Origin of the sequence: Tissierella sp. (assembly GCF_032104385.1) — a bacterium.
Lineage (GTDB): Bacteria > Bacillota > Clostridia > Tissierellales > Tissierellaceae > Tissierella.
Genome location: NZ_DAMCHJ010000002.1, coordinates 1 through 57,671 on the forward strand (window position 1 = coordinate 1; position 57,671 = coordinate 57,671).

The 57,671-nt window shown below is 30.9% G+C and carries 60 protein-coding genes and 4 pseudogenes (1 of these 64 running past the window's edge); 2 read left to right on the forward strand and 62 right to left on the reverse strand.

The annotated features are described in order from the left end of the window. Positions 1-717: 717 nt before the first annotated feature. The 9 genes and pseudogenes from RT714_RS01975 to RT714_RS02015 all read right to left on the reverse strand — a co-directional run bounded on the left by RT714_RS01975 (position 718) and on the right by RT714_RS02015 (position 5,392). Positions 718-1,047, reverse strand: coding sequence for a hypothetical protein (locus RT714_RS01975; RefSeq protein ID WP_313755938.1), 330 nt, complete (start codon positions 1,045-1,047; stop codon positions 718-720). Between the two features lie 443 nt (positions 1,048-1,490). Then, positions 1,491-1,940, reverse strand: coding sequence for a hypothetical protein (locus tag RT714_RS01980; protein ID WP_313755939.1), 450 nt, complete (start codon positions 1,938-1,940; stop codon positions 1,491-1,493). Positions 1,941-1,989: 49 nt separating this feature from the next. Continuing rightward, a pseudogene (locus tag RT714_RS01985) lies at positions 1,990-2,697 on the reverse strand (DUF4367 domain-containing protein). After that, a complete protein-coding gene (locus RT714_RS01990) occupies positions 2,694-3,056 on the reverse strand; it encodes an RNA polymerase sigma factor (protein WP_313755940.1) in 363 nt (120 codons plus the stop codon). The pseudogene RT714_RS01985 and the gene RT714_RS01990 overlap by 4 nt, the downstream one beginning before the upstream one ends. Before the next feature lie 613 nt (positions 3,057-3,669). Further along, positions 3,670-4,116 carry an immunoglobulin-like domain-containing protein gene (locus RT714_RS01995; protein ID WP_313755941.1) on the reverse strand — a complete coding sequence of 149 codons (447 nt, stop codon included), beginning with the start codon at positions 4,114-4,116 and terminating at the stop codon, positions 3,670-3,672. Positions 4,117-4,150: 34 nt separating this feature from the next. Continuing rightward, complete coding sequence (locus tag RT714_RS02000; RefSeq protein WP_313755942.1) at positions 4,151-4,456, reverse strand: hypothetical protein; 306 nt, start codon at positions 4,454-4,456, stop codon at positions 4,151-4,153. Continuing rightward, positions 4,457-4,726 (reverse strand): hypothetical protein, encoded by a 270-nt coding sequence (locus RT714_RS02005; RefSeq protein ID WP_313755943.1) that lies wholly within the window; start codon positions 4,724-4,726, stop codon positions 4,457-4,459. A gap of 90 nt (positions 4,727-4,816) precedes the next feature. After that, positions 4,817-5,023 carry a hypothetical protein gene (locus RT714_RS02010; RefSeq protein ID WP_313755944.1) on the reverse strand — a complete coding sequence of 69 codons (207 nt, stop codon included), beginning with the start codon at positions 5,021-5,023 and terminating at the stop codon, positions 4,817-4,819. A gap of 237 nt (positions 5,024-5,260) precedes the next feature. Then, on the reverse strand, positions 5,261-5,392 hold the full coding sequence (locus RT714_RS02015) for a hypothetical protein (protein WP_313755945.1): 132 nt from the start codon (positions 5,390-5,392) through the stop codon (positions 5,261-5,263). A 167-nt stretch (positions 5,393-5,559) separates the two neighbouring features. Between RT714_RS02015 and RT714_RS02020 the strand changes: the two genes are divergently transcribed. Then, positions 5,560-6,054 carry a transposase gene (locus RT714_RS02020; RefSeq protein WP_313755946.1) on the forward strand — a complete coding sequence of 165 codons (495 nt, stop codon included), beginning with the start codon at positions 5,560-5,562 and terminating at the stop codon, positions 6,052-6,054. A gap of 305 nt (positions 6,055-6,359) precedes the next feature. Here RT714_RS02020 and RT714_RS02025 read toward each other — a convergent pair whose 3' ends face one another. The 24 genes from RT714_RS02025 to RT714_RS02140 all read right to left on the reverse strand — a co-directional run bounded on the left by RT714_RS02025 (position 6,360) and on the right by RT714_RS02140 (position 30,754). Continuing rightward, positions 6,360-6,968 (reverse strand): hypothetical protein, encoded by a 609-nt coding sequence (locus RT714_RS02025; protein ID WP_072977982.1) that lies wholly within the window; start codon positions 6,966-6,968, stop codon positions 6,360-6,362. 751 nt (positions 6,969-7,719) lie between these two features. Then, positions 7,720-8,301: a hypothetical protein gene (locus tag RT714_RS02030; RefSeq protein WP_313755947.1), complete on the reverse strand. Its 582-nt coding sequence runs from the start codon at positions 8,299-8,301 to the stop codon at positions 7,720-7,722. Positions 8,302-9,645: 1,344 nt separating this feature from the next. Then, on the reverse strand, positions 9,646-10,122 hold the full coding sequence (locus RT714_RS02035) for a Mov34/MPN/PAD-1 family protein (protein WP_313755948.1): 477 nt from the start codon (positions 10,120-10,122) through the stop codon (positions 9,646-9,648). Beyond that, a complete protein-coding gene (locus RT714_RS02040; RefSeq protein ID WP_313755949.1) occupies positions 10,112-11,902 on the reverse strand; it encodes a ThiF family adenylyltransferase in 1,791 nt (596 codons plus the stop codon). The genes RT714_RS02035 and RT714_RS02040 overlap by 11 nt, the downstream gene beginning before the upstream one ends. Beyond that, a complete protein-coding gene (locus RT714_RS02045; protein ID WP_313755950.1) occupies positions 11,902-12,993 on the reverse strand; it encodes an SMODS domain-containing nucleotidyltransferase in 1,092 nt (363 codons plus the stop codon). Before RT714_RS02045 ends, RT714_RS02040 begins: the two co-directional genes overlap by 1 nt. An 81-nt stretch (positions 12,994-13,074) precedes the next feature. Continuing rightward, positions 13,075-14,487, reverse strand: coding sequence for an SAVED domain-containing protein (locus RT714_RS02050; protein WP_313755951.1), 1,413 nt, complete (start codon positions 14,485-14,487; stop codon positions 13,075-13,077). Between the two features lie 24 nt (positions 14,488-14,511). Further along, positions 14,512-14,862, reverse strand: coding sequence for a hypothetical protein (locus RT714_RS02055; RefSeq protein ID WP_313756274.1), 351 nt, complete (start codon positions 14,860-14,862; stop codon positions 14,512-14,514). Between the two features lie 153 nt (positions 14,863-15,015). Next, positions 15,016-15,339: a DUF1016 N-terminal domain-containing protein gene (locus tag RT714_RS02060; protein ID WP_313755952.1), complete on the reverse strand. Its 324-nt coding sequence runs from the start codon at positions 15,337-15,339 to the stop codon at positions 15,016-15,018. Between the two features lie 158 nt (positions 15,340-15,497). Next, on the reverse strand, positions 15,498-16,127 hold the full coding sequence (locus RT714_RS02065; RefSeq protein ID WP_313755953.1) for a helix-turn-helix transcriptional regulator: 630 nt from the start codon (positions 16,125-16,127) through the stop codon (positions 15,498-15,500). Between the two features lie 357 nt (positions 16,128-16,484). Continuing rightward, entirely contained in the window at positions 16,485-16,799 is a 315-nt protein-coding gene (gene rhuM, locus RT714_RS02070) for a RhuM family protein (RefSeq protein WP_313755954.1), read from the reverse strand. Further along, positions 16,760-16,918: a hypothetical protein gene (locus RT714_RS02075; RefSeq protein WP_313755955.1), complete on the reverse strand. Its 159-nt coding sequence runs from the start codon at positions 16,916-16,918 to the stop codon at positions 16,760-16,762. The genes rhuM and RT714_RS02075 overlap by 40 nt, the downstream gene beginning before the upstream one ends. 1,073 nt (positions 16,919-17,991) lie before the next feature. Further along, positions 17,992-18,219, reverse strand: coding sequence for a VanZ family protein (locus RT714_RS02080; RefSeq protein ID WP_313755956.1), 228 nt, complete (start codon positions 18,217-18,219; stop codon positions 17,992-17,994). Positions 18,220-18,357: 138 nt separating this feature from the next. Continuing rightward, the gene (gene hxsB / locus RT714_RS02085) at positions 18,358-19,737 is read right to left on the reverse strand and encodes a His-Xaa-Ser system radical SAM maturase HxsB (RefSeq protein ID WP_313755957.1); all 1,380 of its coding nucleotides are present in this window, start codon (positions 19,735-19,737) and stop codon (positions 18,358-18,360) included. 9 nt (positions 19,738-19,746) lie between these two features. Next, positions 19,747-20,616 (reverse strand): His-Xaa-Ser system radical SAM maturase HxsC, encoded by an 870-nt coding sequence (hxsC, locus tag RT714_RS02090; protein ID WP_313755958.1) that lies wholly within the window; start codon positions 20,614-20,616, stop codon positions 19,747-19,749. 3 nt (positions 20,617-20,619) lie between these two features. After that, positions 20,620-21,624, reverse strand: a complete 1,005-nt coding sequence (locus RT714_RS02095; RefSeq protein ID WP_313755959.1) for a hypothetical protein — start codon at positions 21,622-21,624, stop codon at positions 20,620-20,622. Positions 21,625-21,649: 25 nt separating this feature from the next. Then, positions 21,650-21,871, reverse strand: a complete 222-nt coding sequence (locus RT714_RS02100) for an HxsD-like protein (RefSeq protein ID WP_313755960.1) — start codon at positions 21,869-21,871, stop codon at positions 21,650-21,652. Continuing rightward, on the reverse strand, positions 21,864-22,265 hold the full coding sequence (gene hxsD / locus RT714_RS02105; protein ID WP_313755961.1) for a His-Xaa-Ser system protein HxsD: 402 nt from the start codon (positions 22,263-22,265) through the stop codon (positions 21,864-21,866). Before hxsD ends, RT714_RS02100 begins: the two co-directional genes overlap by 8 nt. Before the next feature lie 9 nt (positions 22,266-22,274). Further along, complete coding sequence (gene hxsA3 / locus RT714_RS02110; RefSeq protein ID WP_313755962.1) at positions 22,275-22,682, reverse strand: His-Xaa-Ser repeat protein HxsA3; 408 nt, start codon at positions 22,680-22,682, stop codon at positions 22,275-22,277. Beyond that, positions 22,679-23,587 (reverse strand): stalk domain-containing protein, encoded by a 909-nt coding sequence (locus RT714_RS02115; protein WP_313755963.1) that lies wholly within the window; start codon positions 23,585-23,587, stop codon positions 22,679-22,681. Before RT714_RS02115 ends, hxsA3 begins: the two co-directional genes overlap by 4 nt. 965 nt (positions 23,588-24,552) lie before the next feature. Further along, positions 24,553-27,129: an AAA domain-containing protein gene (locus RT714_RS02120; RefSeq protein ID WP_313755964.1), complete on the reverse strand. Its 2,577-nt coding sequence runs from the start codon at positions 27,127-27,129 to the stop codon at positions 24,553-24,555. Between the two features lie 523 nt (positions 27,130-27,652). Then, the gene (locus RT714_RS02125; RefSeq protein ID WP_313755965.1) at positions 27,653-28,741 is read right to left on the reverse strand and encodes an FRG domain-containing protein; all 1,089 of its coding nucleotides are present in this window, start codon (positions 28,739-28,741) and stop codon (positions 27,653-27,655) included. Beyond that, positions 28,738-29,031 (reverse strand): hypothetical protein, encoded by a 294-nt coding sequence (locus RT714_RS02130; RefSeq protein WP_313755966.1) that lies wholly within the window; start codon positions 29,029-29,031, stop codon positions 28,738-28,740. The genes RT714_RS02125 and RT714_RS02130 overlap by 4 nt, the downstream gene beginning before the upstream one ends. Positions 29,032-29,124: 93 nt before the next feature. Next, positions 29,125-29,745 (reverse strand): hypothetical protein, encoded by a 621-nt coding sequence (locus RT714_RS02135; RefSeq protein ID WP_313755967.1) that lies wholly within the window; start codon positions 29,743-29,745, stop codon positions 29,125-29,127. A 166-nt stretch (positions 29,746-29,911) separates the two neighbouring features. Then, positions 29,912-30,754 carry a hypothetical protein gene (locus RT714_RS02140; protein ID WP_313755968.1) on the reverse strand — a complete coding sequence of 281 codons (843 nt, stop codon included), beginning with the start codon at positions 30,752-30,754 and terminating at the stop codon, positions 29,912-29,914. Between the two features lie 393 nt (positions 30,755-31,147). On the opposite strand from RT714_RS02140, the gene RT714_RS02145 reads away from it, so the two are divergent. Then, positions 31,148-31,303 carry a hypothetical protein gene (locus RT714_RS02145; RefSeq protein ID WP_313755969.1) on the forward strand — a complete coding sequence of 52 codons (156 nt, stop codon included), beginning with the start codon at positions 31,148-31,150 and terminating at the stop codon, positions 31,301-31,303. Between the two features lie 12 nt (positions 31,304-31,315). Here the strand turns inward: RT714_RS02145 and RT714_RS02150 are convergent, their stop codons facing one another. The 29 genes and pseudogenes from RT714_RS02150 to RT714_RS02290 form a co-directional block, all read right to left on the reverse strand. Further along, positions 31,316-31,978: a recombinase family protein gene (locus RT714_RS02150; protein ID WP_313755970.1), complete on the reverse strand. Its 663-nt coding sequence runs from the start codon at positions 31,976-31,978 to the stop codon at positions 31,316-31,318. Positions 31,979-31,987: 9 nt separating this feature from the next. Beyond that, the gene (locus RT714_RS02155) at positions 31,988-32,407 is read right to left on the reverse strand and encodes a recombinase family protein (protein ID WP_313755971.1); all 420 of its coding nucleotides are present in this window, start codon (positions 32,405-32,407) and stop codon (positions 31,988-31,990) included. A 32-nt stretch (positions 32,408-32,439) separates the two neighbouring features. After that, positions 32,440-32,583 carry a hypothetical protein gene (locus RT714_RS02160; RefSeq protein ID WP_313755972.1) on the reverse strand — a complete coding sequence of 48 codons (144 nt, stop codon included), beginning with the start codon at positions 32,581-32,583 and terminating at the stop codon, positions 32,440-32,442. 703 nt (positions 32,584-33,286) lie between these two features. Then, positions 33,287-34,162, reverse strand: coding sequence for a toll/interleukin-1 receptor domain-containing protein (locus tag RT714_RS02165; RefSeq protein WP_313755973.1), 876 nt, complete (start codon positions 34,160-34,162; stop codon positions 33,287-33,289). An 88-nt stretch (positions 34,163-34,250) separates the two neighbouring features. Further along, on the reverse strand, positions 34,251-34,616 hold the full coding sequence (locus RT714_RS02170) for a hypothetical protein (RefSeq protein ID WP_313755974.1): 366 nt from the start codon (positions 34,614-34,616) through the stop codon (positions 34,251-34,253). Position 34,617: 1 nt separating this feature from the next. Continuing rightward, on the reverse strand, positions 34,618-35,682 hold the full coding sequence (locus RT714_RS02175; protein WP_313755975.1) for a hypothetical protein: 1,065 nt from the start codon (positions 35,680-35,682) through the stop codon (positions 34,618-34,620). Then, positions 35,679-36,602, reverse strand: coding sequence for a hypothetical protein (locus RT714_RS02180; protein ID WP_313755976.1), 924 nt, complete (start codon positions 36,600-36,602; stop codon positions 35,679-35,681). The genes RT714_RS02175 and RT714_RS02180 overlap by 4 nt, the downstream gene beginning before the upstream one ends. Positions 36,603-36,717: 115 nt before the next feature. After that, on the reverse strand, positions 36,718-37,026 hold the full coding sequence (locus RT714_RS02185) for a DUF6508 domain-containing protein (protein WP_313755977.1): 309 nt from the start codon (positions 37,024-37,026) through the stop codon (positions 36,718-36,720). Between the two features lie 18 nt (positions 37,027-37,044). Continuing rightward, positions 37,045-37,875 (reverse strand): GIY-YIG nuclease family protein, encoded by an 831-nt coding sequence (locus RT714_RS02190; RefSeq protein WP_313755978.1) that lies wholly within the window; start codon positions 37,873-37,875, stop codon positions 37,045-37,047. A 125-nt stretch (positions 37,876-38,000) separates the two neighbouring features. Further along, positions 38,001-38,240 (reverse strand): single-stranded DNA-binding protein, encoded by a 240-nt coding sequence (locus tag RT714_RS02195; protein ID WP_313755979.1) that lies wholly within the window; start codon positions 38,238-38,240, stop codon positions 38,001-38,003. 259 nt (positions 38,241-38,499) lie between these two features. Beyond that, entirely contained in the window at positions 38,500-38,739 is a 240-nt protein-coding gene (locus RT714_RS02200) for a hypothetical protein (protein ID WP_313755980.1), read from the reverse strand. Positions 38,740-38,885: 146 nt separating this feature from the next. Beyond that, on the reverse strand, positions 38,886-39,701 hold the full coding sequence (locus RT714_RS02205; protein WP_313756275.1) for a recombinase zinc beta ribbon domain-containing protein: 816 nt from the start codon (positions 39,699-39,701) through the stop codon (positions 38,886-38,888). Further along, complete coding sequence (locus RT714_RS15900; RefSeq protein WP_399325847.1) at positions 39,680-39,940, reverse strand: recombinase family protein; 261 nt, start codon at positions 39,938-39,940, stop codon at positions 39,680-39,682. The genes RT714_RS02205 and RT714_RS15900 overlap by 22 nt, the downstream gene beginning before the upstream one ends. Then, a complete protein-coding gene (gene istB, locus RT714_RS02210) occupies positions 39,927-40,703 on the reverse strand; it encodes an IS21-like element helper ATPase IstB (RefSeq protein ID WP_313755981.1) in 777 nt (258 codons plus the stop codon). Before istB ends, RT714_RS15900 begins: the two co-directional genes overlap by 14 nt. An 11-nt stretch (positions 40,704-40,714) precedes the next feature. Then, positions 40,715-41,917, reverse strand: a pseudogene (istA, locus tag RT714_RS02215) (IS21 family transposase). A 313-nt stretch (positions 41,918-42,230) separates the two neighbouring features. Further along, positions 42,231-43,112: pseudogene (erm, locus tag RT714_RS02220) on the reverse strand (23S ribosomal RNA methyltransferase Erm). A 547-nt stretch (positions 43,113-43,659) separates the two neighbouring features. Further along, on the reverse strand, positions 43,660-43,857 hold the full coding sequence (locus RT714_RS02225; protein WP_313755982.1) for a nucleotidyltransferase domain-containing protein: 198 nt from the start codon (positions 43,855-43,857) through the stop codon (positions 43,660-43,662). 12 nt (positions 43,858-43,869) lie between these two features. Then, positions 43,870-44,319, reverse strand: a complete 450-nt coding sequence (locus tag RT714_RS02230) for a DUF5946 family protein (protein WP_313755983.1) — start codon at positions 44,317-44,319, stop codon at positions 43,870-43,872. A gap of 400 nt (positions 44,320-44,719) precedes the next feature. Then, positions 44,720-45,350, reverse strand: a pseudogene (locus tag RT714_RS15905) (CatB-related O-acetyltransferase). Positions 45,351-45,407: 57 nt separating this feature from the next. Next, positions 45,408-46,292 (reverse strand): hypothetical protein, encoded by an 885-nt coding sequence (locus tag RT714_RS02245; RefSeq protein ID WP_313755986.1) that lies wholly within the window; start codon positions 46,290-46,292, stop codon positions 45,408-45,410. A 395-nt stretch (positions 46,293-46,687) separates the two neighbouring features. Then, on the reverse strand, positions 46,688-46,825 hold the full coding sequence (locus RT714_RS02250) for a hypothetical protein (RefSeq protein WP_313755987.1): 138 nt from the start codon (positions 46,823-46,825) through the stop codon (positions 46,688-46,690). A 90-nt stretch (positions 46,826-46,915) separates the two neighbouring features. After that, positions 46,916-47,281 (reverse strand): DUF4180 domain-containing protein, encoded by a 366-nt coding sequence (locus RT714_RS02255; protein WP_313755988.1) that lies wholly within the window; start codon positions 47,279-47,281, stop codon positions 46,916-46,918. A 299-nt stretch (positions 47,282-47,580) separates the two neighbouring features. After that, positions 47,581-49,275 carry a recombinase family protein gene (locus RT714_RS02260; RefSeq protein WP_313755989.1) on the reverse strand — a complete coding sequence of 565 codons (1,695 nt, stop codon included), beginning with the start codon at positions 49,273-49,275 and terminating at the stop codon, positions 47,581-47,583. A gap of 226 nt (positions 49,276-49,501) precedes the next feature. Beyond that, positions 49,502-49,756, reverse strand: coding sequence for a hypothetical protein (locus RT714_RS02265; RefSeq protein ID WP_313755990.1), 255 nt, complete (start codon positions 49,754-49,756; stop codon positions 49,502-49,504). 462 nt (positions 49,757-50,218) lie between these two features. Continuing rightward, positions 50,219-51,082, reverse strand: coding sequence for an AAA family ATPase (locus RT714_RS02270; protein ID WP_313755991.1), 864 nt, complete (start codon positions 51,080-51,082; stop codon positions 50,219-50,221). A gap of 257 nt (positions 51,083-51,339) precedes the next feature. Then, complete coding sequence (locus RT714_RS02275; RefSeq protein ID WP_313755992.1) at positions 51,340-52,335, reverse strand: virulence RhuM family protein; 996 nt, start codon at positions 52,333-52,335, stop codon at positions 51,340-51,342. Positions 52,336-52,346: 11 nt separating this feature from the next. Then, entirely contained in the window at positions 52,347-54,959 is a 2,613-nt protein-coding gene (locus RT714_RS02280; RefSeq protein WP_313755993.1) for a DEAD/DEAH box helicase family protein, read from the reverse strand. An 8-nt stretch (positions 54,960-54,967) separates the two neighbouring features. Beyond that, the gene (locus tag RT714_RS02285; RefSeq protein ID WP_313755994.1) at positions 54,968-56,542 is read right to left on the reverse strand and encodes a site-specific DNA-methyltransferase; all 1,575 of its coding nucleotides are present in this window, start codon (positions 56,540-56,542) and stop codon (positions 54,968-54,970) included. 13 nt (positions 56,543-56,555) lie between these two features. After that, positions 56,556-57,671: the 3' portion of an ATP-binding protein gene (locus RT714_RS02290; RefSeq protein ID WP_313755995.1), read on the reverse strand. Its footprint extends 888 nt past the window's final position; 1,116 of the gene's 2,004 nt are visible here — the last part of the coding sequence; the start codon falls outside the window, past its right edge; the stop codon is at positions 56,556-56,558.

The window sequence follows — 57,671 nt, forward strand, 5'->3', positions numbered from 1 at the left end:
CAAATGCTTTAGTCCAGCTACTTTCTTCGTAAAAGTAACCCTTATCAACCATATATGGAGCTATTCCACCATTATTATTGTGACCTGTTCTAAAGCAATTTATATATTTAAAAGCTCCTATAGTAGAACCATTAGAATGGTGAACCCATTTACCGCTTATGTCTTCTGGCTAATCACTTCCTCAACGGCTTTATATCCCTTATCAAAAACATTTTCTTAGTTCTCCTCTCTGCTGCTTTTGATGCTATCAACGCTAGTGAGAAGTGATTCTTCTTCCTGAAGGAAATCAATCCATGAAAAAAGTTCAAAGTCATCTGTCATTGCCATTTTGGAATTTCCTAATTTAATGGTGTACAAAGCATTTGAACATTCCTTTTATTGTTATAGGCTTCTTCAATGTCCATTATAAGAGGTTGAATTTCACTTTCTTCGATTAACTTTATCCTTCCCTTCCAGCTCGTCAATCTTATCAAGCATTCCTTGAACAAAGGCGTTTTCAGACACAGACCTTGTCAGCGTCATATCTACATAAACGTCAATGTTTACAAGCCTATCAGTCCCTACAATTTTCTCTTCGTTAATATCATATGTGAAATTTTCAAAAATATATGAATCTCCACATGTATCAACTAATTGATTTTGAGATTAATTGTTCTGTATCTTGTTTAGTAATATGGTTCTAAAGATATTTAATAGTGTTGCTCATTTTTTACTTATTTAAAAGTTCATATTCAAATTTTTCAAAAACACCATCAATCCATTCTTGGTCATCCCATAACTCTGGATTATCAAGTTTTTAACCTTATGGTGACCCGTTACAATGGTATCTACACCATCCTTGTTCCCAAAATATAAATCAACAATTTTTAATGACTTTTTTAAAGATTGAACTAGCATTTTGCAACTCATTCCAGATCCTTGGTTAGAAAAATATAAGTTTAAGTAGCAAAGATTTTCATTGAGAATCCTGAACTCTAATTCATTAAATTCATTTTCCAAACCGAAAATCACACCAATTCCATCCTTTAACTCCTTCTTTTGCTCCAATTCTAACATCTTATTTACAAATTTAAGTAGGTTTTCATTTGAGATATAATTTTCAAATGATACTCTTTCTTGTTCTGCAACAGCTCCAAGTATAAAGATTTACAAAAGCTTTCCCAAAGTTCGCAATGGTTTCGTAATCATAATCACTAATTTGATCTTCTTTGATCGAAAATTTTTGATTAGCCAAATCACTTAATATTTCTGCTACTGAGTTCTTTGGCGGTTCAAAAGAAGCTTCTCTATTTGGTATCGATTCTATCGAATTTTCTTTTATTTGAGTTTTATTTGGGTTATTCACTTTTTAAGAACAACCCACAAAAGCCAAAAGTACTAATACTACTATTCCTAATGTTAATTTATCTACGGCAGTTATAAACTTTTTATTGAACATAGCTTAAACCTACCCCTTCTATAATAATTCTTTAATATATATCTTTTGGATTTTATTTCATAATTGGATACTTCCCTTCTACCGAAGTCTTCACTGTTTCTGTCACTCCATTTCTTGTAACTTTTGCAGTTACACTAAGCCGATAAGTATATCCCTTTGCAACAGCATCCGTTTCATAAAATGATAGTGAATCTCCTTTTGAACTTTTTTTCCAAGAGTTTTCAGGTGACCATCCCGACAATCCCTTACGCTCCAACTTAAATGTTGCAGATATGCTTGAAGTACCAGAAATCCCATTAATTATACCTACACATTCTGCTTTACCATCTGCAAAATACAGATCAAGCTTTACATCATTAGTGTTTTCCCACTGTGGAATAATGGGTGTTTCTACATCAACATATTGAACTACATTTGGCGACATTTCTGCAAATACTAGAGTGCTTTGGCTTAGAAATAGCATTCCTATTAAAATAAAAGTCGCAACCCTTTTAATTTTCATTGGTACCACATTCTTTCATTTTATAGAGCCTTTTCTGCGAATCTTTTGTTTATTCTTCTAATATAGATTCTGCTATTTTTTTCAATTCATCTATAGGCAGTTTACCCCACAAATCAAAAGTATGACCATTCGTATTCCATATGACACCATTATCAAACTGATCATTGACGGAACTTATAGAGAACGCCTAATTCTCTAATATTATACATCTATCTATTTCGTGGTTTTCATTATCAACAGATATATTGGTAATACTCTCTTCTGGGCGATAAGAAAATCTAATTTTGTCACCTTGATTATTTATAAACTCTATATTTGTGATATTACCAAGCATTTGAAAATTTTTCAGTACATATCCTTTAGGCAAGTAATTCAAAGTCCAATCTTTCTTCTTATCAATTACTTTGCCATCTTTAAATGTAAATGAAGTAAATTTTTCATACCATTCAACAAGAACCTTTCCTACCGTTGCCCGGACTTCAGTATTAAAAAGCAATGTGCTGAACAGTAACCCTAATACGATAATAAGAATTGATGCTATCTTTCTACTGTAAAACATGATAGCCTTGGCAAAATCTTTTCTACGATTTTTTGCAAAAAGTTTTTTCATCCGAACTTCAAATTCCAGAGAAAATGAATATATCTTGGCGAGTTGTTCATTCGGCGGAATAGAATCAATCTCCTCATTAAAATCATCAACGACTGCCTGACGGAATAATGCTTCAAAAACCATGTCATTTACTTTACGTTTATTCATTTTTCTTCATATTTTTCTCCCTTCTCCATAAGCTTGCGAACCTTTTCCTTCGCTCTCATAACTCGTGTATCAACATGTTTTGGTATCATGCCAAGTTCTTCACCAATTTCTTTATATGACATGCTTTGAACATACTTCATAATCAATACTTGCCTACTTATTTCATCTATTGAATTCATATACTTACGAATAAGTTCATATTCAGATAAGAATAGAATCTGCTCATCAACAGGCACCTCATCTGATTCAAGAAATATTTCTAATTCTTCTATTGATTTATTAGCAAAAGGTTTTTGCTTTCTTAATATATCAATACATTTATTCCTCACTATAATAACGGCTGAGCGACGAAAATCCATACAATGTAATTTTCATGGCATATCGCAGAAGAACATATTTATGCTCCTTATATAAATCTGTCATCTTTTTTCTTTCCTGTTCATTATCAAGCATGGATAAATATAAAGTTAGCAAGTTACTCACCCCTCTCTCCAAGGATCTGTTGGCTTCATTGTATCTTTATGTATTACTCACACTCTACTAAAACAAATTACACCTTTTATACGACTTTCTTTACAAAATTTCAAACCATACGCACTAACATTGCAACTTTTCTGCTGCTTGTGTTGTTGACATATAGTCCATCATGTTCCTCATCTCTAACTTTTTACCATAAGATAATTGTATACAGTTAGATAAATACTTTCAACATATATTTGTTAAACTTTTAGCTAGAGTTGAGAATTGTGTAACTTCACTCTTCACTTCTTTTACGCTCCCCGCAATTTTATAAATCAAGTATTACTAAAAATTAGTCCTAGAAAAAATAAATCAATATTATCATGTAGTTCTTTCCAACGCAAAAAGGTTCTGGAAAAACCATAACCTTTGATTAATATGCTTCTATCAGATAAATGCTATCGTGTTAAAATATCATTTAACATGAAAATCTACAGATAAATCATACGTCTCTTATTCTGTATATATTGTTTTAACAATACGATATTCTCCTCCCTGGTAAAATTGAATCCCCTCTAAACTGCAAACAAAACTTTTTTTGTTACCATGATCAATGTCATAGAGTATATCTTCATATGATACTGAAAGAGGTACATCTTCCCATACATTTTTATTAAAATGTTGTACTTTATAATTATAACCAACCGTTATCGTATCACCACTATTATTGATAATATCAACTGTAATATCTTTCATTTCCATTGTAATAACATTTTCATAGTTATTAATCACCATCGTTACATCATCAACAGAAATATTTTGTTCACTATCAACCTGTTTCATACTATTACTTTTTTCATTATTTATTTCTTGCAAAATTTCACTCCCTGAATCATTCCTTTGTTGGCAACCACTACAGTAAATCACACATACAATAAATAAGACAATTATTCTTTTCACAGATGTTTGCCTCCATCTTAAGAAATGTAACCTTTTAATATCTAGTAGTACTTAATGCTGAATTGATTTCATTTGCTTTAATAAAGTGAGCATAGCCATCATGCCTTCCCTTGTGTATACCCAAAGTTAATCTTGCACCAGTTGAACTAATATATGAATATACAACTCCACCACTATCACCACTAGAAGCAAAGTGAGCTGCTGTTACAATTCCTACTACATTGTTTCTTTTCACACAATACCCAATTGATGCACTTGAACCGCTTTTACTTATTTTGGCTCCTGGTTTAAGACTTACGTCTTCAATATCTTCCCCTTTTGATTGAGCAAAGCTAATCATCTAGTCATCCGTTACTTTTCGCTTAAACTCCGCTATATTCTCATCTGTCAACTCATCAAATTCGACAATGATCCGATTTGATGAATCCGAAAGCTTGAAATAATTAAATTTATTTGCAAAGTCATCTTCGCCATTTAGTTTAAATTCATTGATACGATTCATAGTATTAGTTAACTCAACATATGAGTATTGACATGGCTTAATGATAATATCTGAATCAATCTCATATATTTGTTTTTCCAAATTTTCCGAAACAGATTTTAAATACACAACTAAATTCCAATCATCATCTGTATAGGCTCCTCCATATTCTTCGGAAAGAAAATTATTCTTTCTTGCATTTGTATTAACAATTTTCTCCTACAATTTTGTGTAGTTTTCTAATGCTTTGCTCTGTTTCACCAAATATGTCTCATCGTATTTCTGCAAATTTTCTTTTTCTTCCACCGATAAACCACTTAATATCTCATCTGGAGTATTATCTGCATATGCTGTTATAGCAAGTCCCATAAGTAACGTAAAGCCTAATAAAAGAGCAACTAATGATTTCCATTTTAAATTGTTCATAAAGTTTCCTCCTTTTCTATCATTCCCATAAACATAAAATACAAAAGTTATCTTTTTATTCCCATAGCTAAATCAAATGAACAGAAACAAACAATGCCCTCACAAAGAATGATATCTATGTTCCGAAAAAATTAAAAATTCAAAGAAAGGGATTTTAAAATAATTTTCTCACTCTTGTAAAAAATATTTCCTGAATAACAGAATCTACTTACAGTACATTAATATTTAAATATCTCGTTAATTATATTGCTTTTTCTTTCCATAACTTAATCTACTTGGATGACATTGAATTCCTAATCTACACAAATAACCTTTCTTTTTACTATCATCATATTTATCAGTGATATAATCCATCAATATATTATCCATTGGTATCACATCCTTTCATTTTATAGAGCTTTTTCTTCTCTTACCTAAATAACGTTTGAAAGAATGTTTTCCCTACAAGATTTTTAAAAGTTCTTTAAATCTTTTTTAAAATTCACCAATTTCTTTACTTATTAATTGCAAATATTAACATATTATTTTTACTATTTTTGAGGAACTTTGAATTTTCTTTTGTAGAATTAAATGTGAATGTAAGAATGATTCTTCCTTATAATCGGTTTAATCTTGTTTACACTTCCTTCATTTATACATATTGTGCTTTCAAAAAAGAAACCTATTATGGATTTAAATTACATGTTCTCACTACAATTGATGATTATGTTACAGATTTTGTCCTTACTCCAGCCAATATTGATAATAGAGAAGCTGTATGGGAGTTGGTTGAAGCCTATGACCATATAACTATTCTAGATGATAAGGGATATGCCAATAAGTATTTATCTCCAGATTTAGAGACTAAAAAAGAACTTCAGCTGCTATTTATAAAAAGCGATAATGTTAAAAACCCTCATCCAAAAGGGCTTCGTCAACATATTTTCAAACTCAGAATAGGAGTTGAAACCACTTTTTCACAATTATCTGGGCAACTAAATATCAATAAGATTCAACTAAATCTTTATTGGATCTTGTTACAAGATTTATAACAAAGATTTTAACCCATAATCTTTGTTATAGTATCAATCATATGCTGGGGAATGACATAGATCTAGGACACATTAAACAACTCATGTTCGGATAATATTTCTAAGTTATTTTCTTAAGAGATATCTTTTTTCAAAAACTAATTGGCAAATTTATCTAATCTCAAATTTACTAGCAAAACAAGTTAATAAAAATAAAAATTATAAATAAAATAAAAAGTATACCCATTTTAAATACCCTCTTCATATTTAACATATGTTTAGCTGCCAAGAATTATCATTGCTACGTTTAATATAAAAAATATGACTTAATCTTTAGCAAGTTCTTCAAGTTCAAATTTTAATTCCTCAGGAAGTTTTACTTTAATATATTCAAGTTTACCAGTTGGTTCAAGCCCTGTTTCAGATTTAGACATTATCCCTTTAGGAATTATCATATTACCATCTTCTAATAAAATAAGTGTCCTAAGATAAGCATTCTCTAAAGAAACGACTGATTCTGTTTTTGAGTCTTCAATTAAATCAATCCTAACAATAACATCTTCTTCAAATGAGTCAACATATACACCCTCAAGTTCTCTAAGCTGATTGAATATATCTTCGATAGTAATTTTATTTTCGATTTTTCTCCCTGAATTTATAGTATCCAATAATTTATTTTGAATTTCTTCAGCCTTTTTCATATCTTCTTCAGACATTTTTGTAGAGTCATCATACTTTTCATTGCATGATTTGATAAAATCCTTTGTTTTATCTTCTATTTTATTTAATGCCATGAGTTGATTGTTACTGTGTATTATTATTTCGTCTGGTGTAATTAAAAATTCTAAACTTACATTGTTTGATGTGCACGATACCAAAATTAACCCAAAACATAAAATTAGACACATAGTTAATAAAAACTTTTTTATCTTCATATAATTCACCCCTAACTAAGATTCCGATATCACATTTTACTACTAATTGTTCATCTATAATATATAATTCCCCTATCAATATATCAATCAAATCTAACTATTTCCTCCCCAAATATCCCCGATCATCCAATGTCATCTGTCAAACGCCCTATTATTCCTTGTCTAAACCACAATGCGTCATCAGAATTGCTGCTTCAACGTGGGTTGAGGGTACAATAGTGATGTCAACAAGACTTATTGGTTCCTTGGTGTAAGGGTATTTATCGAATTATACAGTGTATTCAAATTATTCTACAAGTAGTTATTTTTTCAACCTGCGTTGTTAGAACTCAATATGATTTCCTTCGCTATCTTCTAATTCTGACACATATCTTTCCGATTTTAGTAATAAGAAAAACAATTTTAAGTCCTTCCAATTTTCTATTAAATTTATCGATATTTTATATCGAAATACTTGGTAAGCAATTGCTTCCAATGGCTTGCTAATCACCTTGAGTAATTGTTTTATTTTTATCTACTGCTACGGGTTTTGAATTCTTAACCTATGTTAGTACTAAACAGACCATATTCGCTATTAATTTCAGCAAGTGTTTTACCAGAATTATAAAGTTCTGCAATTATGTTTTTATATTCTTCTGTACATCTTTTTGTCTTTATAGACGCTTCCTTCCTTTTTTATATTTTGTAACATTCGGAAAATCATGTCTACAATATTATACTAATACTACTTGCAACGTTTTCAAACATGGGGCTAACCCACAATTTGAAAAATAAATTCGCATGGCTTTTCACCTTTGCTGTTTATCGGCGAAGAAATTACTTCTTTTGTTTTCAGTTCAACACCAAGCTGTAACTGTAAGTGGCGACGGCCTGACCCGGCGCAACAGTAACAATACGAAAGCGGCATGACGCAATCGCCAGCGTTGTTGTTTTCCAAAGCAAGCTCTGAAACCTTTACGCCTGTTATAACGGTGGCAGAGCAGACGCATTTATATTTCCCATTGTTATCAAAAGACCATTTTACTGATAATGTGTTGTCAGCGTTGAGGATGATTTTTTCGGAGTCGGAAGATATGCTGTTGACATGAGCTATCCTTTCACTCAATGTTTTACCCACGATTTCCTTGCCGATTTTTTCACATCGTTTTAAAAATTCCTTACCGCCGGTACACGCGTTCGAATCCAAAATCTGATGCAGGGTATCTGAGTCAAGTGTATTTTCCATCCGCTCAATCACATTGACGAGGTTGCTGTTGCCTATTATCTCTTTAGTGGTTTTGTCATCAACATTATTTTTCGCTAATCCTTTTTTTATTCCATAAACTCTTGCCATTTTATTTCCCTCCGTTTTTAATTTACTTTATCATAGTTAATAAGAGAATAGCACGTCAAGTTAAAAATATTTTTTACGAATATTTTACCCTGTCACTAAACGGTAAGCAATTCAAATATCCGTACACACTTGAATTGCTTGCTGGGGTCGCGCCCCAAGCCCCCCACTTCGGATCAACTTGACCCGCGAAATTTGATGTGTCGCTTCGCTCAAGGTGACAATGGGGGTGGTTTGGGAATTGTACATTGTAAACTGATGTTGACAACAGCATGTCATATTTGATAATATAAATAATCTTCATTTTCAACTTCTGATTTTATAATTTGTTACTATTACAATTTAACATATATAATAGCTAAATCAATATAAAATAATTTAATACATATTTCATTTGCTCTTTTCTTTTTCTCTTAATATGCTCATGTTTTAAATATTTACTTTCTGCATAGCTTATTTAACTTCCCATAAAATATTCTTAGGAAAATCAATCATCATGATTAAAATAATCCACATATAACTTTACCGCATATTTGCATAGCAATAGTTAAATTATAATTATTAGTTTTCTAATATTATTACTTATCCCTAATAAGCAAAAAGAACAAAATAGCATCATCTATTCTGTCCTCTTCCTTTATGTTGAAAAATATTTTATTGTGTAATTATATATTTGATTAATCGTATTATATTACATATTACCCAACTAAGCAATTCTCCAACTATATTCAATTTTTATTATCCACTATTCTTTCACTAATAAAGTCACACACTCAACATGCCTTGAGGTGACAATAATGATGCCATAGATTGATATTAACCCCTTGGCGGTAGAATATGCTTTTTAATCAAAACATCTATATTACTTCAAAAATAAACTCACAAGGTTTTAAAGCATTTGTATTAATTAAAAAAGATTTGATTTCTCTCAATTTCAACTTAACCTGCAAGGCGTTTTGATAATGATATAAAAGTGCCCAGCACAACATCCGCAATATGTAGAAGTGACTGAAACAGGCTTTTTCAACTTCTTAATTGACGGTCAGGCACAATTGTATACACCATCTTGAAACTAAAAAATGCCCGTTGTAATAGTACCGTCTTCATTAAGTTTCGGGTTTCCCATATATTAAATTGAGGAAAGTAGTTCGATTTTTTCATCAAGTGGTCTGCCTATATTTTGCTTGCCGAATTTTTTACATTTCTTGTTCCTTTGTTCACCTTTACAGCAGCCTTGTTTTCCATTACTGATAAGCATTGTTCAGGCGAGAGCATGTAATCCATTTGATTGATTACCGTAAGGTTTTATGCAATGACTGGAGCCTAATATCCACAAATAAAAAAGTATTAATTTATTTTTTCTTCATAGAATTTAATTAACTTACCATCAAACCACATATTTAAACTAACATCATATCCTATTATATTTTTACATGTTATCAACATTATAGGTTCTGGACAAGCAAACCTTGCATCATTTGATATTTCCAACAATTGTTTTTTATCTTGATAACTTGGATTAGCCGAATTATTAGGATGAAAATGCCACTCTCCTAAATAATACTCGTTTACCTTCCACTTATTGCTCAGCAATTTCTTAAGTCCCTTAATCCCTCGAATAAACCATGTTGAACCTAATTTTGAATCATCTGGTGGAAAAGTAAAATCTGTTATTATAACTTTTTTCAAATCCACAGAGTAATATCCAATAATAATTCCGCCTGTTTCATGATTTTTAACTTCATCACATATTCGAAATACCTTATTCATTACATTCATTGAAACATCTATAATAATATTATTTCTATTATTTTTATATCGCATTTGATTCCTCGTATCCTATAAAGTATCCATCTTTATTATATTTTTTCTTATATATAAATCCTCTAGTCTTATTATCATTATTTGTAATATAATTATTAATTATCGAAGTTGCTGTTGCAGAAGCAAGCATTACATCAGATGTAAAAGCTGGAAAAGCGGGACTCCAACATCCAATTCCATCCTGTGGCAATTCTTGAAAATCCATATTATTTCTGTCCTTATTTATTTCTTCAAAAAAGAAATTTTTATAATCTCTGTAAATTAAATTCTGCATATCGCAACAATATAAATATAAATTATCTGCCTTAAACCCAAATGAAACTGAAAAAATAATACCTTTGCAATTCTGTTTATGTTCTGAGATATTGAATATAACCTCATCATTAGCTGAGCAATCGATAATAACATTATATTGATTTAATATAGTAATATTATTAACATCCAGTTTTGATTTGATACTCTTAATTCTAGCATGAGGGTTTATATTATTTAACATCTTTGCTAATGCTTCTGATTTTATGCTATCAACATCCTTAAAGTGAAGAATATGCCTACTGTTATTTCCTATCTTATAAAAATCATCATCCAAGATAGTTATATCCTCAACACCATTTCTTACTAATTGCTCACATAAATATGCAGATAATGTTCCAGCACCAATAATTAAATATTTACTTTGCCTTACTTTTGTATCATACCTTCCCCTAAGTAAGGAAGAGTAAGCACTCCAGTTTTCATCTCTAGTCCATTCCAACCTGTTCTCATCTCTATATATTGTTCTTTTATCATTTTCAAACCAACCCAATTCATTTTTTCTAAAACCATTGGCATATCCTTCACCAAATGAAAGAGTTGGTAAAAAAATTGATTTCCATTGATAGATATATCTATCTTGTCCTACTTTCTCTTGGAAAGGAAACCCGATTAATAAAAAATGTCTTTTTTTATCTCTGATATTAGGTGATAATTTTCGTATCATTTTAATTAAATCCATTCCTTGTTCCTTTAAAGCTTTCTTAAGTTCATACCAAGTATTTGGTGCCTGCCAGCCATTGATTACTGGTAGTGATTTCATTCTAATCCAGATAGCTTTAATAGGTTCTTGACTAGCTATTTCTTCTTCAATTGATTTTCCCCATTTATAAGTATTTGCTACATTACCGTCTCTGGACATATACTCTTTAATTATAAGTATATCATCTTTTAATATATACATGTTAGCATATCCGCTATTATACTCACAATCATTCCAAATCATTTCAGATACAATATCTTCTGAAGATATTACTTTATAAAAGTTATTAGTCTTAAAATCAGGTAGCTCTAGCCATTGGTTGTTCCCTATTAGTGTGCCTGTAGATGCTTTATTTATCCAGTTAACAGCTCTAGTTAAATGCCAAAGTATTCTCGCATAAGAATCTTTGGGTTCATCATTTGAAAAAATTCCTTCTGCTACTCCCTGAACTTCTAGGCATAATTTTCCTTCACGCCATATATTGTTTTTAGAAGTCAATCCATTGTTGGATTGGTGAAAGTAAGTATTAGTAATTCCATGATTTACTGAAGGGTATATTCCTATCTTACCATTAGGATAATTGCCTTCAGCCGTTAAACACCAATTCGTAATAGCTGGAAAATCTCCTTTATTCTTATTTAATAATGAAAATTTGAAATACCATACATTAAAATTCTCATCCCATTTCCAATCTTGAATCAATGAACACTCCTTAAGTTCATCAACCGCTCTTCTCCCTATAAGTAAATCTTCTGTAATTTTCATTAAGCAAATCTTCCCCCAACCAGACTATTACTTTGAGTTTCTCTTTTTGTAAGATTATTTTTATTGTTTTCTTCAGGTCCCTCTGGAAATTTATTTCCCAAAAGCTCTCGCCAATACTTTGCTGCATCAGTAGTAGATTCAGCATCATAAGCTTTACGAGCTATTTTAGCAGCATCTTTAACAGTGTCATAGAAGTCATTATACTCCTCATTAGTTAACCGTGCAAATACATCATGTTCCGGTACTCCCCTATCTTCTAAAAAAGGTTTAACTGGATAATTTTCAACTATATATTCTAGTGTTTCAGTTATTCCTTGTGCTACAGATTCAATCGCATTTGGACAACAATCACCTATAAAATGCTCTAAAGGATAGCTTTTGGGATGTTTAACATCAGGATATTTTTCCTTTCTCCACCATTTTAAAGATTTAACCACATTTATATAGTGTCCATTACACTCTTTATTTTTTTCAATAGTCCATCGTATTTGTTCTATTGGATGAGTTTTATCCCATACCTCTGCATTTCTGTCTGGGATATAAAGAGGTTCATCTTTCCATTTAGAATTGTTGCTCATATTCATAAAATTTGCTATACTTTCTTCCATCTTATAAAAAATAGAATCTTCACCAATAATACTTTCAATATCTTCATTAGACCTTACAAAAAAATTTTCTATTGATTTTTCTTCAACTTCTGAAGGTGCGGAAGTTGGAACAATATCTAAATCTACATGGCTCATTTCAATACCCCATGACCTTCCTTGTTTCTTGAATTTTCCACTGTAATATTTTTCAAGAAAAGAACGGAACTTTTCTAATGCCTCATCTGGTTCCACTTTATCTTTATCCAAGTTAGTTACTATAATAATATCAACATCTGAACGGCTGCCATTTTTGGGTCTCACCGCTGTTGATCTCTTATAACTTCCTTGTAAAAAAGTATCTATTACAATATTTTTTAAGTCATCATAACCATTTAACCTTTTTCTTAATGTCTCATGTGCACTCTTAAGCTCACTTACTTGATTATCAGTCAGCCTAATTTCCCTTAAAAAATCCCTAAAATAAGTTTTCATATGATTAGCCATTTCAATTCCCTCCTAATTGTATTTATAAAATAGTTATTATGTGTATTTACACAACCTCTAAACTTTACAATTAAATACTAATTAATTATCATACTTATTTGGAAATGATATTCCAGGATTGTAAGTTCCAGTATGGTTCTGTTCAAAATCATATTCATAAATAATCGTTGATCCTATTCCTCTTGATAGAGTTCCTAAATAATATACAAATCCAACTGGAGCACTTATGAATACATGTAATACCGCTAATCTTTCTTTTCGTTCTCTATTATTTAAAATATTTATAATTTCATCTGCTAGTTGTTTTGCATGATTTCCGTTTAAGATCGTATTGTTAGATTGTTTAGGTAATTTGCAATTTATTATTTTTTTTACTTTTATATCCTCATCTTGTAAATATTCTTTTACATCCTCATATATATCACGTGTAATATTAATTATTAATGCACAATCAAAAATGTCTTCTCCATATTCATTTTCTTTCCAGTTAGTAATTAAAGATTCATATGTGGTTAAATCTTGGCTTATATTCCATTTTTGTTCACCAGAAAAAGCTGTACTTTGAACAGGATAAGATTCAATTCCACTTTTACTGTCGAATAATCTTCCTATAGCAAACGTAATAGATGTATGTGCATTTATGTGTAACTCATATTTATAGTCTGGGTTACTTATATTCATAATTTCTTCTGATAACTTGCTATAAATATCTTTATTCCAATGTAATCCATTTTTTAAATATCTTTCTTCAAACATATTTATAAAGCAAATTGAAGAGTCCGCTTCATTATGTGTCTTTAAGGTTCCTCGTTTAAAGCTTCTTATTGAGACTTTTTTAATTTTCCTCATTTCATAATCTCTTAATTCTAATATCCAATTTTCTAATTTTTTATCAAAGCTTTCTCTAGATATTTTTTCACCCGTTGAAGAGAGTATCATTTTTTCTGTTGCAATAGCATTTGTTACTAATACTAATTGTTCCTGACTTAATTGGATACTTTTCTGACTTAAATAATAGTTCAGTTTATCTCTAGTAATTCCCATTAAATGGTCTAAGCTTATTGACAGTATTTCTATTGAAATCTTTGTATTACTATATTTTTCTACATCAAAACTTTCTAATATTTTCTGACTACTATCATCTAATTTATTAGTATAATATTTTTCAAGGGCATTTGATAAACCCGAAACACCTTCACTTACTGATCCAATTAAACAAATCTGGCATTCTTTAGATGATAATTCTGTGTTTTTGGTATCTTCATAGATATCATCTATCCATTCCTTAACCTTTGTTAAGCCAAAAGCATTTATAGAAGATTTAACTTGAATTGCTTTATTCAACATATCTCCATTAAATAGTCCTATATCCACTTTGTCTTCATTAGTTTCAAGCTCTACAGAAATTTCAGTCCAACTATCTTCTTTTAAGGCTTCTAATACAGCCACTAATGCTTGATAAAATATCCCTCTTGAGGTTTCTTTTCCTCCCATATAAATTAATCACCCCTTTTTCACTCAATCCACCAATTTCTTAATCATAGTCCTCATTTGTTTTTCAAAAGATACATTCAACCCATCTTCTTCCATTGCTTTGAAAAATCCCCTTGCTGATTCTATTCTCATATTTTCATCATCCTTAAGGCTACTTTTTCTATGAATATCCTTAGTTTCCACAATAAAATTAACTACATAATCTACATCTTTTTTCTTCAAAACATACATAAAATCTGGACTGTTTGTACCACCATAGTATAGGGGAACTTGAATACTTCTTCTTGGTATTTTCCTAAATACTATAACTTCATCTATGCTAGGTCTTGCAATAGTTTCTCTTTCCTTTGGTGAATAATATATAAAACTAACTATTTATTAAAAGTTTTTCAAAATTATTAATTGCTTTTCCCTCTCTCATAATTGGTTTTGTGGAAATTTGGAAGTCTAAAATAGACTTACTCTATCCATTTTGAATAATTTTTTGTGCATACAACATCCTTTACCCACTAACTTTTATCTTATCCATTAGTGAAATGTTACTGCTCCAAGGAATTTGTGCAATAACCTCTTGCACAATTTTATATTCCTGCCAACATTCTGCAAATTTCTCGCTGAAAATCCCTTCATTCCAAGAAAATCATCTTGTAAATCCTTGGACATACGATTAATTACTTTGGCACCCCAGCCTAATTTACTCTGACTTACTAATATTTTATCTCCAATCATCCAATATAATAAAATCATTTTCCTATTAACTGCTATAACAATATTCAAACGCTCCTTCTTTATACTTTGTTTTATATCTTTAATGAATTTTTCATAATTGTGATTCAATTCTCCTTTAGGCATTGCTACTAGAATAATATCCGTCTTTTTTACCCATACGTTTCCATTCCTCTTGTCCCATATTATTTTATTCCCTTTCCTATTATTTTATAAACTAAAATATAGCACCTATAAAATACATATGAAAATCAACTTACAACCATAATGCCCATAAAGGTATCTCACACCTGCTCTAATTCTCGTAACACCTTTATTTCTGGATTTTCTGTGATGAAATCCTCCATAAATTCTGGTAAATATTGTTCACATATATCTGCTCGTACAATTGCCTGCCCTCCATATATTAAGAAAACAGCAGCATCTAACTGACTATTAATAACCATTGGTTTTTCTATAACTTGCATACAAGCTTCTATTGCACCTTTTGGCTTTACTGGTCGTAATCTTCTAATTTCTAATTTATATTCATTGTCTGCCCATCCTATCCATTGGGTTTGTCCCCCAATATAATCATCTTTCAATTCAATCCAGTAATACTCTGCATCCTCTGTTATTTCATAATTATTCAAGCATTTCAAGTAGTGACTATATAATTCGTTGTAGCCATCTTCTCCCTTTAATTTGTGCTTGCGCTCTTCCATCTGTTCTTTATAGCCCCTCAGTCCAAGCAAGTAATCCGCAGAAACATCAAAAAATGTTGCCAGTTTAACTAAGGCATAAGTATCTGGTCTATATCCCCCCTCATACCTTTGTATCGATTTTACCGTGGTTCCTAACTGTTTTGCAAGCTTCTCTTGACTTAATCCAGCTGCCACTCTCAATTCTTTTATCTTTTTTGCAAATGACTCCATGTTCTACCTCCTTTATAATCTGATTATATCGTATGTGATAGGGGATTAGTAGAGACACTTTTGTCCTATAGTGAGGAATAATTCTAACTCAATTATGTTGTCTTTTCTTCATATTATTTAGCTATTTTTATGTTGCAACAGGATTATAGATTCCACATGCCTTGAGGTGACAATAAAGATGTCGTAGGTACCCAGTAAGCCCTTGGTGGAATAATCACTTTTATCCCATTTGTATATATTTTCCTCATTCTTTACTTCTTTTTTTAATTGCAAAACTCTATCAAAATCACTTTCGTATAATCTATCTTGAATAATTCTATACTTTTCAAATTCACTTTCTGCATGTGCCTTTGCAGGTTAGGCTGATATTTTACCCGAATCCCGCAAAACATCTCGATCCATTAATGTTAAAAATCCATTTAATTGTTTTTCCCAATCTCCCATAGTCATTGGTATATGTCGCATAGCCTGCAACTCAGCTATATCAAGGTAAGGAGAAACATGCTTTACACTACAATTAACCTGCCTTGTCCCCTTGGTTTGAACTATCTGGTAATTTCGGATAGTTGATTCTTCGATTAACTCGGCATCTGCATATATCTTCTGAATATGATCATTAATTGTCCTAACATCTACATCATAAGTGTTGATAACATTTTCTGTGTCAACCAAATGTTTTCATCTTCGTAGCGCATTTCAATACTATCAACCTGGTCTCCTATGAATGCAACGTATGTCAAGTATTCTGCAGCACCTGAACGAATACTTATATCATTTTTCTTTTTAGACATTATGGGATCTCCTTTCTATTTATCTATTTATATTTAAAACTATTGTACATATTAGTGTAATCAGAACGAATGTTTTTAATATAGTCATCTTCATTTTACTGCTTTAATTCATTAGGCACTATAAATAAAAATATATAATATTTACCATCCCTATCTATGAATATGTTTCCATAACAAAAATCCATTGATTGTATAGATGACATTCAATGGATTAAACTATTGATATTACTATGCTTTATCATTTCTCTAACTTCGTGTTAGCCTCGTTTTATTGTTATTGCATTTATTAATATGTTCTTGTTAGGTATCATTTCTCAAAAACCTTTTAGTTCTGCCAAAGCCCTGTGGGATCTAGCTAATTGTTTTAAAATATATTTTTTTCAAGATTAACATTTGATGGTAACTTAGATAATGTACTAGTCATTTTCCCACTTCTATTTTATTCAATAATATGTATTATATAGATAAGTCCTTCCTATTACAATATTACAATAGAACATGAGTAAAATTTGGGTTTTTTTACCTATGTTTTTATGATACGAGTAATTGTTACCTATGTTTTACTTATGTCATTTTAATATATGTATAGTATTTTAATTTTAGGGGCCATTTTTTAATTAATATTTTACTGTTTAGTTGAATATATTTCATATTCTACATTTTCAAATATTGCAAGGTTTACACGATTCAAAAGCAAAACATATTTATTCTGATATCATTATCCACATTGAATCATCTGGTATTTTTCGGAAATATCAAGGACTACGCCCACTGATTTGTGTCCTGCTATAGAATCTCTAACTATGATTTCTGGATCTCTAGCCAATATATATTATCAATATTTATTTTTCCAGATAAATTTTGAAAGATCCTTGAATATGCAATATTTATAGAATCCTTCCTCAACCTCCGACTAAATTATTCACAACTACAAAAAGAGACCAAGCCCATGCCCTCATCTCCTCCAAATTAACCCCACATATTCCAACAATCCAACCAATGCTCCAGCACTATCAATAACTATATCTCTAACTTACCCATCTTTTCCTGGGACAAATAACTGATGTGCTTCATCACTTATGTGCATATTGTAGACAGATTAACGTAGTAAAGCCAATAATTTTATACCCATTTACTCCGCAACTTCTTAGTTCCGCTGCCCAAAATACTCCCAAGACTAAATAGGAAAAGAAATGTGCGTATTTCGTGATAGTATGGTTAAAGCTCCTAATCTTAATCTCTACATCAGGATCTACCTTTTCAATAGTTTCAACTATCTTTTCAGTAACCCCTCTACTCAATTTGTTTAATCGGATGCAAGTTTATAGGATTAGAAAAATATCAATGTCAGTTACAAGAAAACCAACAACCAAGGAAGTATTCTTCTTTTCATTCAACGATTACCTTATATACCTACGACCAACTTCAAAATAACAAAACTAGTTAATCCACTTATTAAAAATACTCAATACTTCTTCATCCTTAATTTTTTCAAATAATATATCTAAAATTCCCATATGTATTTTACATGTAAAATCCATAGGTCCCTTTGAAAAAAGGCTACTATTTTCCGAATAAGAAATAATAGGGCATACTCCACAATAAGGTTGATACACACAATCGCTGCAATATGGAATTGCTTCAAGACACGAAGCAGAACATACTGCTTTACATGCAGGACAGTTTACTACATCGTTTATGGCTATATCAAAAATACTTCCCATATAAAAACTATTGTCACCCATTTCGGCCATCATTCTGCCTTCATCACATGTATATAACCCTCCGTCATAGAAATAGGCTACTTGCCCTATCCCCGCTCCACATGGTGAACGGAGTTCCATATAATTAATACCTCTTTGGTCAAGTATTTTGTTTAGTAAGATTAGGGTATATCCTTCCCTAATAAATTTACCGCTCTTATTTAAGTCTATAATATAATCTAAGATTTTTCCATAAAATTTAATAAATTCTTCAGCATCATAACCAACCCGATTCCATATCTTTTTGGCATTACCCAGCTTAGTCAGTGGTCTTATAAATACATCCGTTAAACCTAATATATCATATGTATCCACTATTTCCTTATATCTTGATAGACTATATCTAGTAGTAGTTTGAATGCCGCTAACGTTGATTTCTGATTTCTTTAAAAGACTTACTCCTTTTTCCATAGCTCTATATGAATTTCCATTACAAGATGGCCTATTAATATTATGTAGTTCCTCATCTCCATCTATTGAAGTAGATATATTAAAATTGTATTTATGAAAAAAATCAATCATATTCTGAGTTAAAAGCATCAAATTGGAAACTAAATTATACTCAATAATTTTATCCCCTTTAATTCTTTCTGTATACTCTACAATATATTTAATAATATCAAAATTAATTAAAGGTTCTCCACCTTGAAATTCAAAGGTCAGAAAATCTTCTCTCGATTCTAAAGCTATTTCTACGGATCGTTTAGCAACATTTTCTTTCATACTATCTTTTCTTATACTTGATCCACTCGCTTGACAATAAATACAACTTTGATTACAACTAGGAGTTACAACAAAAATATGTAGATTTGCACCATGAAACAAATAATCTTTGTAATTTCTAACATGATGATAAGTATCATTAATGAAAATTTCTTTATTCCCATTAGTTATAAACTTCTTATCAATTAACTCAGAAAATTTATCTGAATCTAATTTTGTTGAATCAAGCAATAAGTTCCTAAATTGATCATTACTTAGAAAAGAATAATGACCCAAGTCATTGGTTATAAGCATATCATTGCCATGCTTTTTAAAATTGAAATAATTATACATATCGCATCCTCACTCAATAATATAAACTTTCGGTTTTATGACCGAATATGTAGAGTTAAAAAATCCCCCGCACTGTTCTTTGCCCTTGCATCCGTAACAATCATTGGAATATTTAACCTTTTCAATAGAAATACTTTTTTGACATAGACTCCATAAGTCCTCTTCAACATAACAAAGAGGAAAATTATATAGTTGAACCTGAATCCCAGCCTTTATCAATATTTTTACAGCTTCCTTTAAATATGCATTAATCTCGCTTAGATCAACCCACACACTGGATCTATTAACAAAGGAACTTCCCATTACCTCGAGAGACATAATATTAACTCTCTTAATGTCTTTAAATCTTTCAGAAATAAAGTTTGCAATTTCCTTAAGGATTTTATAGTTCATCTTCATTACAACCACTCTGATTTCTATTGATATATTTAAGCTAAGTAAATTGTCAATTCCTTTTACAGCCTGTACAAAGCTTCCCCTACTTTGGGTAATACTATCATGACCTTCTTCAGAGAAATGATATATAGGAATCCCCACCATAAGAAATCTCGGGATAGCTTCATAAAATTCCAAAGAATATTTTGAATCCGAAAAGCTCCTACCATTAGTAAGTAGTAAAAAATCTGTATTCTTAAATCTATCCCTACATTTTCTTAACACCCTTATCAAATCATACCTTATTAGGGTTGGTTCTCCCCCCGTTATACAAACAAATTCTAAATCCTCTGGATATTCATCTATCTGCTCCAAAATATCATCCACAGTCAAACCAATATTCTTTCGTCTCCTCGATTCAGAATCGGGACACATAATACAATTTGAATTGCATTTATTGGTAATATATAATACTTCCTCCTTGATGACCCTCAAATCATTCATTTACTAAATCCTCCCAATAATTAGATACAAAATCATACCTAAGAAAATAAATATAGAAAATGGCATCAGTCTAACTATTTTAATCATGGAGATACTTCTCCTTGTAGCACATTCTATTATCCGCTTTGTTTCCTCTTCATTTAGTCTGCTTCGAGTTGTCTCATCTGTAAATATGCTTAAACCAAATAAATTCAATACTAGACATGACTCAAAAGATAATACCATTCCCCTTTTAAGAGATTCCACTTTAATACCCTCATAGTTAAAAATATCTGTAAAAAACTTTATAACCATTACAAGAATTACAATAATAAAAGAGTTAACATATATGCCTGCTAGCAAATTGAATCCATCAGAAAAAAATACCCATATAAATAATAAAATGCCAGAAACTAGATAAATAATATATTTATGCTTACTATTTTCAATAAAAGAATATACACCACTTACCACAAAAAAAACTATAATATAAATAATGTAGTTAGGCAATCCTAAAGCTAAAAATAACTTAGTCATCATCATAAATGTGAAATTACCAAGGGTAACTCCAAAAATCCATTTTACTAAAAATAATCCTATCTTATTTTTAGTAATCACCATGATTTTAAACCTATTGCTAATAACCTCAATATTCCTAAGACTATGATAAATGCTGTCAAAAATAACATAAACATATGCCAAACCAAAAGTTAAAGAAAATAAATAAATCCCGTGGTACTTTACTAAAGAAAAAAAGTTAGTTGCATCATAAGGCAAAAGAAAAATAATAGTGCAAATCAACTTTGCATCCCCTGCAGCCCATATCCTATACTTATAGAGCAAAAGAGCTAAGAGGATACAAATGGCTAAATTGACTAAATAACCTGTCCTTAAAATTGAGTCATATCTTAAAAAGTTTAAAACTACAATTGGAAATGAAATAGCTATAATAAAAACTAAATTCTTATTATAAACTTTACCATATTTAATATCTGATATGGAGGAAACAAGACCAATAATCAGGGCCATAATAATTAAGTAGTATCTATAAAGGCTAGTCATTGAGATTTCCTTTACTATTGATTAATGCTATTAAATAATTGCAAAATTCATCCCTGATCAAAGATATCTCATCTTCCTGATAGTTTATTGTACAAATAACATAGTTTTCCATTACCCTTGGAGTAATAGAACAGATATCCCTATAATTATTTATAGCCTTTAAGATAACATCCATAGGAAATATCATCCTATTAAGGCTTATCTGATTATTCATTGCAATTCTCCTCATACCAATCTCTTGCTATATTTTCGACATCAAAACTCTGTTCATTTGTGTCAAAATCTGATTCGGAAATCTCTATGCAAGAATTATGTAAAGCCCTAGCCATAATTATCTCTCTTATTCCCTTAGTTTTATAATATACCATTTCTCTAATGGATTGGTTTAGAAGCTCATTGTAAAATTCCCCTATGTCATCTTCTGTGATTGTGTTATGCTTCTCTTTACTTTTCATTTCGATAAGGATTTTATTATCTTTAATATCAAGATATATATAAAATCCATCTATAAAAACATAGGAAGATTTCATACAAGTCTCAAGTGAATAAATACTCTTATCCACTACTATTCTAGCTATTTCATTCCTAATAATATAATTTCTTTCCATAGCTACCCCCTATTCTATAGGATTTGTATCCGGTGGAATCTGTGGTTCTTGAAATACAGATACCTCTTCAACAGGAGCTAAACCAGGTTTCGGTAGTAATTGTGCTGGAGCAGAACTATGAGCAGGTGCGGAGCTGTGTGATACATGCGAAGCATGTCCTCCAGTTGAAGAAGTATGAGATACATGTGAAGTATGGGATACATGAGAACTATGGTATGATCCCGATCCTGATCTATGGGAACTATGAGAACTGTGAGAACTATGGGATCTATGCCCTGCAAAGGCCTCCTGTGATATCATAATTCCTGCCAATATCATTAATGAACCAATCATTATTATCTTGCTTCTATTAACATTTCCTTCTTCCTCTTCTAGAAAGTCATATATACTTCTCTTTATTTCGGGAAATTTAATCATTTATAACTACCCCCTATCTGCTTCCCATTATCCCAAGTTCCACCAAATATCTTACCATTTGAAAAATAATAATATCCTTGACCATTCATCTTATTGTTAGTCCAACTACCTATATATTTATCTTTATTCTTGAATATATAGGTACCTGTCCCATTTATCTTGTCATCCTTCCATTGTCCTTCATAAGTCTCGCCATTTATCCAAGTAAATTTACCATCCCCATCCCTTTTTCCATTTAAAAACTTCCCAATATATGTTCCTCTATCTTTATATATCATTTTACCCTCACCATTAATATTGTCATTGATAAAGGTCCCATGACAAACATCCCCATTACTCCAGTATTGAGTGCCTATTCCACTTCTATTTCCATTAAAGAAGTATCCCTCATATTTTAAATTGCCATTTATATCATACTTCTTAGCAAACCCATGAGGCTTACCATCCAAAATTTGTCCTTTATATCTATGTATTTCATAAGTATATTCACTTAAATTTTCATTTAAATAGACATTTTTATAAAAATCATTCCAATAAACCTCCATACCAAAGGACTCAGACAAAAATCTTAGGGGTACATATGTAAGATCATCTACAATTTTCGGTGGAGTTTCTAAATTAGTAGGAATACCATTAATATAAGAAATATTTGAATTAAGATAAAGCTTTATTTCACTTAGATTTCTTGTTACAGAAACTTCCCTAGTGGCTGCATCCCAAGATACTTCAGAGCCAATTCCTTCAAAGAAATCCCTAAGTGGCATATATATTCTACCAGATTCATTAATAATTGGAGCCTCAGTTACTATCTCAGAATTGTTGTAGTAAACACGAATATCACTTTCAGCATAACTAACAGAAAATAGCATTAAAAGTATTATCCATAAAGAAATAAGTTTTTTCATAGTACTTCCCCCCCAAATATTTTTATACGATGATTAAAATATTAGAAATTGTATTATGTCTCACATTCCCTACACCCATTATACCAAATCATTCCATCACTTCCAACAAAATTATAAAAAAGAGACAAAGCAGCATAGCTTTATCTCCCCCTTAAACATCCCATAACTAACTACCAGCATCAACATCCCAGTTGACAACCTACCACACCCCACATTAATAAAAACCCCAACAACGCAATAAACAATACCAAATACTAATTCAAATCCAATCTAAGTTGCTGGTATAGTTGCAATAATTGATCCTAATACAAAACCCAATACAGCATAATATGTATAACCATAGCCCCTTCTAAATAAGAAATTAATCATCCTAGCAAATAATAATATACTTAGGCTAAAACCTATACACACAGGCACTGTTGTCCCAAACCCAATAATCACTCCATAAATTATAAATGCTAGAAGTCCTAGACTTGTATTAGCACCATGTTAATTACATTATTCTCTAAGACAGTAAAAGCTGTGATCATTCCAAAAGCAATTATGAAAGGTATAGGATAAGAAGCCTTAAATCCCTTATTATTTGCATCTTTAATTACCATAGGGATTATCCCACACATAAGCCCAATGAATAAGAAATTTACCTGAGACTCATGGTGTTCAGAATAGTAATCTGCCCTTGCCCATCACCAAACTCCACATTTATGTTGATATGACTATCTGCTTTTTTTGTGGGAAAGCGATATAACCACCTCACGATGTCTTGAGGTGACAATAAAGATGTCATGCGAACCTATCTGGTCCTTGACGAATGTTTCAAACGCTATAGTATTAAAAATTAAACAGCTTATTATCTCATCAGTAAATACCACTAACTTACTTCAACTTAAAGGTAAAAAGTTAATTACTATTTTTAGGAAAGTTACATTAAACTGCCTATCATAAAGAAAGTACTCTTAGTCTTATTAAATACTTTTGTTATTCTCTGTTATTTTGGATAACTCAAGTTCTATCATATCTTCAATAATCGCTGTATGGGTTGCTAATCGTAATATAGGTATACTATATTTTTTAAATATGCCGTCCTTCTTTTTATCTCTTTCTAGCTGTTCTGGATTATTTAAATGAAATTCAGTACCATCTACTTCAATAGCAAGAACAGGATTAGCATTAAATTTGTTAAATATAATAAAATCCACACTGCTTCTTGATTGTTTTATGAATTTCTTTTCGATTTCTGTACATATATCCTGATTTAAAAAGATATCTGAAAGCTTAACCTCATAAGCAAATGAGTAACAATTAAAAATTTCTTTCCTAAGTAATTCTGATATAACTGAATATATAATCTTCTCACTATCAAATCTTATATTCTTTTTAACATTGTTCATTGCCTCCTTTCTTGCCAATAACCTTTCAGAATAATCCCTATATAGTAAATCAAATACAGAAATTACTCTTCCCTCTTCAATATTCTTCTCATCATGATATTCTATGTACTTTATTAAATCACCGATATCATTTCCATTTTTATAAAATGCATCCGTATTAGTAATTAAAATCAACTGATTTTCTGCACGTGATACAGCTACATTAACCATTTGTGGATCATTTACAAATGACATCTTACATTTTGATCTTGTTGATTCATCAAGTACTGTCGAAAAAACTATGACCGGCTTTTCTCTTCCTTGATACTTATGAATTGTATCCTTCTCAATTTCTTCCGAATTTATCACTTTTGAATATTCTATTTGTAATCTATAGGGCGAAAGTAATCCAATATCATTTAAATTCTCAGAATAGAGTTCAACCCTGTACTCACTTTCATTTTTAATTAAATAATTTAACTCTTCTAATTCTCTTTGGTTAAAAATTCCTTTCTTTCCTCTAGTGATTTCACGCATATGATTTCCTGAAGCAGTTTTCACAACATTTACTGCATTACCATTCGAACAATTGCTGTAAACAATTAGATTTCCGTCATAATATTTCATATTACAAAATCTAATTATATCAGGATGGCATCTATAGTGTTCTTGAAGCAAAGTTCTTTCTATAGTATCACCATATAAGCAATCAAGAGAATCCATTATATTTTTAGTTTTATAATCATATGCCTCATTTTCAAAGCTTATTTCAAATTTTTCCGGTATATGTGGTAATTGCTTTTGATCTCCTACAATAACAATTTTTTTAGCACAGGATAATGGTAACACTGCTTTAACAAGATCTAATGTGGAAGCTTCATCAATGATAACACAATCAAACATAAAGTCCTTTGATACCGAGTATGTCACTGAATATGCAGTGCTTAGAATCACTGGATAATCTTTGATAAAAGAATCAAAATTCTTTTTATACGAATTTATTGTATATTTCTCCTTTTTCTTGAATCTTTTACTTAAATAGTGATTAAATATTTCTTGCGATAATTGACAGTGTTTATCAGCTAGTTTGTCAAATCTTTGAGTTTGCAGTGTTTTTTGACATTCAGCCAACTTGTCTTCTAGTTCTTTAATCTTTAAATCATAATAAATCTGTTGGAAACGTGTAATGACCTCATAATCCTTTTCTTGAAGATACTTAAACCTATATATACCATACTTTACTAAAAGTTTAAACTTATTTTTAAGGGTCAACTTTTCATTTTCTGTTATCATAATTTGATGATCGACCAAAAAATTAATTACCTTTTCATAACCCAAAGTAATAAAACTAATATGTCTGTTATCCAAATCTTTTATCTCGTGTGCATTATTATAATACTTTTTCTCTAACCTTAATGCGTTCAATTGCTCAATAATTATTCTCTTTTGCCTATCTTTTTCCATCAATTGTACTAATTGATTGCTAGACTTTATTAACTCACTTTTAAGTTTTTCTAGATTTTCTTCGTCAAGTTCTTTGTCATGGAAATCTGATGATTCTTGAACTTGATTTTTAAAAAAATCCTCTTGATTCTTTTTACTCCCTAATAAAGCAAAAACAAAATCATATCCATCTTTTATAAGTTTATCTTTTACATTATCTACTGCTGCATTATTATTAGATACAATCGCAACATTCTCACCTCTAACCAGAATATTGGCAATAATATTTAGTATGGTTTGTGTTTTACCTGTTCCAGGAGGGCCTTGAATAATAATTAATTCATTTTTGAAAACTTTTCTTGTTGCATTCAGTTGGCTCTTATTAAATCTAAATGGAAAAACTAAAGGATTTTCATCACTAAACGTTTCAAAGGGAGTACCATTTAAGTACTTATGTAATAGTGAATTCTCCTCTATAGTAACATTCTCATAGTATTTACTAAGTGCTGAAAAATCATCGACAACCTTGATACTATCGGCAATTTTAGCAAATTCCATAAAAGGTCCAATAGATTTCTTTTTAATAACAACTCTATTTTTTTCTTTACTAAATGGATAGATGGTATCACTGCCTTTATATCTTATTAAAAATTCATCCTCTCTAACCTCATAATCTGCTATTTCTTTTGTCTTATTAATTCCATCAATAAAAATTTCTTCTATAACCATATTAAATCTCTCTCATTTCTACTATTTATATCTTCACCACAAAATACTTATCTCTATCATATTTCTCTTAAAAAGAATCGTTATTTAGATAATAATCTAAAACGAATTATCCTTAAGATTTGGCTAACACCTTTAGAATCAATCTTCCGATATTATAAATCTTATTCTTCATAACTGTTTCTTTTATTGTTTTATCTACAAAGTAGCACGCAACATTACACATGCTTTAAGGTGACAAAAAAGATGCCCTGAGAAGCTAATATCTCTTTGATAACAGAGTGAATCTCCTAATTCATTGCCTTGGTCAAGTTAGACTTTGTTTTTGCTTTACAATCAAGTAAGTTGTGAACAATAAAACTTTCAAAGCTGTGCAAGTCCCTGAAGGCTTTATTTGTTGCAATTTTATTATATATTTTTATAAATGCTGTTGGTACAATCATGAATCATCAATGTTCTTTTAGAGTAATTGTCAATTACAAGAACGGATATGATGGCCAACAATTGGCTAGATCCATTCTTCTTATCAAGAATACTTTTTCCTTATATACCTTGCAATACTATCATAATCACCATATATAAATTTTTCATTAATACCCATAAAGTCTAACTCATGCAATACATTTTCCTTATTCTCAATAACGATTACAACATCAGGCCACACCCTCTGTTGGGAAAGGATATGCGTATTATATGTTCTTTCATCAAAAGAAAGATATGCCTGATAGACAAATAAACCTTGCTGATTTCGTCCTCTTTCAAATGACAATATTGGCGTATATAAAAAATTGGGAATACAGTTAATCCACCAAACTGTTGCTTCGAAATTCAGGGTTTGTTTTAAGAATGACTGCAGTTTTAATGTGTATTCTAGTACAACCAATTCTATTGAATCATATCGACGCTTTATTTCAGTAATCAGTTCTCTACTGTCTTTTACATATTCATAGTGTAACTTATTTTTATATTTTCCATTGTCATATAAGGGAAAATCAGATTCTTTAAATGTATGCGGCTGCATATCAATAAAGTAATACTGCCAATCATCAGCTAACCGCTTGAAATAATAGTAGAATTTTTCAGGATGTTGTTTGTAGAAATCATCAAGTCGCTTATATAAATCCAAAATAATATCATCTTCATTTCGTATAAAAAGATCAAGGAAATTCTTGTCCTCATTGCGTGAAATCAAGTCTGTAATGTCAATCAATTCATCTTTCAGAAGATATACAAATCCTCTTTCTTGTCCAGAACATTCATCTGAACTACGAGATGGTTGACACGCAAAAAATAATGCAACTAAAGGTGACCTTGTAAAATCAATAAGGTTCGTCGGTATTCCGTGATGTTGAGCAAAAGCCAAAAAATTATTGCGTTCATCAGGCGTAAGCCTATGGAAGATCTCTCGTCTTAACTCATTCTTCATTTTAATAAAGGGATACTCCCTATTTCTAAGCCCAGACGAAATTGTATCATTATAATTCGCTGGCTCTCCACGAAATATGTAGCTTTCAAATTCATTATTTGAAAACAAGTTTATATACTCTGCTAAATTCCTAACGACTATCTCTTTTGGAATTGACAGACCTTTCAACTCTTTTTTTGAGAATCTCATTTCATATCCCCCATATCATCAGCAAAAGATTCTAACTTGAAGAGACTTTGATTTACTGCATCCATCCAATGTTCTTTACCCCTTACTTGCCCTGATGCAGCAATCACATAGGATACAAGTTCAGTAATCACATTCCTCTTATAGGGTTCTATATCCAGAGTTCTTTGCATAAAATCTAAGCGGTTTATAAAAGACTCAGCTGATTTTTTATTGTTGGCACTTACAGCTTTATCAGTTAACATTTTGATTTCTTCAAATTCTTTACCTGTAAGGTGTCCTATATTTTTCATGGTTTCCTCCTTGAATTTATAATCTTAGTTCTTCGGAACTTGAAAATTGTATAATTTATATTCCAAATTCACAATCATCTTATAAATACTTACTCAACTCTTGCTTTCATCTATTATTGCGTAATGTTTTGCTTTTACAAGCAAGGTTCCTAAATTTAGCGGTAATTTTTCTAAAATAGTGGACAAGGTAACTTGCCCTAAAGTTTTAGAACCCATTCTATTACTAAATTGTTCTATAGTTAAATTCTGTGCAAAACATCTAAATAATTTTTCAAAAAAGCTGTTAACAGAAGATATTGTTTTATCCTGTAACATCGCATCCAAATGAAATACAAGTATTTTAGAATAGTTAAGCGTCTTGTTGTGATAATCCAATAGTATAAGCTCACTCTCACCTGAATACTTCCACTTGGACTCCTTCTCTAAATCCTCAATAAACTTGACATACATTGAATGGCTAAATGACCACATGGTACCCTCAATAGTTACAATATGTTTTTCATCAGGATATGCATTATGCCAGTAAGCTCCATATCCAGGCAAATAGAAATTGATATTTTTACCAGAGCGGTGATGATAATATGGAAGGCTGTCAATAATGCTTCTACCAGCATCAGACTTAGGTCGTGCTAATAAAATACCTATAGTATCATTCAATATATCACTTTTTTCGATATCAGCTAAAATATCTTTATATTTAAGTGCTTGTAACATAATATCACTCCTACAGATTTGAATTTTGTATCTATTACCAATCTAACCAACAAACTGTCTCCACATGTGTTGGGACAAAAGTCTGATATTAATATGCAAAAATATAGGGTTTTTAATAAAGGCAGATCCCCTTTACACCCCTATTAAGGTGATTAATTAAAATATTTCATGCAAAATAATAAAATAAATTATCAAATATTAAGATAACCTTTAAGGAATTAACTTCCGTTCCATATTCTGTATCTGCCCCATGTAGTATCGCATGCCTACCTATAGGTGATTGCATGCTTTTACCATGCTCAAAACTACAATATAATCTTTCATTAAAGAAGTTCTTGTATGCATATCCAAAACTGTATGTTTCAGTCTCAGTAACTCTCTTTTCTAAATATCCTCTTATTTTGGTTCCCCCCATATTCCCAATATGATTTTCTGAATCTGCTATGACTCCTTCTAGTTGAGAGATGAAAATGCAAGTTGATAGAAAATAATCTCCTTTTTTATGTGCATTAATTGCTTGTTTTAATATTGGGATTCGTTTTTTAAGAGTCTTGCTTTTTTCCCAATTATTTAAGAAATAATCTATCGCTTCTATATTATACTTTTTTGTATAGTAATCATTAATCATTACTTCTAATTCATCTTCTCCACAAGTAGCAGATGCTTCTACAATCTTTCTCGCTTCTGCAACATTCATTTCAAGATGAGGTGCCCACCCCAAATTGTACATTAAGTTATAGAATCTTTCCATACGCTCAAGTAATTGTTTTTTAAGTTCATTACTACTTTCTTCAGCTTCTTTCCTAAATCTATCTAGTGTTTCAGTTCTATGTCTTTCTGATTCCTCTTTGATTCTAGCAAAATATTCTTTTTTCTGTTTTTTTATAGCCCTCGTTTGAAGTTCTCTCCACTCCTCTTCGATTAATCTGTTATCATTATTTCCCTTCTCTATAAGCTTCATTAAATATTCACAGTTTTGTTTTAATATACTATCATTATAATCTACCATATAAGTAACAAAACCTCCTCAGCAAAAATTAAGTCTTTAATTTATCCCAAAGTAATACTAATATTTAAGATAATTATATCACATATCCTATATTTTCCACCTTTAAAACAATAAAAAAGTCAGTTAGGATTACAACTGTCTCTAACCTTAGTGCTATTGTTATTCAATTATGCACTTAACATCCGTTGGATCTAGAAAACTTACAACTATCCTCTATTTAATAACCTAAATAAACTCCCTAGCTTTATACATCCTTAACTCATCCTCATCTGTATTCTTCCACTTTTTTATAAAACTGCTCTCATTTTTACCAAATCATTAAAGCTACTTGCAAATGAACTGCTTACTCAGATATTCCTATTACTCACTAGTCTAACACACAGGGGGATTGAGATGGAATCACTAGTCAAATTAATATTTAAGCTATCTACTCCATGTTGTTCCATCTGTAAAATGAACCTTTGTAATTTTTATTTTTTTGCAGTAGTAGCTAAATCATACAAAGCCAAATTTCATATAAAAGCTTCCCAAGGATATTCTGCACCATAAGTTTTATCACCTTTACCTAAAACAAAATTCTGTAAATGGAATACTGATTTTATCCTTATTTTTACTGCATATCTCTAAGTACTCATTAAAAATCGAAATATTTTCAATTCTATTTCTAACTATTTCTTCATCATAACTATCATTTCCGCAAACAGTTTCATCCAAAGTCTTCTTAATCCATTCTTCATTCAATGTAGGAGAATCGGCACATAACTCTTTCCCTTTTTCGATCCTCGTTGCACATCTCCATACCACCTTACCCCTTTCCGTTCGTTTCCGATAAGATGCTCCACAATTACCACACATAAGTAAGTTTCCTAAAAGATATTTACCATTATACTTTCTGGTACTTGGTTCTACAGTACCATCTTCTTTATAGATTAATCTTGCCCGTCTATTCAATTCTTCCTGAACTCTATCAAATACTTCAGCAGAAATAATGGCTGGATGACTATTCGATACATAGTAGCGACCTCTTTGCCCAACGTTCTTACTTTTTCTGCCTGTTATGAAATCTTCCGTATAGGTCTTTTGTAACATAGAATCACCCTTATACTTCTCATTTTTGAGTATCTTTTGAATAACTGCTGTAGTCCATATTTCTTTTCCTGTAGCTGTTTTAATCTTCTTTTCTTCCAAATACTCTTTAATTTGCTGCAAGGTGCCTCCTTCCAAATATATCTGTTAGATTTTCTTTATGATATCAGCCTCTTCTGGTATAATTATCCATTTGTCATTTTCACATCTATATTCCATCGGACTTTTACCAGCAAGGTTATCTCCTCTTTCAAATTTACGTTGATATCCCCACTGAATATTTTCACTTAAATTCCGACTTTCTTCCTGTGCTAAAGCTCCATTAAATGCTATATCAATCTCTTTTTTAGTATCAATCGAATTTAAGTTCTCATTTTCAAAATAAATATTTATGCCTCTCTCTTTTAATCCTCGTATAATTACTAATATGTCTAATACATTTCGAGATAATCTACTGATGGACTTAGTAATAATATAATCAATTTCCCCTTTATACGCTTTCTTCAACATTGCATCTAAACCATTACGTTTGTCTTTTCTAAGTCCACTTTCATAGTCATAAAACACACCAGCAAAATCCCATTCTGGATTATTTTGAATTAACTTTGTATAATGTCTGATTTGAAGGTGATACTGCCTTGCTGGCTTTCACGCTCTGTACTCACTCTACAATATGCCGCTACCTTTAATTTATCGTTACTCTCCAAAGAGTTTTTGGCAGGAATAATCGTAATCTTTTTCATAAATAAATCCTCCTTATATTCTAATCCTTAAATTAATCAACAAAAAGACGTAAAAGCTCAATAGCTCTTACGCCCCTAAAATTTTACCCTTTACTCATTTTCAATTATTGATAGTTCTATATAACTATCTTCTTCTGCTAACCGACGTAAATATTCTTTGTCTCCATCCACACTACACCTGCCACAAGAACAGGTTACAAAATCATATACTGTTTTAGATTCAATAATATCACCACAGTATTTGCATTGGATACTATTTTTCAATATCTTTTCCCATTTTATCTCCTTATCGATGCAACAGAACTATAACTTCTGTATGCCTTGAGAGTACAATAAAGATGTCGTAGGGAGATATTATCCCTTTGGTGGAACGGTATATTTCTAAAATTCTACCCTTCTACCACTTTTAAGGATTTCTCAATATATTTATTGCTACATCTAGAGAAGAATCTTCTTGATATATTAACACATGATTCTTGTTAATATATTTAATACTCTCCAATCTAAATTGTAAGCAACAAAACCCTCAAATCATTTATTTGAAGGCTTTGTTCATTACAATTTAAAGTATTATCTTAGTCTAGGATACATACTACTGCATAACACTCATTGTTTACAATATTACTATATACTTTCTAAATGATATGCTGCATAAAATTCTTCGAATACAAGGAGCCGAAAATCTTATTATTAGCATAAATCCTCATGCTTCTTCTTGTTCACTTACAGGTAACAGCGTAACTAATTCTTTTGCAATTTCTTGAGGAGTCATACTTGCTGTAGTCATTGCTAATTTGCTCGCAATAATGGGGCTATAAGCCATAACATCCTTCTTGGTCAAGTTGTTCCAAACCGGAAGTAATGTTTTACCATTACCGCTTTCTAATTGGAACAAGCCGTCCAACTCAGTTTTTGTCCAGTATTTTCCTTCTCTTATATAGTCAGGAGACAAAACTACAACACCAAATTTTGATTTTTTTAAGCCGTCATCAATTTTAACTCTCATGGAATCTCCCCACTTAATTTGACTTGTATCATACCAGACTTTCACACCTAAGTCACGTAGCTCCTGAACAAATTCGTCTGCAAAAGATTCCTTATCTTCCCATGCATGGGAAACAAATACTTCATATTCCTCAGGATTATTAGAAGTTATTAGAGTAGGAGACGCCTGAACAATCATCTGTGGTATTGCTTGCCTACTCAACTCATTGATTCTACCTTCGTAGGACATCTTTATACGCTTCATCTCTTTATCCTGCTTTTTCTGTTCATTTTGCTGTGCCTTTTGAAGTTTCAGGTAAGCATCATTGCGTTTTTGACGCTTATCCGAAATCTTTTTCCCAAGATTAGCACTTTCAGATGATTTTTTTGAATAGTCCGACTGCCATTCATTAATCTGTCTCATCTTACTTGATATCATGGAGGCAGAAGTTCTGGATGTTATACTCTTTTTTGCTAAAGTAATCTTTGATTGTAAATCTGAACATTTCTTATCGATATCTGCTTTCTTTTTTTCTAATGTTTCTAAATCTTTATCCAGAGAATTTACACTTCTCTGATACTGTTCAATTGACATTTCTACCTCCGTTACTTGTGCTCATTTTTTTATCTTCTCAGTACTTACAAAATGCATTCAACCTTATCTTACTTTATTTGCCCTTATTTTAAATTAATAAAAATTCATCGAAATCTCCATTAGAACATATCCCTGCATCATCAACCGAAAATTCATCTGGATCACTATCTTCTTTTGTAAAAGTACTCTTAGTAGGTCCAGCAGCCTCAAATTCGTCTGGATCAGAAACCTCAACATTCTCTGTAAGTATTGTTGGTCCCAATACAAATTCGTCTGGATCTGAATTTTCTTTGGTTCTAGTCTCTAAGGTACTCCCCATATCAAAGAATTCATCTGGATCACTTATTTCAATTGTACTTGTTTCGTATGTAGTCTTTCCTGGTGTGTCTTTAACAGCTTTTTTTCTAATATCTATATCCTTCTCTGAATATTTACTCAAAATATGTTTAATCATGTTATTCCCCCTCTATTATTTTTATCTGACCTTTTTCTATTGTTTTATCTCTCACAATTCTAATATCCAATTCACTATACTTCTCTAATTTATCAATAAAAGATATGTCTTCATCATCGCTTAATATAAAAATAACTTGTCCAAGTTGTTTCTGTTCAATATTTAAAATTAGCTTTCCCCATTCAATCGCACTAACACTATATGGTTCATCTATTTTATCTTTATTTACAGTGGTAACCAAATTATATTCTGCAGTATCCACTGGAATTTCATTATTAATATACTCAAATGAAATTCCAAAAGAAACAAATAAAGATAAAATCAAAATTAATACTACCCATTCCTGTAAATTTAGAACAAAACTAACAAATAGCTGTGCTTTGTATTTTAATTGTTGCCAGTCATATTGGTATTGCAAAATTATCTCTTTATCCTTTTCTTTGCTAGAACGTAAATCACTAAAGCTACTCTTCATAATGCCCCGAACCTTTATCGTTCTAAAAAGATATATGCAAATATTAAATAGGGAATAAATAATTAAAATTACACCTACTAATAGTGGAAATGATAATGTTAAAACTTTCTTTAGATCTAATATCGCTAAAACTAAAGGCAATACCGTTAATATTATTGTAGCGTATATATTCAGTTTATCAATACTAGTATTTATGCGTTGTTCTTCATTCTGTATACGATAATATAATGCCTCTTTCTCTATCTCTAACTCACTTTCCGATAAATCCTGTATATGAACTCTATATCTATCTTGTATGCCATCTATCTTTTCATCCGTCAGCAATATCCCATCAATATTCTCCAAACATAGAATATGAATTAACTCTAGTTTTCTCTTCTTTATATCAAAAGTGACTATATACAGAATATAATCTCCAAGCATAATGTTCAATAAACTAATTCTTAATTTAGCATTTTTTGATTTTAAGTTTTTATATTCTAGAGTAGCAAAATTATCATCATCACTTAAACATAATAGTGGAAAATGAGACCAAACCCATAAAGCAATATTTAGGAAAATAATATTTATAATAATCACCCTCTTCTTCACTTGACTAAATATTCAACTATTTTTTCTGAAATTGGTAATTCTAGTTTCTGTTCTAACCATTGCCACTGGCCATTAGGATTTACCTCTAGAAAAATCCATTCATCATTTTCGTTTACTATAAAATCAAATGCGCCATAAGCTAGCTCAAAACTTTTCAGTAATCTTACACAAAGATTGGCTATGGCCTTTGGACATTCAATAATCGAATATTTCAAACCACTATAATCTTTTCTCCAATCAAGCTTATCCTCTGAATCAATTCTAACAGTAAAGAACGAACCATCAATATACGTTAACCTTACTTCATATTTTTTATTTTCATATTCCTGTAGATAAATTGGGGTTAAAGCAATATTATCATCAAACTCAGTAAAGTAATTTGTCTGATATATTTCTATCCCCTTATGTCTTACCAACTTTCCAGTAGTAAGTGGTTTAATAATCGATTTTTCTTCAAAAAACTTCAAAGCCTTTTCATTACTATTGCCTATAAATGATTTTGGAATTAACAAACCATTTTTTTCTGCATACAATAATTGAAATACTTTATTCTCAGTTTTTCTAAGTATATAAGGTTTCGTAAGTACCTTACCTTCAAAGTCATCAACAATACCATTAACTAATGATATGATGTCTTTTGCTATCATACTACGATAATCATATTCATACTCATCAAGCTTTGGAATTCTTGGTTTCCTATAATAGATACTATATAAATCCTTTTTTTCGAGTTCCCATTTATCACAACGTATAACCCATTGTCTGTTTCCTCCAATAACAATTTCATATTCCGAAAACATGTCAATATCAAATCGGTAGAATTCTGCAGAATCTCTATACTTATTTATAATGTAATCTACTGTACAATCAATTGAGCTTGTAATTATTAATATTTTTTTACTAAACACATCTTTCTTCAATATGTACTTTCCCTTCTTGTATATTCAATCATTATATAAAATTATACTAGGGGTTTGATCCCAATACTATTCTTATCTTTTATCAACTTACTCCGTTACATGCTGGCTCATTTTTTTACAATAATTCTATCATACGTTCCACAATAGCGGTGACTTGACCATTGCGATATCTTCTTTCAAATGCTCCATTGCTAAAATAGTCTTCTCTTAAAAGCATAGTTAGAAACGCTGCACATAAATCATAATCTGCACTTGATAAACGTTCTAACTCTGTTTCCACATCTATTGGACCTGTTGTCATATAGTCATTGTAATTTGTTTTAAGATCATCTATTTCTTCCAAACATGTATAATAAAATTCTTCTCTTCCTGTATTCTTTGCCAACAGGCTTTGAAGTTTTTCCTTCTTTTCTATATTAGTCATTGTACTTCCTCCATTGGTTTAATTGCTGTTATATCCATACCTTCTTGTCTGCAAAGTTTCCTTCCACCATGACTCTCTTTCTAAGATAATACGATCATCAACCTTTGCGTTATAGTTCTCAAGGATAGAATATTGAAAATTAGCTTTTATGTACTCATATCCTTTTTCACTAACTAGCTCAACCAATTCTTTATTCCCGCCGTGGCCATTGACTACATAACTTCTCCATCTTTGAAGTAACATTCCATAATCACTTGTTGCAGAACCTACATACATCTTTCCATTCTCTTTATCGGTAATTAAATATACTGCTTTTTGATTCTCAAGAGCTGCAATCCAATCTCTCTTACCACGATTTAAAACAGATTCTAGCTGTCTATAGGAAAGCCTAACCTTATCATATCCAGGAAAATCATCTCCATCAAATATAGTCGGGAGTATTTGTTGTACTTCTAAGTCATCACATATTTCACCATAATACCTTCCTTGTTGCTGAAAAGTCTTACGGTACTTAATAACAACTCGTCCAAAGTAGGATTTATACTCTTCTAATTCCTCACCTTCGTAATTAATACCATCATAAATATTTAGTTCTTTGGTAACCTTTTTAATTGTGGTAAGCAGCCATGTATCATATGATAATTTTAAAAAACATATAGCTATTTGTCCTACATAAAAATAGCGTTGCTTACTTCTCCAAAACAGCCACTGGTTATTAACAATATCTGGATTACTTTGATATAATTCCATAGGATCTTCATAACCGTTTGATTGGTTAAATTTTATTTTAATATTTCCATAATCGGCTTGATTAAAATGAAGCAAGCTATTTAAATATATCTTTTCCATAATCCACCTCTTTTACATTATCTCTTGTTTTAATATCAATTGCGCCCTATTTCTAATAACTATTCAATATCTTCTAGGGAATTTTTCTTTCCCAAGTTGCCATAAATATTTATCAAAATTTTAAGCTAATAATTTTCCTTCCTATATCTTTGCTGTCCTGATGATGTCTTTTCAATCGGAGTAATCCCTATATCCGTTGACTTAATATAATTGAGGAATAAGGTACCAAGCAATAAACGATTGCTCCTTGATATTCTATTCCATTCATAACCTTTGAATAAATCACGAAGTAAGAAAACTTCTCCAGAAATCAGGTTTTTTGTCTCATCTTTTGCTATCTCTAACAACTCATTTGCATTTAGCACTTCTATTCCTCCCAATGAGAACAATCATATAAACAACATTGTTATAATAATTGTATCTCTAAGAGATCTTTTTTACAAGATAATTGTGTATAATATTCTAAATTTTGACACCTTCTGATTTACGGAATTATAATCTAAGCCTCCATCACTATCTGCCAACAATAAAATCCTCAGCATCATCTAAGGATTTTAGTCTTAACAGATTATTACTATCAGAGCAGTAAACTACATTCTATTCTTGCTACTGCCCCTTATATTCCTATTCATAATAATCCACTATCTGATTCATGGTTATCCATAATAAATCCGTATCTCTAACTATTTCCCTTTCTTTTTCACAACTGCTGATTGCATCAGATTCTTCTCCTTTCTGCAAACTTTCCACCTTTAGGTTAAAATGTCTCTTCTCTGCCTCAAGATTTAATTGCTCTATGCTGCCAACTCTTATATACATCGCAGCTTTTAAAGTCCTGTTTTCTTTATTATTATTCTTTTCCATGATTTCATCCTTTCTTAGATCCTATAATTTAATTACATGATTAATTTATTTACAAATTCAAAGTGATTAAAAATATCAATTCTTTAACAGTTCTTTGAGATTATTCGAGCAGTAACCCCTACTTCCTTGTTACTGCTCCTATATTCCTAGTCATAATAGTCTACCACCTGATCCATCACTATCCCTGATTCAAACTGTATCTCCAGTTTCTCACCCTTATTTACCTTGATTGTCTGAATTAATCTTCTTACCAAATCCTCATCAAACTCTCTTACATCTGGTCTTACAGTCTTTAATGTATTCTCCATTTCATTTAGCTGTTCTCCATAGTTCTCTACCTCTTTCTTTTCCTGTACAAGCCTTAATTTTGCCTTTTTAAGCTCATTTATCTCTTCAGATATCCTCTTGTATTCATCATCAAAATCTTCTGCTACAGCTCCTTGTTTTGCGTTTTCTTCGATTAAGGATAACATCTCTTTTTGAAAGGATTCTATCTTTTCATCAAAGTCGGTAGAAATTCCTTTTGTAGAATAGTCACCGATTACTCTTATGACATTTTCTCTGAATGCCCCTATAAACTTCCTCTTATTTTCTACTACATTATTAATTGCCATCATTATTGCATTATGCAGTGGTTCTTCTTTAAGGGTAGGAGAGTTCTTACAGCTTGCCTTTGCACCGTTTTTTAATCTATTTTCACATCTCCACACTGCACTTTTCTGTCCATATTTTGACCAGACTTGTCTCCTATATGGATGTCCACATTCAGCACATACTAATATTTCTGTCAGGGCATATTTGGAGCTATATTTACTCTTTTCTTTCTTTAGCTTATTTGCCTTTCTTGTAACTGCTGCCTTATTTAGATTTGCCCGTCTAGTTTTCTCTTCTTGTACTTTATAAAATATTTCCTTTGGTACAATTGCCTCATGGTTATCTTCTATATAGTACTGAGGTACAATTCCCTCATTTTTACTCGTTTCTTCGTCAGAAAATCCACAGTATAGGTCTTTTGCAGTAAGGCATCTCCCATATACTTTTCATTAGACAGCATCTTTTCTATTACCCCAGGATGCCATGTGTCTTTTCCTGTAACTGTTTTAATTTTATCTGTTTCTAAGGCTCTGGTGTAAATGTCAATATAAGAATGATCAAAAAGTGGAAAATAATTATGTACAAAAAGTGGCCTAAGGCATTTCAGAGTCCTTCATCGAATTATTATCTAAATACTGAATCTTAGATTGAATTCTGTAAGACGGACCTTTAATGGATATAATATGGCTGTGATGAAGTAGTCTGTCTAATATTGCATTAGCTATGGTTGGTGAACCAAATATATCTGGCCATTTTGAAAAATTAGAGTTTGTGGTTATTATTGTACAGTGTCTTTCATATCTCTTAGCTATTAATTGAAAGAAGAGATTTGAAGCATCTAAGTCTATTGGTAAATATCCTATTTCATCAATTATTAGTACCTTATACTTGGCAAAATGCTTAAGTCTGGTTTCAAGCCTATTTTCTAAGAGTGCTTTTTTAAGTTGGGTTATTAATTCATGGAAAGAGATAAAGTATGTTGAGTATCTATTTCTAGCACATTCTATTCCTATTGCAGTAGCCAAGTGTGTTTTTCCTACACCTGGCGTACCTACAAAAAGGATATTTTCATTATTTTCTATAAATCTTAAACTAGATAAATCCATTATCTGTTGCTTATTTACTGTAGGTTGAAAGTCAAAATCAAAGTCATCTAGTGTTTTTAAAAAAGGGAAACTAGCAACCTTTACACAAGCATTCATTGCCCTTTCTTTCTTTGCCTTAATCTCTAATTCACTAAGCTCATACAAGGCATCTACAACGCTTTTATCATTTGAATTTACCATTTCTATATATTGGTCTATATTAGATTTCATATTTTTTAATTCTAAATTCTCTAGATTATTTAATAACTTTACATAATTATTCAATTGATCACCTCTCATTTTAGAAAGTTGTCTAGGATATTTAAGTTTTCTAAAACTATATTATCTAAGTCATTATTATCTTTAATAGATTGTGCCATTAGTGCCTTGTAATCTTCAGGCTCATAATTAAACTTTTTATTACTTAATTGGTGTATTCTAATTAATTCTATGTTACAATAAATGTACAATTGATTATCAATTTGCTTTAGGAGTACATCTTTGCCGATGTACTTTGGTGGAACTGAGTATTTTCTCCCCTTGTAATTTACCAATGAATCTTTATGGACACTGGTTCTCAGCTCGTGATCCATATATGTTTCTATTATCTGATTCTTTGGTAGGGGTTGAAGATACTCTTTTTCTTTTTGAAATAGTAGTAATGGTGGTACACCTATGGCCTGACATTCATATTGATTTACTTTCTTATTAATATTTTTAATTTTAGAGATTAAATCATCTTCATCTTCAAAATCATAATTGTAAGCTAGTATTCATTCTACAAATTTGTTAGCAGCCTCTACTTTTCCTTTAGTATAGGATTTCCTTGGTTTACATAGAGAAATTTTAAAACCAAAGTCATTTGCAAAAGCCTGCATTTTAGTATTAATCTTTCTTCTGTTATCAACTATATCTACAACAGTTCTCATATTATCAAATAGTATCTCCTTAGGTACACCTCCCGTCTCTTTAAAAGCCTTAATTAAAGAATCAAATACATCTTGCTGTGTTCTATGCTTGTTGTACTCAAAATGGCAATATCTTGAATTACCTAGCTTGTAACTAAAAACATTAAAGGTAAATTCTTCATTATACTTTGATATTAGCCTTACATCCTCCTTCCAATCAACCTGAGCTTGTTTACCAGGTAATGTCTCAAATCTTGGATGTCCTTTAGACTTAGCCGCAGGTTTCAAATCATTGTTTTTAATATATTTATTAAAGTTGGAATAACCTCCAATATCATAACCCTTGTCCACAAAATACTCATAAATTGCCTTTACTTTAATTCCTTTAATCTGAAGTTTTTCAATTATTTCATCCTTGTATTTATCCAACTTACTTGTTTTATTTCTAGTTTTAGGTTTCCCCTCATAGCCTGCATAATATTTCTTTACTGTTCTTCTATCAAAGCCATATTGTCTTGCTAAATCAGAAAAATTAGGTTTTAGATCCATAACTTTTATGATTCCTAGTTGTGCTCTTAAGCTACATTCCATTGCCATCCCTCCCTAAGATTAGGATAGCAATTGTGTACACTTTTGTACATTCTTATTTTCCATTACTTGTACATTTTTATTTTATCATTTACATCTTCGTGTATCCTAATTCGAATTTTTTTTACAAATAGGACATAATATCCAATTTTAAAAGTGATGTATCATACATAAATAATTTTTACATTGTTCTCAACCCTCTCTTTCTGTATTTAGGCATAAAAAAAGAAGCTAAGTCTATTTGGTCATTTAAGCTGACCTTAAAACTTAGCCTCCTAATATCTACAGATTTTATAATAGAAACTTATCGTAAAGCCTATTTTCTGCTTCGATATAATTTATCTATTTTATTTTGTTCTTTTATAAGATTTAAATATGCGTTATTGATTAATTTTTTCTTTTCATCCGACACCCCTATTATAAAATATTGGAACACCTTTAACCATTGATCTTGACTTAGACAGGTTGGACTATCTGTCATTTTAAATCCAATATCGTTAGATAGTCTCTTTATCTGTTTATAAGAAAAAATGTATTTGCATCTGGTTTTCATATCTTTTCCTATATTACTGAAGATATATGCAATAAAATCTGAGTATAAGTCTTTCCTATCTTTTTTTACTAGTATATTCTCTCTTTTTTTAATGCACATAAATACACTATCAACACTAGGAACTGGATTGAAATCAGTTCTTTTAAGATCCCTTATAATTTCAAAATTAAAATATGGTTTAAGAAGTAAAGATTGCATACTTTCTCTATTTTAGGGCTTGCCAGCATACTTTTCTGCTTCCTCCTTCTGAAGTACAATATATATTTCTTCAGGGGGATTGGCATTAGATGCTAATTTTGACAAAATAGCTGCAGTAATATTATAAGGAATACTAGAAAAAAACTTATATTTATATTCCACTGGTAATTTGAATTCTAAGAAATCTCCATAGATTATTTCAATATTTTTTACATTATAGAATTTATTCTTCAATTTTTTATATAAATCATAATCATATTCTATAACATATAACCTTTTACACCTCTTTACCAATTGTTCTGTAATAATACCTTTACCTCCCCCAATCTCTATTACAATATCATCCTCGCATATGTTACTTTCTTCTATTAATTCACTCACTAATTTTTTGCTCTGTAAAAAATTTTGTGTATTCTTTAATTTAATCTGATTATTTTTATTAAACATTAAATCCACTCCTTAAAGTTATTTTTTATGTGGATTCATGTATATTGAATAATCCATGATGGCAAAAACAAAAAAACTATAAATGAATAAACTATCCATCTATAGCTTCCTAAATTTAACAATATTTTTTTGTACAATATTTATAACAAATAATAATTTTACTGCTTAGTCCGTTGGACATTATAAAAAGGCACAAAGATACCTTGTTTTAAAGATGTAGTAAATTAAAAATATGGCTAGCCGCATGGGTTTTCATTATAAGAATCCACTAATATAAGGTATAATAATAAAGCCTAGATTCTAGACCAATTTACCTTACATTGAATTTATTTAGTTGTTTTTATTTAACAACTAAATGACGAATTCTTATTGAAGCTATACCCATTTTGCAACTCTCCTTCCTATAATTTAAAAACATTATAACACGATTATATATATTTATCAATCTAGACTATTTCCACGTTGTTCACCCCATCCTCCTCCATTTATTCATTTACCACACTCGCCTATGGATGAAAGAATATTTTTTCTATGTTCATCATCTATTTTAGTAGCAATCTTCCAGTCTCATTTCAAAACCTACTGATTCATTATAATACATTCCAGTGTAAATATCTGAAGCCGGATGATGAATACCTCTTGCTCTGGAACCTCCAAGTACCATACATACAATACCTGGCACTTCTTTTAGCTCTTCATTTATTTTATAAATAATTTTTTCTACAGTCATAAATCTTCGCCTCATTTTTCAAACGTTTTAATGCCTTAGATCATTTCTTACTCGTTCTTTCCATTTGTTAATATTTGAGATTGCATTTTGCTCTCCACCTAAATATATATCTTCAATTGTCATAGACCAAAGTCTTAATTCCCGCTTTCTTTCCTTGTTTGGAATAGAGTTTGTTATTTTCCCTACCGATTTTACCATTTCCCGATTCTTCTTGAGAATATATGGTGTCTCCCAACTATTATCATAAGAATCAATAAATAGTTTAACTAAATGCTTATATCCTTCTTCTGTATAATTCGAAGGATGTTGTATCATATAACATGAGACAAGCCAAAAATGTAATTCATATAGCTTAGGATCATTATGTTCCCAAACAAGAGGAAAACCGAATAATTCATAGCATGAAAACCCATCTGTCTCTCTAGTTCCACATTCTATACATCTACCAAATTTCATAACTGTATTATTATCAACCATTTATCAATCAAACCCCTTTATTATCCTCATAATACTCAGTTTATACTATTACGTAACGTAAATGTCAATTTTATTATTTATCTTAAGATTTTAAAACAAAATATCAAGAACTATTATCGATATCTTTTTCTGCTATTTATATTAAAATTATCCAATGTCATCTATAAAACACCCTATTTTTAAGGGTCAAAAACGATGTTTTTACCGATTTTTGACCCGTTTTTCGTCCTAGAACCACTATATGTGTGGTCGAACCCTATTATTTCTTGGTGGAAACATATCTTTCAATAAAATTAAATTTATATCATATTTTATTTCTTTACGAGTAGATTATAGCCATTTTAGTGTAATAAATATATTTCCTAATTACAAATTTTCAAATTCTTTATAAACTAACAGTTTAAATATATTGTTCCATTAACTGTCCTAAGCCAATCTCTGAAGTTAATTTTTCAAGATTATTAAATATTTTCTCGTCGTCCCAGTTCCACAATTGAAGATTTAATAAAAATTCAACCTTTTCATCACTAAATCGTTTTTTGATAAATTTAGCTGGATTCCCCCCATATATTGTATAAGGTTCAACATCTTTTACTACAGTTGAGTTTGTTGCAATAATTACACCATCACCAATTTTAATTCTAGGCATAATAGTAACATTCTGCCCAATCCACACATCATTTCCAATTACTGTGTCTCCCTTGAAAGGGAGTTGCTCTATTGTAGGGGTCACCTTTTCCCATCCACTACCAAAGATGTTAAAAGGATAAGTTGTAATTCCATCCATTCTGTGGTTTGCACCATTCATAATAAACTTAACACCCTCTGCAATTGCACAGAACTTGCCTATTATTAGCTTATCTCCAGTGATGCTCTATACTATCATAAAATTTCTCTGGAGACTTTTTACTATCACTATAATAGGTATACTCCCCAATCTCAACATTGCTCCTTTTAGGTAGATTGCTTATAAAGCAAACTGTATTTACATTTTCAATCGGATAAAGTTTGTTTTTATTAGGACCAATCATAAATATTCACTCCTTCTAGTTTTCTTAAACTACATATAATCATATAATCTCAACCAGTTAGTAGATTAATTGACCAATCTTACCGCATTCTTCTGTGAACCATATTGCCCCATCTGGTCCAAGAACAAGACCATGTGGCTCTGAATCTATTGTGGGGATTTGATATTCAATTATTTCACCACATGATTTAATCCTACCAATCTGGTTACTTCCCCATTCTGTAAACCAAAGTTCCCCATCTTTACCCGATACAATTGCATGAGGTTTAGCATTTTGTGTTGGCAGTAAGTATTCGGAAAATTCACCTGATGTAGTAATTCGACCTATCTTATTACCCATTATTTCTACGAACCAAATAGCGTTATCGCCACCTTTGCAAATTCCAACTGGTCCAGAGGCTATGGTTGGAATGTTAAATCCAGTTATATCTCCAGATATAGTAATCCTGCCTATTCTATTACCCTGATTCTCTGTAAACCAAAGTGCTCCATCTGAACCTGCTATAATCATTGATGGAAATGAACCTAGAATAGGTAAATCGTACTCGCTAATTTCTCCATTCACAGTAATTCTACCAATTTTATTACTACTAATCTCTGTAAACCACATTGCGTCATCAGAGCCTAATGTAATTCCATAAGGACCTGCATTGGCAGTAGGGAGATCATATTCTGTAACCTTCCCTTCTATTGATATCTTTCCTATCTTATTAGCTTTATACTCTGTAAACCACAAAGCTCCATCAATTCCATTTGCTATAATCAGAGGTTCTGCATTTAAGGTTGGAAGTAAATACTCTGTAATTTCACCTTTTGATGTAATTCTACCTATTTTATTTCCTCTACTTTCTGTATACCACATGGCTCCGTCAGGCCCTACAGTAATTCCATATGGCCCTGATTTGTCCATCGGAAGTTTATATTCATTTATTTTTATATTCATTTACTTATCATCCTTTCATTTTAAAACAAAAAATCCTTTCCCAACTAAAAGTCTCGGAAAGGTTACAAGTATCATTATATAACTTTAGTATAAAAAACTATTCCAAAGTAGAAATAGTTAATTAGTAGTATATAAATTCTAATTAAATTGACACTATTATAATCCTATCCAAAACTTATAGTAGTCTAAGTAACTCAAACTAACATACCCTAAATATTAAAAGATATGTCCACTTTACCTATACTACTTTAGCTTTTAACAAATGAATAAGATTATATGATCATTTTAACTAATCACCCCATGTATATTTTTATACATACTAAAGTATAGTACATTTAAGATTATAATTCAATAATTTATTAGGAAAATTTACTTGGTCGAGTAGGTAAGGAATTTTACAATTCCTTTCCCTTTAAGAAAACGGCACTTGTATGTTTCCATACATCTATTCCCCAACCACCATATATCCAAATTTTAATTCCATTTTCTTCTGCGTATGTTATTATCTCAATGGCATCTGTTTTGTTTCCCATATAATCTCTCCATTTAAATTCCTATTTATCTATTTGATTATAAATAATACTTAAATTACAATATAAAAATATCACTCAATATTTTAAGAACTAATCAATACTTAGCTTTTCAATAGCTTGTTTTTCATTTGGCAAAAATAATATGTCTTTTCCTTTATTACATTCATAAATAAAATCTTTCAAACTCTTACTTGTATATAAAGAGAAATCTCCTATGATAGCTATTCTCTTTCGATAATTAGTAAATTTTTGCAATATCTCTCCTGCTATCTTGGTGCTTAGATCAAAGAACTCTTCACATATTGATGCTTTGTTTATAATCATACGACTACATCCCGTTTCATAATCTACTGTAGCAAAAAAATCCAGCGCTGATTGCACATCTGTTATCAGTATATGTTCACTATATACAATTGCAATTTCAATATTATTCTCTTTTATAACACTTATTTGCATACTAAACCTCCATCACGATAAATTATTTATTATGTATTAAATTTACTTATATACATTATACAAACGCTACATTAATTATCAATCTATTATTTCATATGTCCAACCCTACTTTTCTCATTTTTATTCTAAAATTAGGTCTTTTATCGAATGTCATCTATAAAACACCCTATTTTTAAGGGTCAAAAAACGATGTTTTTTCCTCGATTTTTGACCCGATTTTTGTCCTCAAACCACCATATGTTGTGGTCGAACCATATTATTTCTCCTCCGAACCACAATACGTCATCAGAATTATACTCTCAACGTGGGTTGTCCTCTTGATAGGTGCATTTTTGTAAACCTGCATTTTGCTCACTTTTAGAAATTTGTTTATGTCCATCAATTTTGCTAGTTAAACCTGTCTTAAATATAAAGGTCAACATATAAGGATCTATACTTCCATCTTCTTTATACCCACCTATAATGACTTCTTTCACTACAGTTTTAAATACTTCTTTATCAAATTCTACTAGTGGTTCTTTGCTTTCAAATAGTTTCCTGAAGGATGCTATTCTCTCTTTAATAGTTTTTTCTTCATCTTCTACCATATCTAATTCTTTTTTTTCTGTTTTTAGTTCTTGGAGTTCTTTCTTTAGCTCAGTATATTTTACCTCATAGTTTTCTTTATCTATTTGGTCTTCTAGATGTAAATCTAAGAGTTTGCCTATCTTGTTTTCTATACCTCTTATATCTCCATCTATTTTATTTAATAGTTTTTTGTTATCCTTTGATTGTAGTTCTTTCTCTATATTCTCAAGAAATTCCTCTACTATTGTTTTGTTATCTCTACATAGGATATTAAAGGCTTTTACAAAGGCATTCTCTATTATCTTTTCTTCTACTGCCTTACATTCAGGACAAGATTTCTTTCCCTTCCTGATTGCAGTTGTGCAGAACCATACATCTTTTTGTTTATCAGTTCCACTATGCCATCTTCTCCTGGTAATATTCCCACCACAGTAAGCACATTTCATTATGCTGGAAAAGGCATATTTTAAGCTATGTTTTTTCATTCTTCCCTGATTATGGTTTCTACTTCTTTTTTCTAATATTTCTTTTGCTTTATTAAATTGTTCCCTTGATATAATAAGTTCATGGTTATTTTTAATATAATACTTTTCTTCTTCACCAAAATTTTCCAACCTTCTTTTGCTTATGGGATCTAGAGTAAAGGTCTTTCCCATTAGGATATCCCCTACATACTTTTCATTTTTAATAATTCCTCTAACAGATGAATCTGACCAAGTTGTATTACCCTTCTTTGTTTTTGCTCCCATTTCTGTAAGTTCTCTTGCTAGTACAAAGCATCCAATTCCACTGGTATATCTATTAAATATATATTTTACTACCTTTGCTTCTTCTTCATTTATAATTAACCTTTTCTTTTCCTTGTCATAATCATAACCTAAACAGGAAGCTTGTCCTACTAAATCTCCCCTTTTCATCTTCATTTTAAGACCCATTTTAGTATTGGCAGAAAGAGATTCACTTTCCTGCTGGGCTAAGGAACTTAGGATAGTTAGAAGCATTTCCCCATTCATTGTTAAAGTATTTATATTTTCTTTTTCAAAGATTATTGCTACATTTTCATCTTTTAACATTCTAACATATTTTAGAGTATCCATAGTATTCCTAGCAAATCTGGATATGGATTTAGTAATTATAATATCTATTAAGCCATTATTGGCATCAGATATCATCCTTTGAAACTCATCTCTATTATCTGATTGAGTTCCTGATATTCCTGAATCAGCATAGATATCTACAAATTCCCATTCCTCATTCTTCTTAATTAAATCTGTATAGTGGTTTACTTGGGCCTGATAGCTATTCATCTGTTCATCTGAATCTGTACTTACTCTACAGTAGGCAGCTACTCTAGCTTTGTTTATTGTCCTTCCAGTATTTCTATCAATTTTCTCTTTCTGGGCTTCAATTACTTGTACTCTTCTCATATTTTCACCAACCTTTCTTTTAATTTATAATCCTTGTATTCTTACTAGGGATTACAAGGATTATAGATAGAAGATTCTCCTTAGTCAAGCTAATTATCAGCATCTCAGAGCCTTTACCTCTATACTTATCCTAGTAACTTGAAAGAGTAAACACAGAAAATAAAATAGTAAAGGAAAGCCAGTCCTAGTATATTTTATTGCTATTCTCCTATTTTCTTATTTCTTCCTACTCTTTTATTTCGTACTTTCTCTTTATGCTATTCCTTATAATTGAATGTTCTTTTTCTGAAATTAATTCCTCTTTTAATAATCGATTTAACATTCCTATTTGTAAACTATATTTTTCTATATTATCCTTTAGAAATTTATATCCTATTGGAGTGAAGAGAATATTTGCTACTGTTTCCATATCCCCTTCACCTTTACTATCTTTTAAAATTACCTTTATTTTCTTCCAAAGTGATCTTAACTTCTTTTTCATTGAAAACCTCCAATCTTATCTATAATTTTTATATAATTCCCCTTACATTTTCTTTGACCACCTGTAGGTGACACCAACAAATGCCTGTTTATGGGAATTTTCATCATTTCTGACCACCTAAGCTGACACAAAACCCTAATTCCGACCACCTATCTTTAATCTTTGAAACCACGGCACTGCCGGGGGATGTGGCTGGAAGGTGGAATCTTTTGACCACCTTCCTTTATCCTGCACCAAAATCAATAGGGTGGTTCAGTCCATATTTTGCTTTTTAAATCTATACTTTTATTTCTAATCCCTTAAGGATCAGTTATTAGCTTATTTTCAACCCTTCCTCTACATTTGGCCAAGTTTGTTTTTTATCCCCTCTTTCGCCCAATTACTCACTTATCTTATTTAAAGGCCATACAAGGCCAACTGTGGCTTCACTTTCAGGGTCAAGAGGGACATCAGTTTGAAGACTTAGGGGGTAGTCATTTTATCGTCCCTATTTTTAGATAGTTCTTCAGCTAATTCTGTGGGAGTAGATTTATGATATTCTTTATCCTCCATAAAATTAGAAAGAAGAATAACTACATCATCTAAGAGAACATCTTTATTTATAAAACTATCTGTTACTACCTGCCAAATATTATCTTCATCCCTTTCTAATTTAATTTCTCGATAATCTATATCTCTACCTACACAGGATAAAGTTGCCACTTTATTTCCTCTTGTTTCTTCTACAAATATAAAACTACTATCTACTGCTCCTTGTATACCAGTAGTACCAGAAATACGATTAAAGGGATCCTTATCATATTCTTTTCTTAAGTGATGAATTAATAAAATTGCTATTCCATGTTTGTCTGCTAGTTTTTTTAATATAGTTAGATCACTATAATCATTTGCATAATTATTATCTTTAGTTGTATTTCTTATCATTTGTAAGGTATCAATAATAATTAAAACTGTATCTGGATGTTCTTTTATGAAATTTACTATTCTTTCTTCTAGTTCACCACCTAGTATTGCATTTTCAGTACAGAAGTTTACCTTATCACTTGCTTCATCTGTAATATCAAATAGTCTATTTTGAATTCTAATTTGACTATCTTCAAAACAGAGATAGAGAGTATTGCCTTGCTTTACTTTATTTCCCCAAACCTCCTCTCCTTTAGCTCCTGCTACTGACAACCATAAAGCAAGCCAAGACTTTCCTAACTTTGGTGATCCTGCCAGAATATGAAGTCCTTCTGATAATAAATTTTCAATAATGAAATTTATTTGTTTAAGTGGCATAGTCATTAATGTTTCACCATCAATGGTATTAAATCTTTTTGTCATTTAAAATTCACCTCCTCACTTGTTTCCACATTTGAACTCGTTTTTTTAAGTCCGATTGGAAAAATATCTTAAAATAAAAATTATCCTTCTATCTGTTTCCACATTAAAACCGTGATTTTGAAGTCTAATTTAAAAATTATTTTAAATAAAAATATCCCTCTATATGTTTCCACATTTAGAGGGTAATTTACGAAGTCTAGTTTTAAAAATAGACACAAAAAATAACCCTGATTTTTTTATCAAGGTCATCTTAAAATTTATTCTTCAATTGTTGGTAGTTCAGCTACTATTTCATCTTCTGGTTGAGTCTTTAGTCTCCGAGTGTTATAAATTGCATATTCCTTTAATACCTTTCGTTCCATTTCCTCACGGGAAACATTTCCTTTTCCTTCTAAGATTTCTCTTCGTCTAAACTTTAGAAACTCATTAAGGGAATTATCCCAATCCTTCATTGTCATAGGAGTTTTATCTCTTGCCATATCTTCTGCATGATCAAGAAACATAGTAACGATACGATTAAGGTCAGTTATCTCATCCTCATATAAATAGTTTTTAGATATATTTATATCCCCTTTACGAACTACAGCACCTTTAAAAGAAGTAAGTCCCATATTGTCTTTAGAACTGTCTACTCTTTCAGAAATAAGCTCTGCTGCCGTTTGCCCTGTGACGGCATAAAGTAATTTATTTTGAACAGTTGCAAAGAAATCTTTTGTACTTTCAAGAGCAGGATTATAATCAACAGACAAGCTATAAATATCCTTAATCTTTTGATAGAACCTTTTTTCTGAAGCTCTAATATCACGAATACGTTCTAAAAGTTCATCAAAATAATCGTCACCAAATTTTTTAGGGTTTTTTAATCGCTCATCATTCATTACAAATCCTTTTTGCATATATTCTTTAAGGACTTTACTTGTCCAGTTTCGAAACTGGATCCCAACATTAGAGCGAACACGATAGCCTATGGCAAGGATCATATCAAGGTTGTAGAATTTTATCTTTCTTGCAACCTCGCGTCCACCTTCATTTTGAACTTGTAAGTAATAGTTACAAGTTCGATTTTTATCTAATTCTCCTTCTTTGTAAATATTCCTTATGTGCTTCGTTATATTTTGTGTTGTTGTTTGATAAAGCAAAGCTATGTTAGCCTGATTAAGCCATATGGTGTCATCTTCCAAATAAACATCTATTTTAGTTTCACCTTTTTCAGTTTGATAGATAAGGATTTCACCTTTTTGATTTATATCCAAAAGTACACCTCCTATAACTTTCTCATAACTCCCATGAATTCATCTAAGGTATAAGCACCATCCAGTTTTAAATCTTTGTTATTAAATACCATAAGGTATCTATAATTATTCCCTGCTTTAGCTTCCCATAACCTCCCTATAGAAAGCTTTTGTTTGCTCTCATCATTTACTAGATGATCACCTTTAGTTTCTACCAATACTAGATTACCATTTTTAGTCATAACCATAAAATCTGCATAATGATTTATAAAACCATTGAGACAAAATCCTTTTCTATCAATAATCCTATGCCACCATAAGGTGTTATCAAGACTTGCAATCTCTGTTATTACCTTATGTTCAAAATCATTCATATTGGTTTCAGCCTCATATAAAGACTTTGGTATAGAATCAACACTGTCAATAGGCGAAATAAACATAGGTAAGTTATAGTAGGGCTCACAAGTAATTTCACCAGTAACAAGCATGGTCTTAAATACCTTTTCCCTATACTCAAGTTGTAATTGTTCGATTTTTTCTCTTATCTTTCTTGCATATGAGGGAATAGAAGTCTCAAGAGTGGATAATTCATCTCTTGTCATATTGTCTACTATCCTATCAACATATCCCATTAAATCTATTGAAACCATACTATCGGATTTGTTAAGCTGATTATACAGCATTTCTTTACACACCTTAACTTTCTTTTCGCTTGGTAAGGCATCAAAATACTCTTTGAAATATTTACTCTCTTTTTCAGCTACTCTTTGATATTTAGGAATAGCTTCACCATCTACAGCTATATCTACTTTATACACATCATTTGATGATAGTATAAAATTAATTTGTGTATCCTTATCAGCAAGGGTAAAGCCATCATTTAAAAACTCTTTAGTAAGTAAGACCTGTTCATCAATCCCTAAAAGTGGAACTATTTCTTTATGAACAAATTGAGGAATAGGATTTATTGATTTTTCATATCTACTAATTATCTTATATTGATTCATCATATCACCAATCTCGCCTCCAAGAAGGCCAATCTCTTCTGTTTCTCTTATTTCAGTTTCATATTCTTCATTTTGCTTCATGGCTACTTCTAACATATCGGAAATAGTATCAGATTTATCCATTTCCTTATTTTCATTGATATTTTCAAGACTTTGTCTTATTTCATCAAAGTCAATATCTAAAAATTCTTCTTTTTCTTTATTATCCTCTTCTATCTCTAGCTGCACCTTTTCTTCTATATGAAATGGTTTGTTATCCATAGGCTCAGATGTCTCACCTATTCGATAGTCTTTCTTGCTAAATCCTGCTTTATTAAGACCCTTTACAATATTTTCAAGAGTATCTCTGAAATCATTAGAACAAGTTAATGTATAGCACAAATTAAGGCCAACATTTTTATGTTTTTTGGCATAAGGTAGACGGAGTACTCTTCCAAGTATTTGTTCTACATCTACCTTTGAGGTTTTATTAGCAAGTGTTGCAAGAATATATGCAAAAGGACAGTCCCAACCTTCTTTCAGAGCATTCACCGTAATAATATACCGTATTTCACAGTCTTTGCTCATTAGATTAATACCTTTAATCTCGTTAACATTGGAAGTTTTAATTGCAATTTGTTCCCTTGGTATACCTAGACCAATTAATTCTTCCTTTAGTTTTTCAAAAGTTGCATTATCTTCCCTGCCTTTTGGCTGGGCCTGAAATAGTACAATAGGTCGAATATATTTCCCTGTTATCTTTTCTTCTTCTATAGCTTGTTTTTCAAGATTACCACGAAGCTGAATTGCGTCTATAACGACTTCTTGTTTACTATTACGGTTATATACTACAACAGGCAATTTAACCATATTTTCTTTTTTAAGTTCTCTAGCATCTACATATGAAATAATATTGCTATTTTCCTTTGGAGTTGCAGTCAAATCAAGAACAAATGATGGATTAAGATTATTAAGCATTTCTACACTTAAATCTGACTGGGCATTATGACTTTCATCAACAACCACAACAGGTGAAAGCTGATTTAACACTTGAATAAGTGCAGTATTATCTACATCTTCAATCAAAGTTTCAGGATTTTCATAGAATGGCTCAAACTGTGCCAGTTGACTGTTTTGCTGATAAACCTTTCTTCCGTCCTTTTTATTGGATCGAATGGAGTCAAAACTTAAAACACAAATTGTAAGTTGTTCTTTAACAGAAGTAGGATTAAATCCTTGCCCATTGAGTAACTGTTCTTTTGTAAGCACTTCTACTCTACCACCAAAATCCATATCTATTCTCTGTCTATAGGGATGATCTACATCGCTTAAAGTTCGGATTGTCTGCTCTAAAATTGCATTTGATGGTACAAGCCATGCAACTACTTTTGTTTTAGATAAAGGCATCTGTTCAAAAAACGACTTCAGTGATGCACATGCTATAAAAGTTTTTCCACCTCCTGTTGGTACTTTAAAACAAACATGAGGTGTACCAGTTATGGTATCTCTATATTCAGGCATACCACCATAGCCTACTCTAACATCTTTATCTTTCCAATGCTTTGTATAGGCTGTTTTTATATTATTAGCTTCATTCAATATCTTTAAATAGTTTGAAAGATCTTTTAATACTTGTTTTTGGTATTTTTTTAGTTCCATCTTATCACCTACAATCTTTTAATATCACGGGGAATTTTCTTAAACGTGATATGGTATTTTAGTAGTTCTTCTTCACTTAAAGTACAATTATCTGCATAGATAATATAGTTTTCTGCTTTTTCTTTCATTGTTTTTAAAAAATTATAGTTTAGCGTGGTTATCTTTTCTTTTTCATAGTAAAAATAATAAGCAGTGTTATTATGAGTATCCAGATAATAACTGTCACGGTTTTTAGATAAAACCTCTTTAGTCTCCATAAAATAAACATATTCTCTAATTTTATCAATTGAAATATTTTCATTTAGATATTGATTTTCAAGAATCAAAGGCTCTCCTAAATCGTAAAAGCTAAAACTGCCTCCTGTACCACCTATATCGTCATATCCATTGATAACTCTTTTTACTCTTTCTGAAGTAATGCTTTCTGCATAGTCTTCCATTTCTACAAGTATAAACTTCCTATTTCCTCCATCTTCTTTGTTCATATTTAAAACAGCATGGGCAGTTGTACCTGAACCTGCGAAGGAATCTAGTATAATTGAGTTTTTATCTGTTGCTATTTGTAATATTCGTTCAATTAATCTAGGTGGCTTTGGTGTATCAAAAGGAAATGCTGAATCAGAAAATATCTTTTTTAATTCTTGACGTGCTTCTTGATTATCACCCACATCTGCCCTAAGCCATAATGTAACTGGAACTTGTCCATCTTGAACTTCACTTAAAAATCTTTTTATTGATGGAACATTATTTCCATTAACTCCAAACCAAATTCGATTGTCTTCAACTAACTTTTCAAAGTTTTCCTTTGAAGTACGCCAACACCTGCCTTGAGGTGGATTAACTATTCTGCCACTAGGTGTTTCTATTGGATAATCATAATCAGGTGAATAAGTCTTAACTGATAAATCACTTGATTTCCATGGCCCCCTTGGGTCATTATCCATATTTTTATATCGCTTATTCTGTTCATCACTTCTTGGTAATAAATTTCTATCCCAATTGATTTTATTTTTTGAATATACCATTACAAAATCATGCATATCTGAAAAATATTTCGCATCATTTTGAGGACTATATTTCTTCTGCCAAATAACATTATTAATAAAATTGTTGTATCCAAATATTTCATCACAGATTAACCTCAGATGAGCTTGTTCATTATCATCAATACTAATAAAAATAGCTCCATCATCAGCAAGAAGTCTTTGCAATAACTTTAATCTTGGATACATCATGCATAGCCATTTATCATGCCTAGATAAATCTTCACCCTCTTTTCCTACTACTTCACCCAGCCATTTTTTCATCTTTGGATCATTTACATTATCATTGTATACCCATTTTTCATTACCGGTATTATATGGTGGATCTATGTAAATACATTTTATTTTCCCTTCATATTGTGGTAAGAGTGCCTTTAATGCCTCCAAATTATCTCCACGAATAATTTTATTATCACTCTCATTATCACCATGATGTTGTCCATTTTCATCAAAGCTATATTTATGATCTAAGACTCTATATGGTACATCTAGATGATGGTTGATTACCTTTTCTTTTCCTATCCAATTTAAAGTCGGCATTGATTGTCCTCCATTATATTACAATTTCTTTTGGCCGTATTGCAGTATTATTTTTTTGTTCAGTAGTTATTTCATTTGCTGTTTTATTGCTACTTCTTTTTATAAATATCTCTTGTTGCAACATTAATTTTTCTTGCAAAAAATTATAATTAATCTCCTGTTCAGTAAAAATTTCACTCCATGTTTTTACATAAATCTTTTTTCTATTAACATTATAGGCTAAAGATCGCTCTCCATGTGATTTGGCATTTTCAATTTCTCCACTTATCTCACTATTAAACTTGTTTCCTACAAGATAAAATATCCATTCAATATTATCTCCTTTGAATCTATCTTCCTTATCAATAACATTAAAATAATCCTTAACTTGTTGTAGCTCTTTTGAACCTAAAGTTATAGCTGGGTGCTTTAACTCTACTATAATTGATTTCTTTATTTTCCCATCCAATTTTCTTTGAACAGCAAAAATATCCATTTCTCTTTGCTTGTTTTTGTCATCAATTTTTATGCTTCCTTTAGAATGTTTTTCTCCCCTTAGCACATATATAAATCTTCTCAATGCTTCTTCAAAATCAGGTTCTTCTGCAGTAACAAGATGATATTCCTCACCAAAAATCCAATAGTGTTGTTCAATTAATTTCTGTAAGTGATCACGTTCATTTGCTTTTAAGTCTTTATTTAAAACTAATTGCTTGAGGTCAGCTATAGCTTGTAGTCTATCTTTTATAAGCGTAATGGCCTTGGTAATGTGTGACATCTTAGTATACTCTAGAAGATTAGCTAGCTCATCACGTTCTTGTACTTGCATGTCTAAAACCCCTTCAATAATTTTATAAAGGCTATCAATTTCTCCTGATTGAAGAGTCATATCAAATAATCTTACCAATGTCTTCTGTTGTGGAATATTTAAGCCCGTAAAAATTTTAGGCTGTGCTGAATATATCGTTTCTATCATTTTATCAAGGCTTTCTTCCCTAAATCTATCCAATGCATTTTTGTTATCTAGCTTTGGATATGCTCCGTTCTTTTTTAAACTAGATATATATGTTTTTGTATATTCTTTTATATATGGATTCCTCATGTTTTTCAAATGTGAATCAACTTTTCTTATAATAAACTTGTATTCCTT

Excerpts from the sequence above, each read along its gene's own strand:
- RT714_RS02115 (WP_313755963.1), bottom strand. The coding sequence starts at position 23,587 with ATGAAAAAACTTATTTCTTTATGGATAATACTTTTAATGCTATTTTCT.
- RT714_RS02165 (WP_313755973.1), bottom strand. The coding sequence starts at position 34,162 with ATGTCAATTGAACAGTATCAGAGAAGTGTAAATTCTCTGGATAAAGAT.
- RT714_RS02075 (WP_313755955.1), bottom strand. The coding sequence starts at position 16,918 with ATGTCTAAAAAGAAAAATGATATAAGTATTCGTTCAGGTGCTGCAGAA.
- RT714_RS02140 (WP_313755968.1), bottom strand. The coding sequence starts at position 30,754 with ATGGTAGATTATAATGATAGTATATTAAAACAAAACTGTGAATATTTA.
- RT714_RS02280 (WP_313755993.1), bottom strand. The coding sequence starts at position 54,959 with ATGGAACTAAAAAAATACCAAAAACAAGTATTAAAAGATCTTTCAAAC.
- RT714_RS02185 (WP_313755977.1), bottom strand. The coding sequence starts at position 37,026 with ATGACTAATATAGAAAAGAAGGAAAAACTTCAAAGCCTGTTGGCAAAG.
- RT714_RS02050 (WP_313755951.1), bottom strand. The coding sequence starts at position 14,487 with ATGGGAGGAAAAGAAACCTCAAGAGGGATATTTTATCAAGCATTAGTG.
- RT714_RS02160 (WP_313755972.1), bottom strand. The coding sequence starts at position 32,583 with ATGAAAAAGATTACGATTATTCCTGCCAAAAACTCTTTGGAGAGTAAC.
- RT714_RS02000 (WP_313755942.1), bottom strand. The coding sequence starts at position 4,456 with ATGATTAGCTTTGCTCAATCAAAAGGGGAAGATATTGAAGACGTAAGT.
- RT714_RS02060 (WP_313755952.1), bottom strand. The coding sequence starts at position 15,339 with ATGCCTAAAGGAGAATTGAATCACAATTATGAAAAATTCATTAAAGAT.
- RT714_RS02130 (WP_313755966.1), bottom strand. The coding sequence starts at position 29,031 with ATGAAAAATATAGGACACCTTACAGGTAAAGAATTTGAAGAAATCAAA.
- RT714_RS02190 (WP_313755978.1), bottom strand. The coding sequence starts at position 37,875 with ATGGAAAAGATATATTTAAATAGCTTGCTTCATTTTAATCAAGCCGAT.
- hxsA3 (WP_313755962.1), bottom strand. The coding sequence starts at position 22,682 with ATGATTAAATTTCCCGAAATAAAGAGAAGTATATATGACTTTCTAGAA.
- RT714_RS02145 (WP_313755969.1), top strand. The coding sequence starts at position 31,148 with ATGGAATCACTAGTCAAATTAATATTTAAGCTATCTACTCCATGTTGT.
- RT714_RS02250 (WP_313755987.1), bottom strand. The coding sequence starts at position 46,825 with ATGGGAAACAAAACAGATGCCATTGAGATAATAACATACGCAGAAGAA.
- RT714_RS02035 (WP_313755948.1), bottom strand. The coding sequence starts at position 10,122 with ATGCGATATAAAAATAATAGAAATAATATTATTATAGATGTTTCAATG.
- RT714_RS02265 (WP_313755990.1), bottom strand. The coding sequence starts at position 49,756 with ATGAAAAAGAAGTTAAGATCACTTTGGAAGAAAATAAAGGTAATTTTA.
- RT714_RS02230 (WP_313755983.1), bottom strand. The coding sequence starts at position 44,319 with ATGGTTGATAATAATACAGTTATGAAATTTGGTAGATGTATAGAATGT.
- hxsD (WP_313755961.1), bottom strand. The coding sequence starts at position 22,265 with ATGGAAAGAAATTATATTATTAGGAATGAAATAGCTAGAATAGTAGTG.
- RT714_RS02095 (WP_313755959.1), bottom strand. The coding sequence starts at position 21,624 with ATGGCCCTGATTATTGGTCTTGTTTCCTCCATATCAGATATTAAATAT.
- RT714_RS02225 (WP_313755982.1), bottom strand. The coding sequence starts at position 43,857 with ATGAGGCGAAGATTTATGACTGTAGAAAAAATTATTTATAAAATAAAT.
- RT714_RS02170 (WP_313755974.1), bottom strand. The coding sequence starts at position 34,616 with ATGATTAAACATATTTTGAGTAAATATTCAGAGAAGGATATAGATATT.
- RT714_RS02200 (WP_313755980.1), bottom strand. The coding sequence starts at position 38,739 with ATGGAAAAGAATAATAATAAAGAAAACAGGACTTTAAAAGCTGCGATG.
- RT714_RS02285 (WP_313755994.1), bottom strand. The coding sequence starts at position 56,542 with ATGCCGACTTTAAATTGGATAGGAAAAGAAAAGGTAATCAACCATCAT.
- RT714_RS02125 (WP_313755965.1), bottom strand. The coding sequence starts at position 28,741 with ATGAGATTCTCAAAAAAAGAGTTGAAAGGTCTGTCAATTCCAAAAGAG.
- hxsC (WP_313755958.1), bottom strand. The coding sequence starts at position 20,616 with ATGAATGATTTGAGGGTCATCAAGGAGGAAGTATTATATATTACCAAT.
- RT714_RS02065 (WP_313755953.1), bottom strand. The coding sequence starts at position 16,127 with ATGGAGTCATTTGCAAAAAAGATAAAAGAATTGAGAGTGGCAGCTGGA.
- RT714_RS02015 (WP_313755945.1), bottom strand. The coding sequence starts at position 5,392 with ATGGATAATATATTGATGGATTATATCACTGATAAATATGATGATAGT.
- RT714_RS02255 (WP_313755988.1), bottom strand. The coding sequence starts at position 47,281 with ATGCAAATAAGTGTTATAAAAGAGAATAATATTGAAATTGCAATTGTA.
- RT714_RS02245 (WP_313755986.1), bottom strand. The coding sequence starts at position 46,292 with ATGAATATAAAAATAAATGAATATAAACTTCCGATGGACAAATCAGGG.
- RT714_RS02100 (WP_313755960.1), bottom strand. The coding sequence starts at position 21,871 with ATGAATAATCAGATAAGCCTTAATAGGATGATATTTCCTATGGATGTT.
- RT714_RS02270 (WP_313755991.1), bottom strand. The coding sequence starts at position 51,082 with ATGACAAAAAGATTTAATACCATTGATGGTGAAACATTAATGACTATG.
- RT714_RS02045 (WP_313755950.1), bottom strand. The coding sequence starts at position 12,993 with ATGGCTAATCATATGAAAACTTATTTTAGGGATTTTTTAAGGGAAATT.
- RT714_RS01980 (WP_313755939.1), bottom strand. The coding sequence starts at position 1,940 with ATGAAAATTAAAAGGGTTGCGACTTTTATTTTAATAGGAATGCTATTT.
- RT714_RS01990 (WP_313755940.1), bottom strand. The coding sequence starts at position 3,056 with ATGGATTTTCGTCGCTCAGCCGTTATTATAGTGAGGAATAAATGTATT.
- RT714_RS02120 (WP_313755964.1), bottom strand. The coding sequence starts at position 27,129 with ATGGTTATAGAAGAAATTTTTATTGATGGAATTAATAAGACAAAAGAA.
- RT714_RS02030 (WP_313755947.1), bottom strand. The coding sequence starts at position 8,301 with ATGGCAAGAGTTTATGGAATAAAAAAAGGATTAGCGAAAAATAATGTT.
- RT714_RS02260 (WP_313755989.1), bottom strand. The coding sequence starts at position 49,275 with ATGAGAAGAGTACAAGTAATTGAAGCCCAGAAAGAGAAAATTGATAGA.
- RT714_RS02040 (WP_313755949.1), bottom strand. The coding sequence starts at position 11,902 with ATGAAAATTACAGAAGATTTACTTATAGGGAGAAGAGCGGTTGATGAA.
- RT714_RS02135 (WP_313755967.1), bottom strand. The coding sequence starts at position 29,745 with ATGTTACAAGCACTTAAATATAAAGATATTTTAGCTGATATCGAAAAA.
- hxsB (WP_313755957.1), bottom strand. The coding sequence starts at position 19,737 with ATGTATAATTATTTCAATTTTAAAAAGCATGGCAATGATATGCTTATA.
- RT714_RS02010 (WP_313755944.1), bottom strand. The coding sequence starts at position 5,023 with ATGAACAATTTAAAATGGAAATCATTAGTTGCTCTTTTATTAGGCTTT.
- RT714_RS02025 (WP_072977982.1), bottom strand. The coding sequence starts at position 6,968 with ATGAAGATAAAAAAGTTTTTATTAACTATGTGTCTAATTTTATGTTTT.